This window comes from Cysteiniphilum litorale (assembly GCF_003428165.1).
GTDB classification, from domain to species: domain Bacteria; phylum Pseudomonadota; class Gammaproteobacteria; order Francisellales; family Francisellaceae; genus Caedibacter; species Caedibacter litoralis.
Genome location: NZ_QLIQ01000025.1, coordinates 1 through 44,254, shown reverse-complemented (window position 1 = coordinate 44,254; position 44,254 = coordinate 1). Strand labels below are relative to the sequence as shown.

General features: G+C 39.1%; 47 protein-coding genes and 3 tRNA genes. 24 read left to right on the top strand and 26 right to left on the bottom strand.

Annotated elements, in window-relative coordinates; translation table 11 throughout:
- Positions 1-124 precede the first annotated feature (124 nt).
- Together DNJ75_RS10155 and DNJ75_RS10150 are read right to left on the bottom strand one after the other, a co-directional pair.
- A complete protein-coding gene (locus DNJ75_RS10155; protein WP_117003343.1) occupies positions 125-334 on the bottom strand; it encodes an AAA family ATPase in 210 nt (69 codons plus the stop codon).
- Between the two features lie 52 nt (positions 335-386).
- Entirely contained in the window at positions 387-1,592 is a 1,206-nt protein-coding gene (locus DNJ75_RS10150) for a sensor histidine kinase (RefSeq protein WP_117003342.1), read from the bottom strand.
- A 226-nt stretch (positions 1,593-1,818) separates the two neighbouring features.
- On the opposite strand from DNJ75_RS10150, the gene glpD reads away from it, so the two are divergent.
- A complete protein-coding gene (glpD, locus tag DNJ75_RS10145) occupies positions 1,819-3,399 on the top strand; it encodes a glycerol-3-phosphate dehydrogenase (RefSeq protein WP_117003341.1) in 1,581 nt (526 codons plus the stop codon).
- Entirely contained in the window at positions 3,400-4,638 is a 1,239-nt protein-coding gene (locus DNJ75_RS10140; protein ID WP_117003340.1) for a pyridoxal phosphate-dependent aminotransferase, read from the top strand.
- A gap of 15 nt (positions 4,639-4,653) precedes the next feature.
- On the opposite strand, the gene DNJ75_RS10135 is transcribed toward DNJ75_RS10140, so the two are convergent.
- From DNJ75_RS10135 to DNJ75_RS10125, 3 genes are all read right to left on the bottom strand, one after another.
- Positions 4,654-5,481: a mechanosensitive ion channel family protein gene (locus tag DNJ75_RS10135; protein ID WP_157968299.1), complete on the bottom strand. Its 828-nt coding sequence runs from the start codon at positions 5,479-5,481 to the stop codon at positions 4,654-4,656.
- A gap of 64 nt (positions 5,482-5,545) precedes the next feature.
- Entirely contained in the window at positions 5,546-5,956 is a 411-nt protein-coding gene (gene ruvX, locus DNJ75_RS10130) for a Holliday junction resolvase RuvX (RefSeq protein ID WP_117003338.1), read from the bottom strand.
- Positions 5,949-6,113, bottom strand: a complete 165-nt coding sequence (locus tag DNJ75_RS10125) for a YqgE/AlgH family protein (protein WP_157968298.1) — start codon at positions 6,111-6,113, stop codon at positions 5,949-5,951. The genes ruvX and DNJ75_RS10125 overlap by 8 nt, the downstream gene beginning before the upstream one ends.
- 5 nt (positions 6,114-6,118) lie before the next feature.
- On the opposite strand from DNJ75_RS10125, the gene mutT reads away from it, so the two are divergent.
- The gene (gene mutT, locus DNJ75_RS10120) at positions 6,119-6,523 is read left to right on the top strand and encodes an 8-oxo-dGTP diphosphatase MutT (RefSeq protein WP_157968297.1); all 405 of its coding nucleotides are present in this window, start codon (positions 6,119-6,121) and stop codon (positions 6,521-6,523) included.
- A gap of 203 nt (positions 6,524-6,726) precedes the next feature.
- Here the strand turns inward: mutT and DNJ75_RS10115 are convergent, their stop codons facing one another.
- The 6 genes from DNJ75_RS10115 to DNJ75_RS10090 form a co-directional block, all read right to left on the bottom strand.
- Positions 6,727-7,059, bottom strand: coding sequence for a type II toxin-antitoxin system PemK/MazF family toxin (locus DNJ75_RS10115; protein WP_117003336.1), 333 nt, complete (start codon positions 7,057-7,059; stop codon positions 6,727-6,729).
- Complete coding sequence (locus DNJ75_RS10110; RefSeq protein WP_117003335.1) at positions 7,047-7,283, bottom strand: AbrB/MazE/SpoVT family DNA-binding domain-containing protein; 237 nt, start codon at positions 7,281-7,283, stop codon at positions 7,047-7,049. The genes DNJ75_RS10115 and DNJ75_RS10110 overlap by 13 nt, the downstream gene beginning before the upstream one ends.
- 172 nt (positions 7,284-7,455) lie before the next feature.
- Entirely contained in the window at positions 7,456-8,547 is a 1,092-nt protein-coding gene (locus DNJ75_RS10105) for a DSD1 family PLP-dependent enzyme (RefSeq protein WP_117003334.1), read from the bottom strand.
- A gap of 24 nt (positions 8,548-8,571) precedes the next feature.
- Complete coding sequence (locus tag DNJ75_RS10100; RefSeq protein WP_117003333.1) at positions 8,572-9,027, bottom strand: YcgN family cysteine cluster protein; 456 nt, start codon at positions 9,025-9,027, stop codon at positions 8,572-8,574.
- 12 nt (positions 9,028-9,039) lie between these two features.
- Entirely contained in the window at positions 9,040-10,011 is a 972-nt protein-coding gene (gene ispB / locus DNJ75_RS10095; protein ID WP_117003348.1) for an octaprenyl diphosphate synthase, read from the bottom strand.
- 65 nt (positions 10,012-10,076) lie between these two features.
- Positions 10,077-11,423, bottom strand: a complete 1,347-nt coding sequence (locus DNJ75_RS10090) for an SLC5/6 family protein (RefSeq protein WP_117003332.1) — start codon at positions 11,421-11,423, stop codon at positions 10,077-10,079.
- A gap of 119 nt (positions 11,424-11,542) precedes the next feature.
- On the opposite strand from DNJ75_RS10090, the gene DNJ75_RS10085 reads away from it, so the two are divergent.
- The 10 genes from DNJ75_RS10085 (at position 11,543) to udk (ending at position 20,497) form a co-directional block, all read left to right on the top strand.
- Positions 11,543-12,589, top strand: a complete 1,047-nt coding sequence (locus DNJ75_RS10085; RefSeq protein WP_117003331.1) for an FUSC family protein — start codon at positions 11,543-11,545, stop codon at positions 12,587-12,589.
- Between the two features lie 347 nt (positions 12,590-12,936).
- Positions 12,937-14,400: a peptide MFS transporter gene (locus DNJ75_RS10075; RefSeq protein ID WP_117003329.1), complete on the top strand. Its 1,464-nt coding sequence runs from the start codon at positions 12,937-12,939 to the stop codon at positions 14,398-14,400.
- 140 nt (positions 14,401-14,540) lie between these two features.
- A complete protein-coding gene (carA, locus tag DNJ75_RS10070; protein ID WP_117003328.1) occupies positions 14,541-15,593 on the top strand; it encodes a glutamine-hydrolyzing carbamoyl-phosphate synthase small subunit in 1,053 nt (350 codons plus the stop codon).
- An 11-nt stretch (positions 15,594-15,604) separates the two neighbouring features.
- Entirely contained in the window at positions 15,605-16,057 is a 453-nt protein-coding gene (dut, locus tag DNJ75_RS10065) for a dUTP diphosphatase (protein ID WP_117003347.1), read from the top strand.
- Positions 16,058-16,126: 69 nt separating this feature from the next.
- On the top strand, positions 16,127-16,699 hold the full coding sequence (gene pgsA / locus DNJ75_RS10060; RefSeq protein ID WP_117003327.1) for a CDP-diacylglycerol--glycerol-3-phosphate 3-phosphatidyltransferase: 573 nt from the start codon (positions 16,127-16,129) through the stop codon (positions 16,697-16,699).
- Positions 16,700-16,855: 156 nt separating this feature from the next.
- A complete protein-coding gene (infA, locus tag DNJ75_RS10055) occupies positions 16,856-17,074 on the top strand; it encodes a translation initiation factor IF-1 (protein ID WP_117003346.1) in 219 nt (72 codons plus the stop codon).
- A 30-nt stretch (positions 17,075-17,104) separates the two neighbouring features.
- Entirely contained in the window at positions 17,105-17,257 is a 153-nt protein-coding gene (locus tag DNJ75_RS15380; protein ID WP_157968296.1) for a hypothetical protein, read from the top strand.
- A 285-nt stretch (positions 17,258-17,542) separates the two neighbouring features.
- On the top strand, positions 17,543-18,361 hold the full coding sequence (locus DNJ75_RS10050) for a sulfite exporter TauE/SafE family protein (protein ID WP_224742274.1): 819 nt from the start codon (positions 17,543-17,545) through the stop codon (positions 18,359-18,361).
- 17 nt (positions 18,362-18,378) lie between these two features.
- Positions 18,379-19,761 carry an aldehyde dehydrogenase family protein gene (locus DNJ75_RS10045; RefSeq protein WP_117003326.1) on the top strand — a complete coding sequence of 461 codons (1,383 nt, stop codon included), beginning with the start codon at positions 18,379-18,381 and terminating at the stop codon, positions 19,759-19,761.
- 82 nt (positions 19,762-19,843) lie between these two features.
- Positions 19,844-20,497 carry a uridine kinase gene (gene udk / locus DNJ75_RS10040; RefSeq protein WP_117003325.1) on the top strand — a complete coding sequence of 218 codons (654 nt, stop codon included), beginning with the start codon at positions 19,844-19,846 and terminating at the stop codon, positions 20,495-20,497.
- On the opposite strand, the gene DNJ75_RS10035 is transcribed toward udk, so the two are convergent.
- A complete protein-coding gene (locus DNJ75_RS10035; RefSeq protein WP_117003324.1) occupies positions 20,488-21,150 on the bottom strand; it encodes a ComF family protein in 663 nt (220 codons plus the stop codon). The genes udk and DNJ75_RS10035 overlap by 10 nt on opposite strands.
- A gap of 344 nt (positions 21,151-21,494) precedes the next feature.
- Positions 21,495-22,163, bottom strand: coding sequence for a trimeric intracellular cation channel family protein (locus tag DNJ75_RS10030; protein WP_117003323.1), 669 nt, complete (start codon positions 22,161-22,163; stop codon positions 21,495-21,497).
- 157 nt (positions 22,164-22,320) lie between these two features.
- Here DNJ75_RS10030 and metG point away from each other — a divergent pair, with 157 nt between their 5' ends.
- Positions 22,321-24,354, top strand: coding sequence for a methionine--tRNA ligase (metG, locus tag DNJ75_RS10025; protein ID WP_117003322.1), 2,034 nt, complete (start codon positions 22,321-22,323; stop codon positions 24,352-24,354).
- Between the two features lie 4 nt (positions 24,355-24,358).
- Here metG and DNJ75_RS10020 read toward each other — a convergent pair whose 3' ends face one another.
- The 4 genes from DNJ75_RS10020 to yjgA all read right to left on the bottom strand — a co-directional run bounded on the left by DNJ75_RS10020 (position 24,359) and on the right by yjgA (position 26,047).
- Positions 24,359-24,661, bottom strand: a complete 303-nt coding sequence (locus DNJ75_RS10020) for a HigA family addiction module antitoxin (protein WP_157968295.1) — start codon at positions 24,659-24,661, stop codon at positions 24,359-24,361.
- A gap of 16 nt (positions 24,662-24,677) precedes the next feature.
- Complete coding sequence (locus DNJ75_RS10015) at positions 24,678-24,959, bottom strand: type II toxin-antitoxin system RelE/ParE family toxin (RefSeq protein ID WP_117003320.1); 282 nt, start codon at positions 24,957-24,959, stop codon at positions 24,678-24,680.
- A gap of 74 nt (positions 24,960-25,033) precedes the next feature.
- Positions 25,034-25,522, bottom strand: a complete 489-nt coding sequence (locus DNJ75_RS10010) for a retropepsin-like aspartic protease family protein (protein ID WP_117003319.1) — start codon at positions 25,520-25,522, stop codon at positions 25,034-25,036.
- Positions 25,523-25,525: 3 nt separating this feature from the next.
- The gene (gene yjgA / locus DNJ75_RS10005) at positions 25,526-26,047 is read right to left on the bottom strand and encodes a ribosome biogenesis factor YjgA (protein ID WP_117003318.1); all 522 of its coding nucleotides are present in this window, start codon (positions 26,045-26,047) and stop codon (positions 25,526-25,528) included.
- A 91-nt stretch (positions 26,048-26,138) separates the two neighbouring features.
- On the opposite strand from yjgA, the gene glyA reads away from it, so the two are divergent.
- Entirely contained in the window at positions 26,139-27,416 is a 1,278-nt protein-coding gene (glyA, locus tag DNJ75_RS10000) for a serine hydroxymethyltransferase (protein ID WP_117003317.1), read from the top strand.
- Between the two features lie 155 nt (positions 27,417-27,571).
- Here glyA and DNJ75_RS09995 read toward each other — a convergent pair whose 3' ends face one another.
- From DNJ75_RS09995 to DNJ75_RS09965, 7 genes are all read right to left on the bottom strand, one after another.
- Positions 27,572-28,768, bottom strand: a complete 1,197-nt coding sequence (locus DNJ75_RS09995) for a polyamine ABC transporter substrate-binding protein (protein WP_117003316.1) — start codon at positions 28,766-28,768, stop codon at positions 27,572-27,574.
- Between the two features lie 152 nt (positions 28,769-28,920).
- Positions 28,921-28,995 (bottom strand) — tRNA-Gly (locus DNJ75_RS09990).
- A 7-nt stretch (positions 28,996-29,002) separates the two neighbouring features.
- Positions 29,003-29,079 (bottom strand) — tRNA-Arg (locus DNJ75_RS09985).
- Between the two features lie 147 nt (positions 29,080-29,226).
- Entirely contained in the window at positions 29,227-30,507 is a 1,281-nt protein-coding gene (locus DNJ75_RS09980) for an aspartate aminotransferase family protein (protein WP_117003315.1), read from the bottom strand.
- Between the two features lie 8 nt (positions 30,508-30,515).
- Positions 30,516-31,319, bottom strand: a complete 804-nt coding sequence (locus DNJ75_RS09975) for a DUF1338 domain-containing protein (protein ID WP_117003314.1) — start codon at positions 31,317-31,319, stop codon at positions 30,516-30,518.
- Positions 31,320-31,329: 10 nt separating this feature from the next.
- Complete coding sequence (gene amaB / locus DNJ75_RS09970; RefSeq protein WP_170137218.1) at positions 31,330-32,820, bottom strand: L-piperidine-6-carboxylate dehydrogenase; 1,491 nt, start codon at positions 32,818-32,820, stop codon at positions 31,330-31,332.
- Positions 32,821-32,861: 41 nt separating this feature from the next.
- Entirely contained in the window at positions 32,862-34,022 is a 1,161-nt protein-coding gene (locus DNJ75_RS09965; RefSeq protein WP_117003312.1) for a saccharopine dehydrogenase family protein, read from the bottom strand.
- Between the two features lie 248 nt (positions 34,023-34,270).
- Between DNJ75_RS09965 and DNJ75_RS09960 the strand changes: the two genes are divergently transcribed.
- The 5 genes from DNJ75_RS09960 (at position 34,271) to DNJ75_RS09940 (ending at position 39,359) form a co-directional block, all read left to right on the top strand.
- Positions 34,271-36,388 (top strand): DNA internalization-related competence protein ComEC/Rec2, encoded by a 2,118-nt coding sequence (locus DNJ75_RS09960; protein WP_263479615.1) that lies wholly within the window; start codon positions 34,271-34,273, stop codon positions 36,386-36,388.
- A 217-nt stretch (positions 36,389-36,605) separates the two neighbouring features.
- Positions 36,606-37,520, top strand: a complete 915-nt coding sequence (locus DNJ75_RS09955; RefSeq protein ID WP_117003310.1) for an acyltransferase — start codon at positions 36,606-36,608, stop codon at positions 37,518-37,520.
- Positions 37,521-37,606: 86 nt separating this feature from the next.
- Positions 37,607-37,786, top strand: a complete 180-nt coding sequence (locus DNJ75_RS09950; protein WP_117003344.1) for a rubredoxin — start codon at positions 37,607-37,609, stop codon at positions 37,784-37,786.
- 197 nt (positions 37,787-37,983) lie between these two features.
- Positions 37,984-38,694, top strand: coding sequence for a 1-aminocyclopropane-1-carboxylate deaminase (locus DNJ75_RS09945; RefSeq protein WP_224742275.1), 711 nt, complete (start codon positions 37,984-37,986; stop codon positions 38,692-38,694).
- Positions 38,695-38,921: 227 nt separating this feature from the next.
- Complete coding sequence (locus tag DNJ75_RS09940; RefSeq protein WP_117003308.1) at positions 38,922-39,359, top strand: pilin; 438 nt, start codon at positions 38,922-38,924, stop codon at positions 39,357-39,359.
- Positions 39,360-39,361: 2 nt separating this feature from the next.
- Here DNJ75_RS09940 and DNJ75_RS09935 read toward each other — a convergent pair whose 3' ends face one another.
- Positions 39,362-40,735 (bottom strand): O-antigen ligase family protein, encoded by a 1,374-nt coding sequence (locus DNJ75_RS09935; RefSeq protein ID WP_117003307.1) that lies wholly within the window; start codon positions 40,733-40,735, stop codon positions 39,362-39,364.
- A gap of 429 nt (positions 40,736-41,164) precedes the next feature.
- The gene (locus DNJ75_RS09930) at positions 41,165-41,653 is read right to left on the bottom strand and encodes a DUF2062 domain-containing protein (protein WP_117003306.1); all 489 of its coding nucleotides are present in this window, start codon (positions 41,651-41,653) and stop codon (positions 41,165-41,167) included.
- A gap of 240 nt (positions 41,654-41,893) precedes the next feature.
- Between DNJ75_RS09930 and aroK the strand changes: the two genes are divergently transcribed.
- The 4 genes from aroK to DNJ75_RS09910 all read left to right on the top strand — a co-directional run bounded on the left by aroK (position 41,894) and on the right by DNJ75_RS09910 (position 44,155).
- The gene (gene aroK, locus DNJ75_RS09925; RefSeq protein ID WP_117003305.1) at positions 41,894-42,418 is read left to right on the top strand and encodes a shikimate kinase AroK; all 525 of its coding nucleotides are present in this window, start codon (positions 41,894-41,896) and stop codon (positions 42,416-42,418) included.
- Entirely contained in the window at positions 42,415-43,503 is a 1,089-nt protein-coding gene (gene aroB / locus DNJ75_RS09920) for a 3-dehydroquinate synthase (protein WP_117003304.1), read from the top strand. Before aroK ends, aroB begins: the two co-directional genes overlap by 4 nt.
- 151 nt (positions 43,504-43,654) lie before the next feature.
- Positions 43,655-43,741 (top strand) — tRNA-Leu (locus DNJ75_RS09915).
- Between the two features lie 111 nt (positions 43,742-43,852).
- Positions 43,853-44,155: a nucleotidyltransferase family protein gene (locus tag DNJ75_RS09910; RefSeq protein WP_117003303.1), complete on the top strand. Its 303-nt coding sequence runs from the start codon at positions 43,853-43,855 to the stop codon at positions 44,153-44,155.
- Positions 44,156-44,254: the final 99 nt, after the last annotated feature.

Sequence of the window (44,254 nt, the reverse complement as noted above, 5' to 3'; positions counted from 1 at the left end):
ACATTGAGCTGTTGGTGGTCGTGTTATTGCTCTTGTCATGCTTGGTTAAAGCCTATCAACATCCATTTTTGGTAAGTATACAGGGGAACTAGCACATAATCACGCTGTCATCAATGCGTAAGTCCTACAATGATTTATTTCCTTCAAAAAGTGCTTTCAATGTATTAATTGTCAGACTTTTGCCAAAGCGGCGTGGACGCGATAAAAAATAGTATTTTCCAGAGCTTACCAAGTTGGCAATATGCTTTGTTTTATCAATGTAGATCGCATTATTCTCTCTGATTTCTTGGAGCGTTGAATAGCCAATAGGCAATTGTTTGTAAGGTCTGGTCATAAGACACAACATCAGGTGCTTGGAGCTTATTCAGTAGTGTAGCAAATGCCCTTTATAAAGGTGAAGTATTTTCTTCAGTGGCAATTAATTTCACCGCAATACATAGACCTTGCTCATTAGATGTTGCCGAGATTTCACCTTTATGTAGTTCAATAATTTTCTTGCAAATGGTAAGCCCCAAACCGTGTCCTTGACTGTTTTGCTCGCTATGTAAGTTTTTATAGTGTGCGAGAAAAAGCTTATCGATTTTATCTTGAGGGACACCAGGTCCTGTGTCTTGAAAACGTATCACTAACCTGTTTTGTACTACATCACAGTCAATGCTGCAATGCTTGGCATATTTAATCGCGTTATTGGTGATATTGCTAAAGGCGCGATAGAGTAGCGTCTCATTGCCGTGCACAATATAGTCTTGTGTTGTGTTGATGCTGATTTTTTGAGGGTGTTGCTGTTTAAGGCGCATGAAAATCGTATTGATCTTAAAGCTCGTATCTTGGGTGCTTTCTTGATAGTAACTCACAGTAGCTTTAATAAGCTCATCAATCTCATCTAAATCAGCCGGCACTTGATCAAGCTCATACTCTGTTTGTAAACGTACTTTGGCGCGCGCTAGCGGTGTTTTGATATCATGAAAAAGAGTGGCAAGAATCATGGTTCGCTCAGCGATAAGGTCTTTGACTTTTTGCTCTAAGGCGTGCTTGGTTTTGCCAAGGAATGATCTGTTGTTATTACCATTGCCAAGTTCATAAATGGATTGTCTAAATAGTTTTAAGCCGCTATAGATAATTAAATAAATGATCATAAACATAAAAATAAAACGCAATATAATGGCAATGATAACCACTGGATCAATCCAAGGGTTGTGGGGCTTGAAGTTGAAAAATACCCATTTATCAGCATTTGGATAGTATTGATCAAAGGAGAGTTGTTTGTGTGCTTTAAAATACTCAATCATCTGATCATAGGTATGTAGCTCTGGGTGATCACTGATATGCGAATGTGCTTCAATAGATACTGAGTTTCGAGTAATTTGTTCATAAGTTTGAATGGCAAGCTCAAGCTCACTGGCATCGAGCTTTACCATGGCGTCACGGATAGCGATTAAATCTTTAATCACGCGATAATGATGTTTTTGATCGATGACATCTTTATATAAGCTTTTAATCATCAGTGTGCTTTGGATAACCAGCACGATGCAAGCACTTATAAAAATACATAGCATCCAGATTGAATAACGCTGTTTTGAGTTTTTCATCATTCTTCCTACTTAATCCTGCTCACAATTTCCCAGTGACTATGACCGTGCACAGTATAACAAAATTTTAGCAAGGTTTAGCAAAGTTGATACAATTATATCCCGTTTGTAAATGATTGTGCAGAAGGGTGTGCGGGCTTAGGCTTAAAGCAATAAAGGCTGTAAAATAGACCGTGGTGAGTATACAATAGCAAACTGCGTATTCAACCTAAACGGTGAAAATAAAGTCATGCAAGCACAAGAAAAGCAAGAAAAGCAGGAAAAGAATGTTATTCATACCGATATTTTGGTAATCGGTGGCGGGGTTAATGGTACAGGGGTGGCTGTTGATGCCGCATTAAGAGGTTTAGATGTTACATTATGTGAAGCAAAAGACTTTGCTTCAGCGACATCATCGGCCAGTAGTAAGCTTGTGCATGGCGGGTTACGTTATCTAGAACAGTATGAGTTTAAGCTCGTCAAAGAGGCCTTAAAAGAGCGTGAAGTATTACTCAAGAAAGCGCCACACATTATCCACCCTTTGCGTTTTGTTTTGCCGCATGCCAGGCACTTGCGTCCGGTGTGGATGATTCGTATTGGTATGTTTTTATATGATTTTCTCGCGGGTAAGATGTCATTGAAAAAGTCGCAAAAGATATCATTAGTGAACACGTTAGAAGGTGAGAATCTGATTGATGATTTCAGTGTTGGTTTTGCCTATTCTGATTGTCGAATTGATGATGCGCGCATGACGATGCTTAATGCACAACAGGCCAAAGCGCATGGCGCTAAAATCTTGATGCCATATCAATGTGTCGAGGTGAAAAAGGTGAAAAAGCTAAAAGAGGTGAAGAAGGCAGAAAATAGCTGGCAAGCGAAACTTGTAAATGACAAAGGTGATGAAGTAATTGTGCTTGCTAAAGCCGTTGTTAATGCCGCAGGACCTTGGGTTGCGGATGTTATTCATGACGTGTTAGAAACGAGTTCTAAATCGGCAGTGCGCCTGATCAAAGGCAGTCATATTGTCGTGCCTAAGTTGTACGAGGGTGATCATGCCTATATCCTGCAAAATGCCGATGGTCGGATTGTCTTTGCGCTACCATATGGTTTCACCAGTGAACATGATAATGAATTTACCTTGATTGGCACGACGGATGTTAATTATCAAGGTGATCCACGCGATATTGCCATTAGTCAGGAAGAAACTGATTATTTGTGTCAACTGATCAATGGTTATTTCAAAAGCAAAATTGCACCAAAAGATATTATTTGGAGCTATGCTGGTGTGCGTCCATTGTATGATGATCATGCTAAGGATCCGTCTAAAATCACGCGTGAATATCATCTAGAGCTTGAAGATGATCAGGGTGAATTACCGGTATTATCAATCTTTGGTGGTAAGATTACGACGTATCGCACTTTATCCAAACATGTTGTTGATAAGTTAATTCCTTTTTTCCCAGAAATGAGGGCGTGTACAACGGATAAAGTGGCAACACCAGGCGGTGAGGCAAGCTCATTTGCTGAGATTTTGATGAAGCTAAATGCCGCTTATCCATGGCTTCAAGACAAACACAGTTATCGCTTGGCATCATCATATGGTATGCAAAGTATTGATGTGTTAAAAGATGCAACATCCTATGATGATCTAGGTATATGTTTTGGTTATAACCTTTACCAAAAAGAGGTTGAATATTTGATTGAACATGAATGGGTGCGTGATATTGATGCATTATTATGGCGTCGCAGTAAGCTTGGGTTATGGCTGAAAAAAGATGAAGTAGCGCAATTGACACAATGGTTAGAAAAGCATTTAAACAAAGGAAATTAAATGGAAAGCAGTTTTAAAAAAGTCCCGAAAACTGGAGTGATTTATGTTATGTCCAAGGCGCAAGCGCATGGTTTTTATTATGGTAATCCTGAGTGGTCTAATTTAGGGCAGGGCGCACCTGAAACCGGAGATATGCCAGAGAGTCCTGCGCGTTTAAAAGATATTTCATTAGATCAAATTTCAGCTGAGTATAGCCCTGTCGCAGGTGATGTTGAGCTTAGAAAAGCAGTGGCTGAGCTATATAACCAGCGTTATCGCTTTGATAAAAAATCACAATATACTTACGAAAATGTCGCCATTTCGTCGGGCGGTCGCTCAGCGCTTTGTCGGATCGCTGCGACGATGAATAATATTAATCTTGGGCATTTCCTGCCAGATTACACTGCTTACGAAGAGTTATTAAATGTCTTTGGTGGCTTTGTGTCGATGCCGGTTTCTTATCGCATTGCTGATGGTTTTAAGCCTGATGTTAATGAGATGGAAAAAGCAATGATTAATATGGGCTTGGGGGCAATGCTGTTATCTAATCCATGTAATCCAACAGGACAGATCATTATTGGTGATGAGTTAAAACAATTGATTGATTCAGCAAAAAAGATTGGTTGTGCGATGATTTTTGATGAGTTTTATTCACATTATTTATATGATCAAAATCAAAAAACATTAAGTGCTGCTGCATATATCAAAGATGTAGAAAAAGACAATATTCTCATTGTCGATGGGTTGACCAAAAACTGGCGATATCCAGGATTACGTATTTCATGGACATTGGGTCCAAAAGAAGTCATTGAGGGTATTGCTTCAGCTGGGTCATTTTTAGACGGTGGCGCGGTACACGCGATACAAAAGGCCGTTGTGCCATTGTTGGATCTTAAACATGCTGATCAAGAAGCGGATTCGATTCAGAGTGAGTTTGTTAAAAAACGTGATTACATGGTATCACGTCTTAAGGAAATGGGCTTTGTGTTATCAAGAGTGCCAGAGGGTGGTTTTTACTGCTTTGCCTCTTTGGAGAACCTGCCAGAGAGTCTTGCTGATGGCATGAAATTTTTCAAAGCTTTATTACAATACAAAGTGATCTGTGTGCCAGGTGAGTTCTTTGATGTCAACCCCGGTCAACGTCGCAAAGTCGTAAATACGCGTTTAAAGAAATATGTGCGTTTAAGCTTTGGACCAAGCTTTGAGGAAATTAAGCTTGGCTTGGATAGAATACAACAGATGTTGAGGGAAGCTGTTTAGTTATTATTGGCTTGGCTATTCTTTTGACATGCTTTTGCGTTGATCAGTTTCTGTCAATGCTTGCAATAAAGAAGTATTAAGGAGCGTTGACAGTGATTTTTTATGTTCAAATAAACATTGATAACTAATAGTGATATCAATAAGCTCTGGTTTATCAATATCCGGCTGCTCATAAAGACTAACTGTTGTTGATGTCAGTGTGTTTAATTGTGACTTATTCAGTGTCTTAAGATAGTTAGTAAGCTCTTTATCTAGCGTGGTTTTCAACTCGGTGATCTTAAGATGTGTATATTGTTGATAAGTCACTTTAAATTGAATTTTACCTTTAAAAGGAACCGCAGGTTGTGAGTAGTTGATAATAATGCCAGTAATGGCGGTTGCATTCGGGATGCGAATGTATTTGCCCTTGGTCTTTTTGTCACTTGGCGGGTATTCGGCTAATGTGTAATATAAAGGTCCCAAGCGATAGACATACCCTTCTTGACCTTGCACTTCGATATAATCCCCCTCACTAAAAAGATCGCGCCACATGATAATAAACGAGCCAATAAAATTCATAATGGTTTCTTTATTGGCAACCACTAAACCCGCACCGACCAAGCCTAATGCTGTGAGAATGTGACTAAAATCACTGATCCATATTTTAACCAAGCAAAAGACAAAAATGGCAATCAATAGATAACGGAGGCGGGAAAGCTTGCGTTTAAGCTTGGTTGTGTTATCAATTTTCCGTGTAAAATACCACCGCAAAAACCGATATAAAAAATACATCAATAGCGCAATAGCGATGCTTTGTATTGAGCCAATAATTAAGTGATGTGAGAGAAAGCTATAAATCGTCACACTAAACTCCATGTTGTAGATATGCTCAACAGTATAGATCAGAAATAAACTTGCTGTAAGTGATTTAACTCTGCTCGTTCATCCAAGTCTCCAAAATAACACAAGCGGCAAATGCATCGACTTTAAGGTGGCGGTTAGATTTGTTTTGTACTTCCTCTAGGCGCCAACGCGCCTCACGCGTTGAGAAGGTTTCTGAGATTAAATGCACGGGCTTTTGATATCTAAGCTCAACCTTTTGTGCAAAGGCACGTGCTTCTTCAGTGATCTTCGTTTCTTGATCTTTAGCATCAATCGGAAGTCCCACAATAATATCACTAGGGCGCCATTGTTTAATAATCTTATCAAGCTCATGCCATTCAGGTTCGCCTTGTTTGGCGGCAATGGTTGCAATGGGTGTAGCAGTTTTAGTAATCATCTGCCCACTGGCAATCCCTATGCGTGACTTGCCATAATCAAGTCCGATTAATTTAAGCATGACCAAATCCCATAAAGCTCATGGCACCCTTATCATTATCTTCGTACATGACAATGACAGAACGTTCAAATGCATTATCTTGCAAATTAGGCATGGCAATTAGAAATTGCTTTGTTAAGCTATGCGACATGTTTGATTTATTTAAGTGTTTGTTCATTAGCGATGATTTTAATCAAAGTTGCTGTTGGAGTCATATTAAATGACCAAAAAAATCAAGTTTTTTTAACTAGGCGTAAATCTACTCAGGATTTAGCCGGACTTTGGGAGTTCCCAGGCGGCAAACTTGAAGCGAGTGAGGCGCCACATGCTGCACTTAAGCGCGAGCTTAAAGAAGAGGTTGGCATTGATGTCACGAAGTTTGAACCATTGTTGGTTAAGGCGCATCACTATCAACATAAATCCGTTGAGCTTCACTGTTTTGTGATCATGCAATATCAAGGAGAGATTGCGCCTCAAGAAGGGCAAGAGGGGAAATGGGTGAGTGTTGATAAGCTCAATGCCGAAATTATGCCTGAAGCAAATCAAGAGATTATTAATGTACTTAGACACTGGAGTTACGCACTTTAGAAAAAACTATGATTTTATAAACACCCCGTCAGCCTACGGCTGCCACCCCTCTTGCAAAGAGGGGAATTAGGCAAGGGTTATTTTATATTCCCCTCTTTGCAAGAGGGGTGCCGAGCTTGCGAGGTGGGGTGTTGAAATGGAAAAAGTCCGTAACTCCAGTTAGACAGTATCTATTAAGTAAAGTCATTCATTCAGGCGCTTGATTATTTACTAAATATTTCAGCAAGAACGCTGTAAATATTGCGATGAAATCTAGTTTCAAGCAAGCCCATATTCTTTTTCAGACGGATTTTGTCAATTGTTCTAATTTGATCAAGTGCGACTTCACCTGTTTTTGCTTGATGCTCTATTTGAACACGTGTAGGCCAGCCGCGTAATGAAGTTGTCATTGGTGCAACAATCACTGTGTTTAAATGATTATTCATAACATCAGGTGATATTACCAAAACAGGTCTAAAACCTGATTGTTCGCTGCCTTTGGTTGGATCCAGATCAACACCCCAGACACTAAATCGCTTGATAGCTACCATTGCCATTCGTTCTCATCAAAATCATTATTGCTTAGATCATTCAGGTGCAGGGGCTCATGACTTACATTTTGCCATAAATTAGCGTCATTCCAGCTTGATCGTGGCGTCTTGATCACTTTGACAATGTTAATTTCAATAGTGTCGCCAATATGAGCAGATAGCGTTTTTAATTCACTTGCGGGAATGGTTATACCAACACTATTACCAATCGCTCTTAATTTAGTTTGCATATGACTGCTCCTGATGATTGAAGTTATAACAATGTTATAATGTGATGTTTGTTTTGTCAATGTCGGAAATTTATTATGGCTTGATAGAATATTGGTTTATTTTGATGGGCGTATGCAATACGCCCCTACGTGATGATTATGGGCGAATGTATTGCTATGATTGATTTTATGGTTATTGGCTTTTGCCACGCAAATTAATTGACCAGATATCGGTAACAATATCATTTTCTGTAATATAAAACTGATCAAATAAATTAATGGTTGGATCACAATGTGGTACCACCATTTCGATCACGTCTCCAAGCTTAGGTAGCACTTTGCCGGTAACTTTGCCATGCTCATCGCCAAAGTAGTCCCAGTCATAATAAAGATTATCATGACTAATAATCTGTGGTTTGGTAGGATCTTTATAGAGCGCTTTAAGTCCTGCATCAACGGTGACATGTGTATCATGATTAGCACTGATAACTGTGCTTAAAAGCGTCATTGCTGGCAGGAAACTGTTGATTGATTCGATATCGAAATACTCTTTATCCATTACGGTATATGAGCCAGGCTGAATTTCTGTGACGGATTGAATATTACAGTCTATGGCATAAGTGCCCGTACCGGATCCCGTTTGAATAAGGTTTTTAAGTCCTGTTTGTGCTTCAATTTGCGCTTTAATCTCTCCAGTCTTTTTAAGCAGCAATGAAGAAGCCTCTTGGCGTTTGTTATAGTCAGTGATATGTTGAAAATGACCGGCATAGCATTGAATGCCTTTTAAATTCAGGTGTGATAATTCATGGATATGTCGTGCCAGTGCTACAGCATGCTCAAAAGAAACACCTGTGCGTCCAATGCCAGCATCGATATCAACGATAACATTCATATTTTGCTTTAAGTGATTTAAAGCTAATTGGTTTAATTCTTCAGCATTAGCAAATGAATCACAAACAACCATGGTATCTGGTGCCAGTTGGCACACCTTGCTTAGCATATTAAGTTTACTATCTGTAACGACAGGGGAGGTGATCAAAATCCCCGTGATGCCATGCTCAGCCAAAACAAGTGCTTCACTAACCTTGGTGACACATATGCCAATGGCGCCTTGTTGTCTTTGCAATTTGGCAATTTCAGTACATTTATGCGTTTTGGCGTGAGGGCGCACAGATTTGTGATGTTTAAGGGCAAAAGCTTGCATGTCATTGATGTTTTGTACAAGTTTATCTTTATCAATCACAAGGCAGGGTGTGTTTAGTGTTGATTTATGTTGTCCAATCATAATTTAATCCATTTTTTACATTATTTAATCGTAATTAGTAAGCAAATAATCTTCCAAATCGCCACGGACGTCATTCTCAGAAATGGCAAAATCGCAAGCTGAAGCGCTTGCCTTGTGAACGCTGTTTTTATCTTTGGTAATCAATGGATGCCAATCAGGTAAGGTTTTACCATGATAACGGCGCTTATAGGCGCAAGTCTCAGGCAGCCAATGTTGAGCATGCTTTAGGTGATATAAATCCAGTTGCAAACAATCAGGTACCAGTTGTTTGCGCTTGGAGTAATTTGTGCATTGGCAGGTGCTGCAATCTAAAAGCTTGCAGGCAACTTTGGTGTAATAGATCTCATCGGTTTCATCATCTTGAAGTTTATGTAGACAACATAAACCACAGCCATCGCAAAGCGCTTCCCATTCAGCATCATTTAATGCTTTTAATGGATATAAGTGCCAGAAATTATCACGTAAAGACTTAGAAGGCATAATTTTGAGCTGTTAGTGTGTACGTTCAACGGCAATATGCGCTAGTGCAATCAGTGCATTTTTGTATTTAGATTCAGTGAGTATATCTAGCGAATCAATCGCCGATTGAGCGGCTTGTTGCGCTTTGCTAACAGCATACTCAATCGCACCGCTATGCTTAATAATATCAATAATCTTTGCCATCTTAGGGTGGTGACCTTGCTCAATCGCTTGACGAATAAGTTGTTGATCTTCAGTTTGTGCATTTTTGAGTGCATAAATCACAGGTAGTGTTGTTTTGCCCTCGGCTAAATCATCGCCAATGTTTTTGCCAAGTGTCTCACTATCGGCAATATAATCAAGCACGTCATCTGCAATCTGAAACGCATTACCAAGATGCACACCATATTGATGTAATGCTTTTTGCTCACTGTCACTGGCATCTGCCAGAATACTGGCAACATCACAAGCCGCTTCAAATAGTTTTGCGGTTTTGCAATAAATAACTTGCACATATTGCGCTTCAGTAATATCTGGATTGTTGCAGTTTAATAGTTGCAATACTTCACCTTCAGCGATTTTGTTGGTGGCATCTGCCAAGATCTGCATAATCTGCATTTGATTTAACTCCACCATCATCTGAAAGGCACGCGAGTAAAGAAAATCACCCGTTAGGACTGAAGCGGCATTGCCAAAGACATTGTTGGCAGTCTCTTTGCCACGACGCAACTCAGACTCATCAACCACATCATCATGCAATAATGTGGCTGTGTGAATAAACTCAATAATAGCCGCGGCTTTAGTATGATTTTGCCCTTTATAATCAAGGGCGCGAGCGACAAGCATCAGTAATAATGGGCGCAAACGTTTACCACCACTGTGGATAATGTATTGGCTAATTTGATTAATTAAAACGACATCGGAGCTTAGTTGGTCAATGATGACTTGATTGTTTTGTTGGATGTCATCTGCCGATAACTGTTGAATTTGCTTAAGTGTTAACATTTTTGTGATTTGATCTTCAAGTAAGTCGTTGAGGATAATTGTCATTGCTTTTAAGGTCAAGCAGATTACTGGAACTTGCGATGTAAAAAACTACCAAGAATGACGGTAAAAATAAGCGATAAAATAAAAATGCCAATGATGGAGAGCCAATGCATAGTGACAAAAATGCTTAATATTTTATGGGCAAAAACTGTCAGAATGGCACTTGGTGCAATCAGGCGCAAGCTTAAATTATACAGTGCAGAGAGTTTGATTTTTGTGGCTTTATGTAATTGGTAACTTAACTTCTGCGCATCGCAAATCCAGCCGAAAATGAGAATCTCAATATAAGCAATAAAAAGAATAAGGCTAATAATAAGCTCGGATTGAATGACTTCGTGTACTTTGTCTGCTAATACGTGTTGATAGATGATGGATGCAGCCAAAAGCAAGATAAAAAACGGCAGATAAACATACCACTTATGCTTTGTGGTGGATGTGTTTAAGCCCTTAAAGGTTTGGCAAAGCAGTAAAGCCGTGGTGAGTAAACAAAAGAAAAACATACCAAAGGCTAATAAGTTGAGTGTATAAGCGTATTGAAAACCTAATACATCAGAAGCGGATCGACTGCTGTTGGTATATAGGCTTTGCATGAGCATAATGATGATGACTGTTATAATGCTGCCAATAACAAACGACCAGCTAAAGCGTCGAATAGAGCATTGTGCATTGAAATACATGCCAAGTACGGAGTTAACACCTAAACCAATGAGCCCTGAGAAGAGTGAAAGGCTTAATGCTGATTCCCAGACATCGATTGATGCCAGTAAATGAAAATTAGGTGTGAAAAAAGCACTCGTTGTAAGGCTAGTGTTAAAAGTCAGCGCATTCATGATAAATAAGCCAATTAAACAGGCAAGACCAAGAGTGGCAAATGCTGAGCTTAGTTTTAAAAAACGCTCGCGTGTCTGTGAGAAGCCAATAATGATCACGATAATGGCGCTAAAAGTAATACCAATCAGTAAGGTGTAATTGTCAATAAGATGCAGTGTTTTTTCTGCCGAATGCGTTGTATACCAAAAACTGGTATAGACAAGACTTGAGCTTGTCACCGATATGCGTGCGATTACCATGATCAGTAAAATCGCTGCAAGCACCATCGATAAGAGCCCAATGAAGCGTAAACGCTGTGAACGCGCAGCAAAATACAGGCTCCCTGTTAGCGGCTTTTTACTTAAAAATCCAGAGATGGTTTCAGAGACGAAAAGCGGCATGCTGATTAATATCAGCATCACTGCATACGCAAAAACAAAGGCAATGTTATTGAATGCTTGTGGATAGCTGCTAATCTGCCAATAGATAAACACGCCAATACTGGCAGCGACGATGCTTAAAGCGTACAGCGCTGAACGTATCGTTGTAGTTGGGTTCATGTTAATTCCTATCACTAAAAAATAAGCTTATGATAACAATACCATTTTGCTTGTCATCTAAAACCGTGCAATATTTAGCGCTATACTGTTTACATTACACTTAAGGGAGATTTATTACGATGACGAATTTACTTTATAGTAAGCGCTACTCATTGATCAATGCATTAAAGGCAGTTGTTGCTAGTGCTATTGCCTATTTGGTGGGGCATTTATTGGGTGAGTGGCTTAATGTTGGACAGATGTATGCGTGGATTGTGATTACTGTTTTGGTGGTCATGTCAAGTCAGCCGAATTTAGGGGGGGCATTAGAAAAAGCCAAAATGAGATTTTTAGGAACTCTTATTGGCTCAATATGCTCAATCATTGTGGTTTTGATTTTCCCTGAGATGTCGATGGTTCAGCTCATTTTAGGGCTTGGCATTATTGCTATCGGTGTTTTTACAGCAACAAATTCCAGTAAATATACCTATGCTGGTGTTTTGGGGGCTGTGACGGTTGCTATCATTTTGTTTAGTAGTGATGTAAGTTTAGCAACCGCCTGTTACCGTACACTTGAAGTGCTGATTGGTATTACTATTGCGATCATTGTTAATCGGTATTTTTTTCCTATACACGCTTACAAACGCATAAATCAATCTTTTTGTGATACCGTTAACTGTATTGCTTCGTTAAACAATCGGCTCTTTGCCGGTGGTGACTATGACGATGTCTTGGTTGAAATATTTAGTCATTTTTCAAAGCAAATCGCATTACAAAAAGAGATAATGCATGAAAAACCAAATATTGATCTTAAATTGTTAAAAGTGACAACGCGCCATTTGCGACAGTTATATCGTTATACCAGTGTCATTTATGATTATATTGAAACCTATCCAGAAAAACGGGAGAAATTTCAGCAAAACCCTGCGTTTAAGGCGTTATATGATGAGATCAATCATACTTTTAAAATTATGAGCATCAGCTTTAAAAAGAATGTTTTTGACCAAGGGGAGCATCAAAAAATCATTACTAAGCTAGAGGAACTCCTTAAGACCTTTAGTCAGTCAATGAGTATTCAAAGTGAGTTGCGGCATGCCAGTGTTGTGATGTTCTCGTTTAAAAAGCTTATTGATACAATGCGGATGATTGAAGAGAATCACAATCTGATTAGTGAAAAACGCTATTAATCAGTAGTGCATAAACAAAACAGCTGACACAGAAAAAAACAAAACCGCAAATAACGGCATTAAAGTATTGATCCCTTTTGGTAAGCGATTGACCTTTTTTTATATTTAGGCGAAATAAAGCGCGTGCAGCAAGCCAAGTAATAATTATCGAGGCTAATAATGAAATTAAAAAGCTAACGAGCATATAAGCCTCCATGTTTTGTCATTAATCAAGACTTGGCAGTATATCTAGAATTCTTATTATGTAAAATCAAAACATATGATGGCGCTAAAACTTCATGATTTTAATAGTTTTTTGTTAAATCTTTGATATTCTATTTTCTCTACATGGTTATCAGGGAATTTATATGACTCAAATTGAGACTCAACCCAAATCACTTTATTACGCTATTGCGCTTAATGTCTGGGAGTACTTTAGTTACTACGGTATGCGTGCACTGTTGGTGCTTTACTTAACACAAAAGCTTTTATTTACTGATAACCATGCCTATGCGTTATATGGTGCTTATACAGCGCTTGTGTATGTTACACCTATTATCGGTGGTGCGATTGCAGATCGCTACTTAGGATATTACTGGGCAACCTTTTTGGGGGCTGCTACCATGGTGGCAGGGCACTTGGTGCTAGGTTTAGATGGTGGCGGTTTGTACTTTGGTCTGGCTCTGATTATCTGTGGTTATGGCCTATTTAAAACTAATGTATCTTGTCTTTTAGGTGCGACATACTCGAGAGAGCATACTAAACGCGATAGTGGTTTTGCTTTGATGTATGTTGGCGGCAACATTGGCTCGTTTATTTCACCGATCTTATGCGCATGGGCAGCGCAAACATGGGGTTGGCATTATGGTTTCTTATTAGCAGCAATTGGCATGGCAATTGGTTTGGTGATCTTTATGACAGGGCGCAAACATTTTGTTGCTGGCAATGATCCGCAGTGGAGAGCATTAAAAGAAAAAGGCCTGCTGAGTATCAAAGTATTACCAATTACCGTTTTATTAATCGCACTTGCCGCAGTGTTTTTTAGCTTTGCCTTGTATTATTTATTTGCCGGTTGGATTTTGCTTGCTTGTGTCATCGTTAGCCTTTATTTTTTATTTTTCTTGTTTATTAAACTTGATGGTAAAGATAAAAGATCATTGTTGGCAATTTGCTTTTTTATGATTTTTGGTTTGATTTTCTGGGCATTTGATCAGCAAGGCGGTAGCTCGATTAGCTTGTTTATTGAGCGTAATGTTATTCGTGATTTTAATGGATTTACCATTCCCGCTGCGGCTTTTCAATCGATTAATCCATTTGCGATCTTGATTGGTGGTGTGATCATGTCATACGTTTGGTATTGGCTGATCAAAGCAGGTGTTAGATTAAGTGCGTTATTTAAAATTACGTTTGGCTTATTATTTCTAACCTTTGGCTTTTTTATGATTATGATGGGGGCGAAAATTGCAGCGACCACAGACGGGCATGCTTCAATGATGTGGGTCGTTGTTGGTATGGCAGTTATTGGCTTTGCTGAGTTGTTTGTCGATCCCGTTGCTTTATCTGAGATCACACGTTTAAACCCAGGCGGTTCGGTTGGTTTTCTGGCAGGTCTTTATATGTTGATCACAGGATCAATTGCCAATTATGCCGCAGCAGAAATTGCTACCTTGACAAGTGTTGAAACGGTCAAAACTGCGGGTGACTTTTTGGTTAAAAGTGCCAGTAACTACTATAATGTCTTTGGTGCGATTACTAAGGTTTCAGCAATTGCTTGTATAGTATTGATCATTATCTCTTTGGTAATGTATTTCGTCAGAAAGCAAAAAATCTAAAGTAGTTGAAAAATCTAAAAACTGTTGCACTTTATGTGCAAGCTACTAATTCAAAAGAACGAGAAATTCAATGGAATAAATACTGTAAAATGCTTTGTGATATGTATAGAATAGATCAACTTCAATCAAGGTGATTTTTCATGATTCCAGCAAAGCTTGTTTTACAGACCGGGGAAGTATTTGAGGGCAAAGTACCAACATGGGTTAAAGGCATTAATTACGGAGAGATTGTATTCAATACAGGCATGGTAGGGTATACAGAAGTATTAACTGATCCTTCATATAAAGGGCAGATTGTCTGCTTTACCTATCCGATGATTGGTAACTATGGTGTTGAAAACCAAGCGCATTGGGAGTCCGATCAGATTCATGCCGCGGGTATTATTGTCTCAGAATTGGCACCCTTTTATGCGCGTGTCCAAGGCGAGTCATCATTGCAAGCATGGTGTGAAAAATATAATACACCGATTATTGCTGATATTGACACACGTGCCTTAACTAAAGTTTTGCGCCATCATGGTGTTGTTTCAGGTGCTATTGTCGTAGGTCAAGAGCTGCCAAAAAAGTATCCCAATATTAGTGATCTTGATTTAGTTGCGGAAGTAACGATTGATAAGCCTGTTGTGCATGGCGCAGGTGATAAAACAGTCATCGTTGTTGACTGTGGTATGAAGGCAAATATTTGGCGTTACCTATGTGAGTATTCTAATTTAACGTTGAAGCGTGTGCCTTATGATTATGATTACACCAAAGAGTCTTATGATGGTGTATTTATTTCAAATGGTCCAGGGGATCCAGCGCGTTGTCAAACGACTGCTAAAGTGTTAAAAGAAGCAATGGATAAAGCGCCACAAAAACCAATTTTTGGCATTTGTTTAGGTTCACAAATTATGGGCATTGCGATTGGTGCTAAAACCTATAAGCTTAAGTTTGGGCATCGCGCGCAGAATCATCCTTGTTTATTAGAAGGAAGTAACCGTAGTTATCTAACTTCGCAAAACCACGGCTTTGCAGTAGATGAATCAACGATGCCTGAGAATTGGGAAGTCTGGTTTAGAAACCTTAATGACAATACCATTCAAGGGATCAAGCATAAGGAGCTGCCATACTCATCGGTGCAGTTCCACCCTGAGGCAGGACCAGGTCCCGTTGATACGGCATGGCTTTTTGATCGATTTGTCGAGCAGCTATAGGTGGTGATATGATGCAAACAACGATTGAATTAAAGTTATTACGACCTGAAATTTTCGCCGCGCTTCCTGAATATGGTACAACAGGCTCTGCAGCGATTGATCTAAGAGCTGCAATTGAAGAAGATATTCAGTTAAGTCCAGGACAGTGTGAGTTGGTGCCAACGGGAATTGCAATTCATATTGCAAATCAAGGACTTGCTGGCATGATTTTGCCGCGATCTGGTTTGGGGCATAAAAAGGGACTGATCTTAGGTAATAGTGTTGGCTTGATTGATTCGGATTATCAAGGCGAACTAATGGTTTCTTGTTGGAACCGATCAAATGATGTCATTACCATTGAGCCATTAATGCGTTTTGCGCAATTGGTAATTGTCCCCGTGGTTCAAGCAAACTTTGTCTCGGTTGAAGAATTTGGTGGTCAAACCACGCGCGGTGTGGGCGGTTTTGGTCATACTGGGGTATAAACAAACTTGTCGCAAGCTAAGTGCTTTGCTACACTGACAACGTCAGCTAAGAAAAGGGTTGTAACGAAGATGATCTGGACAGTGCCAAATATATTAACCATGCTACGGATATTGCTAATTCCTTTTTTAGTCGTGGCATTTTATGTTCCTTTTCCGCATCATCATGGCGTTAGTGCCACTTTGTTTTTATTAGCAGCGCTAACCGATTGGTTAGATGGATTTCTCGCACGTTACTTTCAGCAGACGACAAAACTGGGTGCTTTCTTAGATCCGGTTGCAGATAAGTTAATGGTTGCAACAGCACTTGGGTTGTTAATTGCACTTTATCCGTATCCATGGGTGGCGTTACCTGCGATTATTATTATTTGTCGCGAGATTATTGTGTCAGCATTACGTGAATGGATGGCAGAAATTGGTCAACGCTCAGTGGTTAAGGTTTCTTTTGTTGGTAAGGTGAAAACAGCAGCACAAATGGCAGCAATTTTTATTTTATTATTAAAGCCAAAAGACTTAGGTAATATCTGGGTTATTTTGGGATTTGTATTGTTATATATTGCCGTTATCCTAACGGTTTACTCAATGTGGTTATACTTATCTGCCGCCTATAAGGCGATTAAAGCCAGTGGTGCTATTAAAGACTAGCACTCAATTGTATGGGGCTTAAATCTCGAAAAATTCCAATAGATCAACACTAGGTGTTGAATATTTCTTGAAAATAGTGCATGATTCACACGCTTATTTTATTGGGTGCTTATAAAAGCGCTAAAAGTTGAAGATATAGAGAGATTTAAACAAGCAATGGCAAAAGAAGATTGTATTGAATTAGAAGGTACGGTAGTTGAGACATTACCAAATACCATGTTTCGCGTTGAGCTTGAGAATGGGCATATTGTTACGGCACATATTTCAGGAAAAATGCGTAAAAACTATATTCGTATTTTGACAGGGGATAAGGTCACTGTTGAAATGACACCTTATGATTTAACTAAAGGTCGTATTAAGTTCCGTAATAAATAGCTGTTGCAGTAGACTGATATCCAACCATAAATGCTTTTTGAAGATAGCAAAATCATTTTAACTCCACGAGTTGAGGAATTAAGCTTGGAACAAATGCTTGCTGAAAGTCCAAAAGCAAGTTTTAAACTTTTAGATGAAGACAAAGAATGGATGCACGACAAACCTAAAGGGAAAGAGTTTTGAAAAAATACATTTCACGCAATGCAGAGAAGATAGAAGTATGTCCAAAAGCATACCTTGAGCAAGTCTTAAAAATATCAAAAGTGATTTTGTCATAAATATAGCGCTGCTTAATTTAAATATATGAGTGAAGGTAGTGCACAAGGTCACGCCTAGGATATTTTCAAATTTGATAAAGTCTGTAGAGTTTGCGAGTTAGCTGGAGTTTTTTGGGAATTTAGCAAGCTCTTCCTTGTATACAAGCGTATGGCTCAGTAACATTGCTTTTTAAACAAAGCATCGCTATCGGTGTTTAATAATGTTAAGAGAGTGTATAAATTGAGTTTGACTTTATTGATTGTACTTATCTGTTTGGTGGCGCTTCTGGCTGGATTTGTTTCTGGTGTGTTTGGTGGAGGTGCTGGTCTTATTAATGTTCCTGGCTTTTATTTATTGATGCAATATACCTATCCGACAAATGACCATTTAATGCAGGTTGCGATTGCTTCAGGTGTGAGCTCTAGCGTATTACTAGGTTTTTTTGCCACCTTTAAACAGCATAAATACAAGCAGATTTGCTATCAGACCTTGCGTTGGGCAATGGTAAGTGTGTTGTTGGGTGGTGTTTTAGGTGTGTTTCTCATGACCAGGATCAGTAGTAATGATCTGAAGATTATCTTTGCATTGATTGTTATTGTTATGGCGATTTGGATGTGGCGCAAGCTTAAAGTTGTCTTAAAAATTTGGCAAGCACCATTAGCATTAAAAGCATTGAGCGCATTTTTGGCAGGTATGTGTACGATGCTTTCAGGTGTATCGGTTTTCTTTGTGCCATTTTTAACAAAATGCGGCTTAGATATCCGCAAAGCAATTGGTACATCAACAGTGGTGACCATGGTCTTATGTTTGGTGATGTCTGGCTTTTTTGTGCTATTTGGTTGGCATGCTGATAATTTGCCACCGTATAGTATTGGCTATTTGAATTTAGTATTCTTCTGCGTTGCCCTGATACCAAGTGTGATTGGTGTTAATGTTGGTGTTAAAGTAACGGCACTTATTTCGCATAAGTATTTACAGATTATCTATATTATTATGATGCTCATTGTTGCCATCACCATGCTTGTTTAGAAAAAAAGGAGGACAGTGTGAAAAAGGAATATCAAACGGTTAATCCAAGTAATGCAAAGCTACTTGAGACTTATCCGATGTTAACGTTGCCTGAAATAGATCAAACGATTAAAAAAGTCAAAAATGCGCAATTATTATGGCGTGATTATGCGATAGATCAGCGTATTGAATGTGTGCAAAAAATCAAAGCACTATTGCTGCAAAAGACTGATCAATATGCGCGCTTAATTACAAATGAAATGGGTAAAACATTGAAAGAAAGTATTGCTGAAATTAAGAAGTGTGCTTTTTTATGTGATTATTATGCAGAATATGCAAAGGCAATGTTAAGTCCACAAAAGATTAACTATCAACGGTTAAACGCTGAGCGTGTTTTCGCACCATTGGGTGTGATCTACATGATTATGCCGTGGAACTTTCCATTCTGGCAGGTCTTTCGCGCAGCGATTCCTAGTATCTTAATTGGCAATGGTATCGTATTAAAGCATGCCGAGAATGTCATTGGCTCAGCGTGCGCAATTGAAGCGTTGTTGACAGAAGCAATAGCATTACCATTGTTAAAAAATTTTGTTATTGATCTTGCGCATTCTGAGCATATTATTAAACATTGTGATATTGCTGCGGTAACACTTACCGGTAGTAATCGCGCAGGGAGTGTTGTTGCCAAACAAGCCGGAGAAGTTTGTAAAAAAACTGTATTGGAGCTTGGTGGATCTGATGCTTATATTATTCGCAAAGATATTAATGTTGAGCAAGTTGCTAAAGATATAGTTAATGTCAGAATGCTTAACAGTGGGCAGGTGTGTATTTCACCAAAGCGATTGATTGTTGATAAATCTATTAAAGTAGCATTTGAACAAGCGGTACTTAATGCCGTTAACGAGATTGTTGTTGGAGATCCGTTGGTAGAGAGTACAACCATGGGGCCTATGGCTAGAGCTGATTTGCGTGATAATTTACATCGTCAGATTGAAGAAAGTATTGCCCAAGGTGCGAAATTATTAACCGGTGGACATTTCTTGGAAACAGATAATGCAAAGGGTTTCTATTATGCGCCAACAGTATTAACGGATGTCACACCATCGATGCAGGCATTTCAAGAGGAGTTATTTGGTCCGGTCATTGCAATTAGCTATGCAGGCAATGATGAAGAGGCGATTGAGCTTGCAAATAACTCGAAGTATGGCTTAGGTAGTGCGATTTTTACCAAAGATATTAAATATGCCAAAGAAGTAGCAGAAAAGCGTATTGAAGCGGGCATGTGTTTTATTAATCAGTGTGTTGCCTCGCATCCGGCGTTACCGTTTGGTGGCGTTAAGCAATCAGGTTATGGTCGAGAGTGTTCACAAGAAGCATTACGTGAACTTGCTAACATTAAAACGGTATTAATCGGATCATAAGCTCACTAACAATCAGAAAATTTTGCTGCTTTTTTTAGAAAAGTCGCTAGAATGTCACAAACTCATCAAATCATGTACTCGGATGCAAAGTAATAAAAGTATTGTCATCATTGGTGTTGTCGGCGGTTCCGGTTCTGGAAAAAGTTTATTATCTAATACGATTGTTGAAGAGCTTGAGGATTTAGAATCCGCAAGAGTGACGGTATTATCTGAGGATCATTACTATCGTGATAATAGCCACTTATCAAAAACACAGTTAGACAAGTTAAATTATGACCATCCAGATGCCTTTGAGCACACTTTATTAAAAGAGCATTTAGAGTCACTCATTGCCGGTCAAAATATTGAAGTGCCATTGTATGATTATGCAACACATAGTCGGGTGAAAGGTCAGACTCTGCCGATTAGCGCGCAGACGAGCATTTTGATTCTAGAAGGGATCATGCTGTTTACTGATGAGAATATACGAAAGCTTATGGATATTAAAATTTTTATGGATACGCCGATGGATGTATCCTTTATCCGTCGTTTGGTGCGCGATCAAAAGGAACGTGGTAGAACAGTCGATAGCGTGGTGACACAATATTTAGAAACAGTGCGCCCGATGTTTTTACAGTTTATTGAGCCTTCTAAGCGTTATGCTGATATTATCGTGCCGCATGGTGGCAAGAATAAAATTGCGATTGATGTGATTCGTTCAAAAGTCCGTGAATTATTAAGACATAATCACGCATGACAAAGTGTTAATACACTTATTTTCTCAATATGATTTTCTGAAAAGTCTTGAATGCATGCGATAAGCGCCTTGAGGGTTGCCCCTGTCGTATAGACATCATCAATAATTAAAAGGTGCTTTGCTGTGATCGCACGCTTTTGCTTAAAGACATTATGCATTTGACGTTGCCGTTGTTCATAGCTTGATTTGGCTTGAGGTTTGGTATATTTGTGGCGCTTTATCGAATGTAGATCAACTATGCGATAAGTTGAGGCTAAATGTCTCGCTAAAATTTCTGCTTGATTAAACCCGCGCACAAGAAAACGCAAGCGATGACTTGGTAAAGGTAAGATATAATCAATATTGGCAAGTGAATGTAAACGTTTAAAGCTTGTTGCAAGATATAGCCCTAGTGCATTACCCGCAATATGATTGTTTTGATATTTAAATAAAAAGAGCAATCTGCGTGTTAAACCTTCAAAATGATTCAATGCATAGAAAATAATAGGTTGTCCATTAATTATCAATTGTTGGCGCTTATTGGTGTGTGATTCTTTGGTGAGTGCTTCTTGGCAGTCATTACAAAGCCCCTTGCCTGTTATCTGCTGGCAAATAATGCACTGGCTAAAAAAGGCGATAGTTTTGAGCTTGTGTGCATAATCACGCAAATACATTTATTCCTCCAGTCAGGTTGATGAGCTTTGATATAACCTACTCCCCAGTTAAGCAGATTTTTGGAAATATGCATTTTTGCTGATCGTGTATCAAAAATGAAACAGCCGAATACTTTGATGAAACATCTATTTTGCAAAGATAAGTGTAAAATTCAATCAATTTAGCAGGTGGTAATAAATATTTAATCGCTAAGAAATAATGACATAACCAGTCAAGGAGAATAACAATGAGCATATCAAACACGACAAATACTTCAAAATGGGCGAAATTTGCAGAAGGTTATAAAAAATTCTGTGACCACCAGACTAATATGGCACGTAAACGCATGGGTGTCTAGGTTGAACTAAGAAAAGTATTTAACTTTAGGCAAGTGCCAATTTTTGTAAATGGCGCATAATCTTAGGCTAAAACCAATAGCAATAATAATCAGCGCACTGATGAGATTATCCATTTTAAAATACAACGTTAATGCGTGGAGTATGCCAACCAATGCTGCAACAAGGGCGTAGAGCTCCGCTTGGAAAACAAGGGGGACATCGTTGCATAATACATCGCGCAGTACGCCGCCAGATACTCCGGTGATAATCGCCATTAATACGGCAATGATAAAGCTGCCAAAAATCATAAAATGGTCATTGTTTACCGCGTGCTGTGCAACACTATAGCCAATGTCACTGCCCAAATAAGCAAAAGTAACAAGCCCCAATGCATCAACAATTAAGAAAAATTTATGGCGCTTAACAATGTGGCGCGCGATAAAGATAGCCAAGATAGAAGCGATAAAAGTCACCAGAATATACTCAGGATACATCACCCAAGTCAAAGGGTAGTAACCTAGAAGTACATCACGCACGGTGCCACCACCTAATGCGGTAATGGTTGCAATGGTGACAATCCCAAAAATATCCATGTTTTTCTTGCCGGCTGAAACCGTGCCGGACATGCTTTCAGCGGTGATACCGATCACATAAAGGATTTGAAAGACGATTACTTTATCAACAAGGAAGTACATTATTTGCTAAAGAGTTGTTTATGCCTAAATTGGTTTGCCATAATAAACCTAGATAATAAATAGGCAAAGCTTTTTTTAAATGCAAGAGAACAGCTCTATAAAACATTACGCAAGTGGTATATAATCACCAGCACTTTCAGCATTCTATACAATTAATATGAGAAATATTCTAGTTACTAATGCATTGCCATATGCCAATGGTCATTTGCATTTGGGGCATATGCTTGGCTATATTCAATCAGATATTTGGGTGAGATTCCAAAAAATGCGTGGTAATCAGTGCCACTTTGTTTGCGGTAGTGACACACATGGCACACCGATCATGCTTAAAGCAAAAAAAGAAGGGATTAAACCTGAAAAATTAGTTGAACAAATGTCGCAAGCACATCGCGATGATTTTATCGATTTTGAGGTTGAATTTGATAACTATCATTCCACCCATCATCCATTGAATCAGGAGATTGTTGAAGATATTTATTTAAAGCTTAAAGCAAATGACCTGATTAGTACGCGTGAAATTGCGCAAGCTTATGATCCAAAGGCTGAGATGTTTTTGCCGGATCGTTTTGTCAAGGGGACGTGTCCTAAGTGTAAAGCAGAGGATCAATATGGTGATAGCTGTGAAGTCTGTGGCGCAACCTATTCGCCAACGGATTTGATTAATCCCAAGTCTGTGGTTAGTGGTGAAACACCGATTCAAAAAAACAGTGAGCATTTCTTCTTTAAGATCAGTCAGTTAAGTGAAGATATTCAAAAGTGGATGAAGCACAACAAGGCATTGCAACCTGAAGTGCAGAATAAACTCAAAGAATGGTTTGAGTCAGGCTTGCAAGATTGGGATATATCACGTGATGCACCATATTTTGGGTTCCCAATTCCGGGCACGAATAATAAGAAGTTTTTCTATGTATGGCTTGATGCGCCAATGGGATATATTGCAAGCTTTAAAGACTTATGTAATCGCGCAGGCATTGACTTTGATGCCTATTGGCGTCAAGACAGCAAGGCTGAGCTTTATCACTTTATTGGAAAGGATATTATTTATTTCCATGCGCTTTTTTGGCCGGCAATCTTAAATGCCGTAGATTATCGAACGCCTACAGGTGTTTTTGCCAATGGATTTTTAACGGTTAATGGCAAAAAAATGTCAAAATCGCGTGGTACGTTTATCGCAGCCAGAACCTATTTGAATCACTTAAAAGCAGATTATTTGCGCTATTATTTTGCCAGTAAATTAACGCCTAGAATTGATGATATTGATTTGAATTTAGAAGACTTTGTGCAAAAGGTGAACTCAGATGTGGTCGGTAAAGTCGTCAATATTGCCAGTCGTTGCGCGGGCTTTATCAATAAGCGCTTTGATGGCATGTTATCTGAGCATATTCATGATCAGGAGCTGATTGAGCGCTTTCATGCGGTACATGAAGAAATCACGATGTTTTTTGAAAAACGTGATTTTTCACAAGCATTACGTGTGATTATGCAGCTTGCTGATCAGGCGAATCAATATGTTGATGCCTATAAACCATGGCAGTTGATAAAAGAGGAAGCTCAACTGCAAACCGTGCATGAAGTTTGCAGTTTGGCGATTAATCTCTTTAAAATCATTATTGGTTATTTGAAGCCAGTAATGCCAGAGTTAGTGTTGAAAGCCGAGCACTTTTTAAATATCAATCAATTGCAATGGGCGGAGATTCCAAACGTGTTATTGGGGCATAAGATTAATCTCTTTAAACCATTAATCGCACGCGTTGAGCCAGAAAAGATTGAATTAATTATTGAGGAGACAAAAAAAATGCAGTCAGAAGCAGAACAAGTAACAGAGGTTGCGCCTGAGACTGAAGTGAAAAACAGTTTAAATATCGCAAATGAGATTAAAATCGATGATTTCTTCAAAGTGGATTTGCGTGTTGCGCAAATTATTGAAGCGGAGCATGTTGAAGGTTCTGATAAACTATTGCGTTTGAAGCTTGATTTAGGGCAAGAACAAAGACAAGTATTCTCAGGCATAAAAGCAGCCTATAATCCAGAGAATTTAGTAGGTAAATACACGGTAATGGTGGCAAACTTAGCACCACGCAAAATGCGTTTTGGACTATCAGAAGGAATGGTATTATGCGCCGGTGATGGTGATTCACTATATCTACTAGAGCCCGATCAAGGGGCAATTCCCGGGATGCGTATTAGCTAAGTTTCTAAATATGTTGATTAAATGCTGGTTGGTAAGGTGCGAGTTCCAAACTTTCCAGTTTTTTAGTTGCTTTTTGACTATCATATGATGCCTGTATTTTTAACATTAGTGCTGAGCTGATGTTAAAGACTTTCTCAATGCGTGCAGCTAGATCCGGTGTAAGGCTTGCTTTGCCATTAACCACTCGGGATAATGCAACGCGAGTAATGCCTAGCATGTCTGCTACTTTTGAGATATTGAGGTCTTTGTCTTCATCAATCACAAGACTTTTAAATACAAGGCCAGGGTGTTGTGTATGTTTGCTCATTTTCATGCTCCACGTTTTAGTGATAGTCTCTGTAGTCAACGATATAAACATCGCCATCTATTAACTCAAATGTTAAGCGCCAATTGCCATTAACATCTAAGGCCCATGGTCTTGTTTTGCCATGGAGTTGGTGAGGTCTTAATCGATAAAACAAAGTTATAATTTCTTGCTCATTACTGATATGATCCAACGCAGTTAACAGGCTAAGCAGTTTATCTGAATGTTTGGGTTGAATACCTTTTGTAGTACCTTTTTCCCAAAGTTGTTTTAAGCCTTTGTGCTTGAATGATTTTATCATAATCGGCAAGTTTTATTTGTATATTGAAAGTATACGAAATAAACAAGGAATGTAAATGGTTGCTATACGATTTGTTAAATTTTCTGCTTTAAAATCAGCGTGTTGTTCTTTTGGATCATCTCAAGTTGTTTTAATGCGCTCATGCCCAAAAGAATAAAATCATCATCTGTTTGAGGGTTGATGCTAGCGCGAACATTGCTCAATGTGATATTGCCAATACGCAATTGATCAATCATTGTCTGATAAACGGTGATATTGCCATTAGCAGTACTGGCGCTATAGCCCAAGCCTTTTTTAAGTCCAATTTGCTTGGCAATATGCTCTGGAATGGAGACGGAACTCGCACCTGTGTCGACCAAAAATTTGACTCTGATGCCATTAATAAAGCCAAAGCTGACATAGTGATGATTGTAAGCATTTAATACAACTGTTTTTTCAAGCGCGTTTTGTTGTGATGTTGGTGTTAGATTTACTTTTTCTTCATGTTGTAAATAAGAATGCGCAAGATAGGTGATAAGAATAAAAATGACAATCCAAAAAGCATAGATAAAGCGCTTTTGCATTGTTTAACCTAGGGTTTCTTTTAGTAGTTGAAAAATCTGGCGATAGGATTTCCCGGGGTTTTGTTGAGATACTTCTTTGTGGTGATTACGAATCAGTTGACGTAATTGCTGAGTGTCAGTATGTGGGTGATCACTCATTAGTTTATCAAGTGCTGCCTTCATTGTATGATCATTCACAAGTGCATCGCGCAATTGCTCTAAACGATGAATCTTAGCAATTTCAGCCTGGTTTTTTTGTGTGTAACCATCGTAAGTGGCATAAGCTTCATGAAGATCAGCATTGCGCATCAGTTTGCCAATGTATTGCAACTGACGTTTCAAGGCGATGCGTTGCATGGATTTTGCTTTGATGATTTCATCAATGATTTTTTCATCTAGCGGCATTTTTTTAATGCGTTCTTCACTTAGTTCAGTTAATTTCTTACCGAAGTCGGTGATATCATGCGCTTCTTTTTTAATTTTTGTGCGACTTTTTTCTTCAGTAAAATCATCACTGTTATGATCTTGGTAATATTCTTCAGTCATTGCCGTTTTTCAATAGGATTTTGTGATAATGATGTGTAGAATGATACACCAAATTCCTAAGTTATATAACCTTATCTTGGAGGATACATCGATGTTTGATCGCCACGTTACCGTTGCCCAATTTGATCCGGAATTATTTCAAGCCATTGAAAATGAAAATAAGCGTCAACAAGAGCATATTGAGTTGATTGCTTCAGAAAATTACGCAAGTCCCGCTGTGATGGAAGCGCAAGGCTCACAGCTTACCAATAAATATGCCGAAGGCTATGCTGGTAAGCGTTATTATGGCGGTTGTGAATATGTCGATGTTGCTGAGGAGTTGGCCGTTAATCGCTTAAAAGAGCTATTTGCTGCGGATTATGCTAATGTGCAGCCGCATTCTGGTTCACAAGCCAATGCTGCCGTTTATTTTGCGCTTCTGCAACCAGGGGATACCGTGCTTGGCATGTCTTTAGCACATGGTGGACATTTAACGCATGGCGCTAAGGTCAGTTTCTCAGGGAAATTATTCAATGCCATTCAATATGGTTTAGATCCACAAACCGGTGATATTGATTATGCAGAGGTGGCGCGTTTAGCGAAAGAGCATAAACCAAAGATGATTATCGCCGGATTCTCTGCATTTTCAGGTATTGTTGACTGGGTGCGCTTTAGAGAAATCGCCGATGAAGTGGGCGCTTATTTGATGGTTGATATGGCGCATGTTGCAGGTTTAATTGCTGCAGGTGTTTATCCAAATCCTGTTCCTTTTGCTGATGTGGTAACAAGTACAACACACAAGACATTGCGTGGACCACGTGGCGGGATTATTTTAGCTAAATCAAATCCAGAGCTTGAGAAAAAATTCCAATCAATTGTTTTCCCAGGCACGCAAGGTGGACCATTGATGCATGTTATCGCTGCCAAAGCAGTTGCCTTTAAAGAAGCATTGCAACCTGAGTTTAAGTTTTATCAGCAACAAGTGGTTAAGAATGCTAAAAAAATGGCGGAAGTATTAATGTCGCGTGGTGTGGATGTTGTATCAAAGGGGACTGAGAATCATTTGATTTTAATTGATTTAATCAGCAAAGATATCACCGGTAAAGATGTTGAAGCAGCTTTGGGGCGCTCGAATATCACTGTTAATAAGAACTCAGTGCCGAATGATCCGCGTTCTCCTTTTGTCACCAGTGGGTTACGCATTGGCACACCTGCTATTACTACGCGTGGTTTCAAAGAAGATGAATGTGCGCAAATCGCACATTGGATGTGTGACATTATCGATGATCTTGGTAATGAAGCAAAAGAGCAGGAAATCAAACAAAAAGTCATCGCACTTTGTGCTAAATTCCCTGTTTATTCAGAAGATAAAGCAATTGAATTTGCGTAGCTAAGTACCAATACAAATATTATCAGGTATTTTTTGGATTTTCGGACAAGAACGTCATGCTCGGACTTGATCCGGGCATCCGAAAATGATCGCGAGTTGTTATATTCGGGCTTTACCCGAATATCCATTATTACCAAAAACTATTGTTTAGGTACTTATTTCTGCTTAGGATGATAATACTTCGGAGTAAAGTTAATCCCATATTTTACATACATCCACATTTTGGAAACAAAGGCTTGTAGCTCTGGTGGATGCATACTTAATACATACATTTTCTTAATCATGGCTTCTGTTGGATTGACGTTGGGGTCTTTGAATAAATCATTCAAATATTGACTGTTATCAACAACACCATTGGGTTGATAAATATAATTGCTATTCATTGCCGCAACATAAGGATCCATATTAAAGTTCAAAAAAGCATAGGCAGCATCAAGATTTTTGGCACCCTTAGGAATCATCAGCATATCAAACCAAATATTCGTTCCTTCTGCGGGTAAGACATATTTTAAGATCTGATCGGGGTTGATCTCTTTAGCGCGCTCAACTGAACGGACAACGTCACCTGAGTAGCCCATAACGACACATAAATTACCGGCAGTGAAGTCATTTTGATATTTATTGCTGTCAAAATATTTGATATAAGGGCGTACATTTTTTATTAAATACAGCGCTGCTTTTTCATAAGCTGCCTTATCGGTAGTATTAGGATCAATGCCAGCATAGTAAAAATAATTACCAAATACCTGCTCGGGCTCATCAAGCAGTGAAACACCACACTTGGATAGCGTTTTAAGATAGGTGGGATCAAATAAGTATTTCCAGCTGTTTGGTACAACAGGATGACCAAAGACTTTGGCGACTTCTTTGACGTTATAGGCAATGCCTGTTGTGCCATAGGTATAGACAACAGCATAATTATTACCTGGATCATTAATCTCAGAAATCTTATCATAAATGGCTTTATTGCGATGTGCCCAGTTGGGTAGTTTGCTTTTATCAAGCTGAATGAGCGCATGTGATTTGATCTCACTTGGTAGGTAAAGTGCACCTTGTTCAATAACATCAAACCCAGAGGCACCAGTCATGACCTTGGCGCGTGTCATATTGTCATCGGTGGTATAGCTTAAACGCACACGGGTATTAGAAAGCTTGCTAAAGCAGGGGATAAGATCCGGTGACATATAATCTGCCCAGTTTGTAAAATTAAGCGTTTGTTTGGTTTTAAATGGGGTGATGGGTGAGCTTAATAATTTTTCATTACATTGAAAATCAGCAGCAGATAGTAAGCCAGAACAGCCAATAAATAGTGCAACAATATATGAAGTCTTTTTAAGTTTCGTCAATAACATAACAAAGCCCGTAAAGTTATAAAATTAAAATATTAGGCTATTGTAGCGATAAGTGATAGCACTTGATAGAACTTATTGTTTGTTATGCTGTTGAGTGAAAATATTTAGCAACTAAGTGATTTCAGTGATGCTAATTAGGAAATTAATCTGATTGGAGCGGGAAACGAGGTTCGAACTCGCGACCCCAACCTTGGCAAGGTTGTGCTCTACCACTGAGCTATTCCCGCTTGAATATGGCGCACCCGGAAGGATTCGAACCTCCGACCGCCTGGTTCGTAGCCAGGTACTCTATCCAGCTGAGCTACGGGTGCGTATTGAGTTTTCAACTGTTTCGTGAAAACGAGGTGCATGATAGTGCTTTGCGGCACCCCTGTCAATGTCAAAGTAAAGATAAATTAAAAATATTTGGCTTTTTTTGCTTTGAAATTAACAGCTGTTTTATTGTTGATCATTGCTGTTTAAACTTGCGTCACTAAACGCAGTTCATTCAGCACTTTGCTCATAATACTAAGTGCCTCTGTTAGTTCATGCTCACTAATATTTAAAGGACATAATAGACGCAAAACATTTTTATGACTTCCCGAGCTTAATAAAATCAATCCATGATGTAATGACTGATAAATAAAGCGCTTTAGCATCGTTGGGTTGGGTTGATTGTTATGATCAATAAACTCAACACCGATCATCGCACCAAGTCCTCTGATATCACCAATAAAGTCACAAGTTTTCTTATGCTCATTAAAAAAGTCACGTAATACTTGACCAAGATGCATAGCTTGATCAGCAAGATTTTCTTCTTTAAATATTTCAAGAGAAGCAAGTGCTGCGGCACAAGCAATAGGATTGCCTGAATTAGTACCTCCCAAGGATGCCGTGGGCATGTCTTTAAGCAGGGATTTTTTAATGGTTAGTGCACTTAATGGTAAGCCTGAAGCAAGCGATTTCCCCATTACCAAAATATCGGGTGCACAATGATAATGTTCCATCGCAAAAAGCTTACCCGTGCGACAAAAGCCACTTTGGATCTCGTCAGCAATCATCACGATGCCATGCTCATCGCAAAGGTGGCGCAAATATTGCATAGCTTCAATACTTGCCGGAATAAAACCACCTTCGCCAAGCTCAGGTTCGATAATGATTGCAGCGATATCCTCTAATGCAATCTGATTCGCGATTAAATCATTAATTAATGATTTAAAGTGATTAAGATCGCAATGCATGTCAGGGTAGGGCAGGCGATAGATGTTATTAAAAAGCTCACCAAAACCCTGTTTATAAGGCTTGACTTTAGCAGTTAAAGACATGCTCATAAAGGTTCGACCATGGAAAGCGCCATCAAAGCAAAGCACGGCTTGGCGTTTTGTGGAGAAGCGTGCAACTTTAATCGCATTTTCAACCGCTTCAGCGCCACTATTGCAAAGCATTGTCTGCTTTGCAAAGTCACCGGGCGTTAAGGTATTTAAGGCTTGTGCAAGCTTTAAATAAGGCGCATGAATCATCACATGAAAGCATGGCTGGATAAATTCATGTGTCTGCTTGGTGATTGCTTCAACCACTTTAGGGTGATTGTGCCCAACGTTCATAGCGCCAATACCTGCGGCAAAGTCGATATAGGTTTTACCATTAACATCAGTTAAGGTCGCGCCTTGTGCCTTTTTAACGCATAGCTTGGTATTATTACCAAGTGCTTGAGGAACCTCGCTTTCACGCAGTTGCCATAATGATTCGTTATTCATCATAACCTCGATTATGCATTAACATTGGTGCTTTCAAAGATCTTATCCGCAGAAGCTGCCACGAATCCTTGATAAAGTTTACCTGTGTGATCTGGGTAGCGTTTAGCAAATTCATAATAGCAGCATGGAATTTCCTTCGTGCCTTCAGTAAACTCCACTTTAATCATGCCTGATTTAGTACTTGATTGCTCAAGCAAATCGCGTGGTGTGCCTTTGACTTCACCGCCTGAGCTATTTAAATCAAAGCCGTGTTTTTTAAGGAAAGTATTGACTTCATGGACTTCATCAAATTGATCTAATGCATTGATGAAAACGGTAAAGTGATTCGCTCTAAAGCCAAAGACATAGAACCATGCTGCATATTCGGATTCAGCTAATAGCTTTTGGTAAACTTCATGACTTGGTTTGCCCCAAGAGTTGCCAGATAGTAATAGCTTTTGAGGATGATCAAGCAAGTCTTGTGGGATTTTGTTAATGCATTCATTAATGGTTTTTTGTGCGAAAGGACTTAACTCTTCAAGTAACAACTGGCTGATAAATACCTTGGGCTGTGATGTGTCGCTATATTCATAATGCTTAGCGTAAAGTTTCTTAGCTTCAAAATGATAATCACCATTTTCAAAATAACCTTCATCAATAAAAGGTTTAGCTAATACGTCAAGATTAATGCGCGGGTCATTAATCGTGCGTAGTGCGATGTGGTCATTAATCACTTGTGCATTATGATCACAAAAAAGATCATAAATTTTTTGCACATGTGGGTTTGTGTCAACGTACTGTTGCCATAAGTCTTCTAAAATGATGATATGTGACATGATTATTCTCCTACTCTGTAAGTGAAAATTTGATTCCTTGTGCAAGAGGTAATTCCTTGCTCCAATTCATGGTAACGGTTTGACGACGCATGTAGGCCTTCCATGCGTCAGATCCAGCTTCACGCCCGCCACCGGTGTGTTTCTCGCCACCAAAAGCGCCACCAATTTCAGCGCCTGATGTGCCAATGTTGACATTAGCGATACCACAATCACTGCCGGCATATGATAAAAATTGCTCAGAATGGTCAATACGCTGCGTGAAAATGGCAGATGATAAGCCATGATCCACTTGATTATTGATTTTAATCGCATGCTCAAGATCATCAAATGGTATCACAAAAAGGATAGGGCAGAAATTTTCTTGATTAACAATATCCCAGTCAGGTTTAGCCTCAATGACTGTCGGCTCAACATAGTTGCCTGGCTTATTAATCACATTGCCACCAAAAAGGACATTGCCACCCAACTCTTTAGCGCGAGCAACTGCTTTTTGATAAATACCAACAAGATTTTGATCAATCAAAGGTCCCATAAGGTTTTTAGTATCTAATGGATCGCCAACAGTGATTTGCTTGTAAGCATTTTGTAGGCGTTTAATAACATCTTGATAGATGTTTTTGTGCACCAATAAGCGACGTAGTGAAGTGCAGCGTTGACCCGCTGTGCCAACTGCACCAAAGACAACGGCAGGAATTGCTAATTTTAAATCAGCAGATTCATCAATGATTGCGGCATTATTGCCACCTAATTCAAGCAGTGATTTACCAAAACGCTCAGCAACACGTGCGCCAACCTCGCGTCCCACGGCAGTAGAGCCGGTGAAAGACATAAGGGCTATGCGTTCATCAGCAACCAGTGCTTTAGAAACATCAACACTTTTTGAAACCACGGATGTGAAGACATTCGGGAAGTTATGTGCTTTGGTCACGCGATCACAAATCTCTTGAATCGCTAAGGCACAAAGTGGTGTTTTAGGTGATGGGTTCCAAACAACTGTGTTGCCACAAATCGCAGCAATAAAGGCATTCCATGACCAAACAGCAACAGGGAAGTTATAGGCTGAGATTACACCGACAACACCAAGCGGGTGCCACTGTTCAAACATGCGATGATCTGGGCGCTCTGAATGCATTGATTTGCCATACAGCATGCGTGCTTGACCAACGGCAAAATCAGACATATCAATCATCTCTTGTACTTCGCCATCACCCTCTTGTTTGGATTTACCCATTTCAAGGGATACCAAACTACCTAATTGGTCTTTATGCTTTCTTAGCTCTTCACCAATTAAACGCACAAGTTCAGCGCGTTGTGGCGCTGGGATCTTACGCCATTTTGTAAACGCACTTTGCGCTTCACTAATCGTTTGCTGTAAATGTGAAACGCCTAAGCTTGGTACCTTAGCCAGTAACTCATTATTGGCAGGATTGAAGCTTTCAATATATTCACCGGTGTTGTGCTTGGCAGCATATTGGCTTAGTTGTTCTGTATAGCTTGTCATGCAAGTCATTATATTATGTTCTCCGATTTCGTTTATTAAATTTAGATATATTCTCTTTTGCTTGGATTAGTACCAAGCTCAGGCTTTGGGTTGTCAGCGCAGTTGTCTAAAAAATTATAACGATAATAATGCCCAAAGCGATTATCCATCATTTGTGCCAAAGTGATATCTTCTTGCTTGGCAAAGCCTGCTTTAAAATGCGCTTGTTTTAATGCAAGGTCAATGGTGACACATAGACCACAGGCTGTTGTTAGTTGCAAAGCGCTCCACTTTTGTCCAAAGGCTTCTTGTGAGTGGTATTTCTTGGCAAAATGACGCTCACTATAAACGCCATTAATTGTGCCCTCAACAGAAACATAGACCAAGACCACATCGTCTTCAACACGTGGAATAGCATTGTTGAATATCTCACATAAAAGCTCTTGTTTGTTCTTAAGCTTAAGATCATTAATTAAGAAGCGTAACTTCTCACAATGTCCTGGGTAACGCACACTTTTGTAGTTGATATTACGCACCTTGCCTTTGTAGGTGTCTTTGAGTGAGCCAATACCACCTGAAGTATTAAATGCTTCATACGTTAGTCCATCAATTTTAATTGTCTCAAGATCATCAAGTGGCTCGATCGTGACATTTTTGAAATCTTCGATCGCTTCACATGGCTTGACATATTCATTGATCAGGCCTTCAGTTGACCAAGTCAGTGCATATTGCAGTGGATGGCTGATATTAACCGGTAGCGCGCCTACACGCATCTTGACCGTTTCTGCCTCATCAAAAAGCTTAACAAGATCATTAGTGACAACACTGATAAAGCCAGGCGCTAAACCGCATTGTGGCGCAAAAACTTTGTCGCTGCTTTGTGAAAGTGTCTCAACATATTTTGTTGTTTCGACATCTTCAGTTAGATCAAAATAATTGGTATCACAAGCTTTCGCCATTTCAGCTACTTTTTTGGTTAAAAAGTAAGGAAGAGCGGCAGCTAGTGCCGTAATATTGTGCTCTTTGATATACGCTTTAACATTATCTTCTTTCATAATATCTAATACGCAGTGTGTTAGGTTATGCGCATGCTTACCAAGGGTTAAAGGCTTTCTATCGGCTTGAATATCAGCAATATGCACATGGTAATCACCACTTGATGCAAGCATAGCACCTGTAAGTAAGCCTACTCTACCACTACCAAATATAAGTATATTGATCATTAGAATCCTCCTTTTGCTTTGTATTTACGTTGCTTACCTTGAGTTTAAAGATAGGCTGTTTTAATGTTTTTGGTTAATAAATTTCATTTAAGCGCATCCGTTTCGCTGAAATAGTTATTAATGATACCTAAATGATGAAGTTATTTTACATATTGATGGTATTGTTGCAATCGAAATCCAGCAAAATTTAATAAGCTTTTTTCGTAAAAGCACTTTATCTTCACTATGCTAAAAGTATTGTTTGTTATTTGAACTTTTTTATGCGTAGACGTTTGGGTTTTTGTTTGGTCATTCTGTTGCTATTGCTTATCACAATGCATGGGCTTTGGGTGCTTTATGGCTATGCTAAGAAATATCCTGAGAATCAATTAAATAAAAAAATCATGATCGAGGGTGTTGTTGCCAGTTTGATTGATCGTGATAAAGCAGTTAGTAAATTTCTATTTGCGACAAAGGATGGTTTGATTCGCTTGAGTGTTTATCCAAATAAAAATCTAAGACCATGGCAGTTAACACCCGGTTCGCGTTGGCGCTTGCATGTTAAATTACAGATGGCAAAAGGCTTTAGCAATCCGGGTGTTTTTAACTATGCCAATTGGCTTAAACGTCAGCAAGTTAAGGCAGTCGGTTATGTGAACACAACTGAAAAAGCACAATTTCGCGGGATAGATTATCGCTATTTTGTTGAGCGCTTGCGTTATCGGATTGAACGCATACTGCAAAAAACGATTAAAGATACACAATCAAGAGCATTGGCTAGTGCATTGTTAATTGGCAATAAAAATGAGCTTACGCTTGAGGATAAGCGCCTTTTTCAGCAAACAGGTACATCGCACTTGATTGCGATCTCAGGGCTTCATATCGGCATGATTGCATTGTTTGCTTTTTGTTTGTTACGCGTTTTATGGTCATGCTCAGTGCGCTTATGCCAGTGGTTGCCAGCGCAAAAGGCAGGATTGATTGCCGCTGTTATCAGTGCCTTTGGTTATAGTTTATTAGCCGGTTTTGCAATCCCTACGGAACGCGCTTTTATTATGGTGCTTGTTTTTTCTGTTGGGCTTTTTATCAATCGCAAGATCAATAGTTTTTATTTATTGCTTGTGGCGGGCGTTATTATCGTGCTATGGCAGCCTTTGTCGTTATTTGAGCCTGGGTTTTGGCTGTCGTTTATGGCGGTATTTTTTCTGATTGTCATTAATCGCAGCTTATTATCACTCGCTAAATTTAAGCGCTATCTTTTGATTCAATTGTTATTAATGATTCTGCTAATTCCGCTGACTATTTTCTGGTTCCAAGGTTTTAGTATGGTTGGTGTTATTGCCAATTTGGTTGCAATTCCGTGGGTGAGCTTTCTAGTGGTGCCAAGCTTATTTATCAATCTGCTGTTATCATTATTCGGTATAAATCTTTGGTTTATCAGTGCGTATTTAATTCAACTTTTAGTGCTATGGCTTAATCTTTTACCTATTGATATGTTGTTCTTTTATTGGCATAGCATCTCAATGTTAGCGGTGATTAGTGCGGTTATTGGCTTAACTTTGCTGCTTTTCCCTTTGCCATGGTATTTACGTGTATTAAGTATTGCACTCTTTTTGCCAATTTTTCAAAAAGCGCGCTTACCTTCAGATGTGGCGTTTAAAATGACCGTTCTTGATGTTGGGCAAGGTCTGGCAATTGTGATCCAAACGCCAGAAACGGTCGTTGTCTATGATACCGCGGGAAGTGACGGCAAAAAGTTTATCGTTGCTGAGCAAACACTTATCCCTTATCTTAAATATCAAGGTATTCATCATATCGATACACTCATTATTAGTCACAAAGATAAAGATCACAGCGGAGGTTTGGAGCATGTGCTTAATGAATTTACGGTAACGAATATATTCAGTAATGAAAAAATCAGCGCGGTGAATGCAGAGATTTGTCACGAGGGTTTACAGTGGCAAGTTCATGGTGTGAGATTTCAATTTCTGACTGCCAATCATCTTAAGGGTAACAATGGTTCTTGCGTGTTAAAGGTGAGTTTTAATGATCAATCCGTTTTGTTAACGGGTGATATTTACAAAACAGCTGAGCGTTATCTACTTAATAATCATCGCAGATTACTGCCATCGACTATTTTGCTTGCACCGCACCATGGCAGTTCAAGTTCATCATCTAAAGACTTCATTGAAGCAGTGAGTCCAAAATACGTGATTTTTAGCAGTGGCAAGCATGATGGCTTTAAACATCCGCATAGTGAGGTGGTGCAAAATTATCAAACTGCAGGTATAAAAATATTAAATACCGCACAAAATGGTGCAATCACGGCTATATTTAAAGATAATGGCGAGTTGGTGATAGAAACAAATAAAACTGAAGAAGAGTAAATAAGTGGAGTTGCGCATTTTTTAAAAAACTATGATTTAGAAACACCCCGTCAGTCTGCGACTGCCACCCCTCTTGCAAAGAGGGGAGTTGGGCAATGGTGATTTTATATTCCCCTCTTAGAAAGAGGGGTGCCGAACTTGTGAGGCGGGGTGTTGAAATAGAAAAAATGTGGGGCTCCAGCTAAAACAAAACTAAAAGAAAAACTGGAGAGCAGGTGTGAAAAAAGTATGGCATATTGCAGTTGGGGTCGTGCTGTTGCTATTGTTAATCATTAATACGATTATTTTTGGCGCACCGGTGATTATATTGTCATTATTGAAATTAATTCCGCAAAAGGCTTGGCAAAATACGGTGGGGAAAATGTTAATGTTCTTGGCAACGTCGTGGATGACAATTAATAACAAAGTGAGTTTATGTCTTTTGCCGACAAAATATATTGTCAGTGGTTATCAAGATTTTAGTATGTGTCGCTCGTATTTGATTTTAAGCAATCATCAAAGTTGGCTTGATATCGTCGTATTGCAGCAGGTGTTTTTAAATAAAATCCCCTTTGCCAAGTTCTTTATGAAAAAAGAGCTTATCTATGTGCCAATCATTGGTATTGCCTGTTGGGCGTTGGATTTTCCGTTAATGAAGCGCTATTCAAAACACTATCTTAAAAAGCACCCTGAGAAAAAAGGTCAAGATTTGCTTGAGACAAGACGCGCTTGTCAACGCTTTAAAAATCGCCATGTGTCGGTTGTTAACTTTGTTGAGGGAACGCGTTTCACGCTACAAAAGCATGCTAAAGGTGGTAAGCAATTTAAGCATTTATTACAGCCTAAAGCCGGAGGTGTCGCACTTGCATTAGATGTCTTGGGTGATAAGATCAAAGGGGTTTTAAATGTGACAATTGTTTATCCTGATAATTTCCCGAGTTTTTGGGATTTTCTATGTGGCGTTATTCATGAAGTTCGTATTCATATTGAATTGATTGAGCCAGAGGATATCCCGTATCAAAATTATTACCAAGATGATGCAGCAAAGATGCGCTTTCAAGCGTGGATTAATGAACTATGGCAGCAAAATGATGTCATGATGAGTAAAATATTAGAGGATAAATCACTTAACATTAACAACACAAAACAGTAAGATGTGCGCCATAATTTGGACGAACCCACTGTTACAGGTGTCAAATGTTAATTAGTAAGCCAAAGAGCCAAGAAAAGAGTCAAGAGATGTCAGAATTAGAATACAAAAGATATATGTGTGTGGTATGTGGTTGGATTTACGACGAGGCCGAAGGCTGGCCAGAAGATGGTATCCATCCAGGCACCAAGTGGGAAGATATTCCGGATGACTTTGAATGCCCTGATTGTGGCGTTGGTAAAGAAGATTTTGAGATGATGGAGATCTAATCATCATCCATTTCAATAAGCCGATCTTCGAGGAAGTCGAGGTTGATGGCTTAGCATTTATTATTAAACGCGATGATTTAATTCATCCGCTATTCTCAGGCAATAAGGCTTATAAGCTCTATTGGCTTATCAAGCATATCAAGCGCAATCCACATATCAAAAAAATCGTATCGTTTGGTGGTGCGCAATCCAATTATATGTTGGCATTAGCGCAATTTTGCGCTTTACATAAGTTGTCTTTTGATTATTGGTTAAAACCATTACCTAAGACACTGAAGAATATGCCCTTTGGTAATTATAAAGCGGCATTATCACTTGGGATGACAGCGCGTTGTACTGATCAAGTATTAACTTTAGCAACTATCAAAAATCATTATAAAGAAGATCCAGATATCTTGTTTTTAGCTCAAGGTGGCGCAGATAGGCGCGCTGAAGAAGGCTTGAAACTATGTGCTAAGAAAATTAATGATTACCTTAAATCACGCAATATAAGCCAAATAAGGCAAGCGAGTATTGTCATTGCTTCCGGTACGGGAGTGAGTGCATTATATTTACAGCAACATATCGATCAAGCTTATCAAGTTTATACCGTGGCTTGCGTTGGTGATAAGGATTATTTATATGATCAAATGAATGCGTTGTCTCAGGGAAAATGGCGTTTACCAACAATACTATCACCTTTAAAGAAATATCACTTCGGCGTTTGCTATCCTGAGCATTTGGCAATGTATTATAAACTTAAAGAGCAAACGGGCATTGAGTTTGACTTGTTGTATGATCCATTAACTTGGCAGGTAATGCTTGAGTCTTATTATGAACTACCTCAACCCATTATCTATCTGCACTGTGGAGGTGTTAGTGGTAATGAGAGTATGCTTAAACGTTATTATCGATTATCTGTGCGATAATTAGGCTGTTGTTGTTAATGGCTTATGGCTAATCTCGCACATTAGATGAGCTTATTTCGTTTTTTACTAAATTAAGCTTAAAAAACACTATTTTTTTCGATAACTTACTTGCGCAAAAAGCAACTGTGAGCTAGCTTTCTAATACAAAAAGCTCAAGCGCTTATTGTGCCCCCAACCAACATGAAAAACATGAAATAAAAAAGATAAAAATAAAGAGGAGAATAGTTATGGACATTAAGCAAATTAAAAAAATGAGAAAGCAAAAAGGTTTCTCATTAATTGAATTATTGATTGTGATTGCGATTATTGCGATTTTAACAGCAATTGCGGTTCCAATGTATACCAGTTATACAGCTCGCGCAAAAACAGCTGAAGCCTATTCATTTATCGGTTCAGATAAAACGTATGTCGCTGAGCAGATTAACGCTAAAGGGATTACGAGCGGTACTATTTCAGGATTAGCGACAACAGGTGGTACCAAGACGGGTAAATATGGTGCAGTAGCATCAAATGCAGCAGGTGTGATCACCTATACATTTGGTACAGCTGCAGGTAGTTTAAATGGTAATACATTATTCTTTACCCCATCAGTCGGAAGTGCAGGTGTAACTTGGGCATGCTCTTCAACAGGGACTTATGACTCATCTCCTTGTGATGGTATCTAAATTTAAATAGCCGTTTGATATAAAAACGGTAAGATAAATAATAAAATAATCAACACAAAACAAAGTGCCATCACTAATAGATGGCATTTTTTTTGCGTGCTATTTTGAATCCCTTGATTGTTTTTCATAAGCTCAGGTATAAAGGATAGTAACAGTCCCATAGCAAATACTAAGCTAAATTGACTTAATTGTAGTTTAAAGAGATTACTGACAAGTGCATGGGTCATCCCTGCCAATACACTAGCAAAGGCAACAAAATATAAGGCCGATTGTTTATGACTCGGCATATATTCACACGCACGACGAAAAGCACGCAAACCAACGAGTAGAAAACACATCAGTCCAATAACACCCCACTGGCAGGCAATCGTTAGGATAATATTATGCGGATAGTCTTTAAGATAATACAACGCATTTAATTCACCGACACCAAGTAGTGGGTAATGTGCAGCTAATGCCAGTGATTTCGCCCATAAGCTCCAGCGATCCTGATTGGCAAAAATATTGCGTGCGAGTACCGTCTCACCACCAACAATGTTGTGAATTATATAAAACAGTAGGGCGCCAATAATAACTGCCAAGACTTGCCAACCAAGAAAACGGATCAATATTTTATGGTTTAAAATGCCAAGAACAAGCGTGATAACAATGTACTCGAGAATTAAAGCGCGTGAGCTATGTGCGATAACGACAAACCACAGAGACGCCATCGCAATTAAGCTTAATACTTTAAATGCACGACTATAATTATGACTTAATAACGGTAAGCATAAAATTGGCAAAAACCAAGTTGCAAAATGATCAAAAAATCGCGGATTAGCAAAGTTAAATTGACGCAAGAAAAACTCAGGAAAATTAAACTGTGCAATTTTCGGTGGGAAATAAAAGTGCGCAAGTAACACATTGAGTATCAGCACAAATAAGTAGCTAATAGCGCAAATAATCACAACGCCAATAAGCCAACGAACATGATCGGGAAATCGACTAAAATAATGCGCTAAGAATAGCACGCTAAGTAGCAGTGTGATGTCGATTGATATGCCTTTAAAAGCAGTCGCCGGATGAAATGCTAAGCTTGCTGAGATAATACCAATGCAAAAGAATAAGATGATCAGACTTTTAATCCAAGTAGAAAGTGCATTAAATGTCGCTAAAATACCATTTCGTGCGTCACGACTTGCGGTAAATAAAATCAAAACCACAATCCAACAAAAAAGTGCGGTAATCCCACGCCAAACGTAGAGCATTAATGTGTTTTCCATTGAGATTTTCATCATACCAATCGGACTCCAAAAGACCAGAATGAGTCCAATAAGCATCACGCCATAGATAAAATGCTCAGTGTTATTGGATGAAAGAAATTTTTTGTTTAGCATGTTATAATTTCCTGTCTTATGTTCCTACTTGTTGTTACTTATTGGAGTTACGTACTTTTTCTATTTCAACACCCCGCCTCGCAAGCTCGGCACCTCTCTTGCAAAGAGGGGAATATAAAATTACCGTTGCCTAATTCCCCTCTTTTCAAGAGGGGTGGCAGCCGTAGGCTGACGGGGTGTTTATAAAGTCATAGTTTTTCTAAAGTGCGTAACTTCAGTTACTTATTTAAAATTGTATATGCCTTGACTTAGGTGTAAGTTGGAGCCTTTATAAGCTAAGCTTTCTAATAATGATGAGTTAGTACCTATCCCCTTGCGGGATTGCTCGTACAGCTTAAGCTGTACGGGTGAGGGGTGATTAAAGCTCAATTTATTCCTAATCCTTTACCTTAAATATACCCTTCGACTTACGCTCAGGGTACGGTTATTTTAATTATGTTTATTGTTTTTGGGCTTAAACAAAGCAAACCCAAACCAGCTAATGCTTGCCAATATGATCCCAAGAACCAAGCCGATAATCACGCATCCTGTTATCAGTGGCATAAAAATACTGTGGATATGCGTAATCATCTGATGCCACGCAAAGTTCTCCTCATGAAAAAGTGGTGTTTTATTTAGAACAAAGCAACCAAATAAATAGGCACCATACATCATTGGCAGCATGGTAATGGGATTGCTGATCCATACTAATGCAACGGCAATAATCAAGTTAGCACGTAGAAAAAGTGCCAAAATGGCGGCAGGCACCATTTGAAATGGCATCGGCATCATACACATAAAGCCACCAATAACACAGGCTTTGCTGACACTGCTTTTATCAAATTGCCATAAGAAATTATGATGCATGTGTTTGTGTAAAAAGCGCAACCATTTATGTTCTTTCAATTCCTCTTTGCTGGGCAGCCATTTGCGCTTCACGATGTATTTCCATTATTCATAAACTTCGGAAATCATAGCAAAAAGTGATGATAAAAGCTGTTGAACACCGGCAAAAAAATAAAAAATCTATCCGCGATGCCAAGATCTCTTTCGTGCAAAAAATCTTGATTAAAATGACTTTTTTGTGTATTTTGTTTTGGTTTTTTGAAGTGGATCATGCAAAGTTATGATCGTGTTGTGGGTCTATGTGTTAAACACATTAACGTAATGTAGAGAAAAATGATTATTACTCAAAATGTTTTCTTGATTGGGCCAGTTGGTGCTGGCAAGAGTACAATAGGTCGTCAATTAGCAAGCGAGCTTAAGCTTGATTTTGTCGATTCAGATCGTGAAATTGAGCAACGTTGTGGCGTTGATATTGATTGGATTTTTGATATTGAGGGCGAAGAGGGCTTTAGAAAAAGAGAGCAGGAAGTGCTAGGTGATTTAGCGACTCGTCAAGGTATTGTTTTGGCTACTGGTGGGGGTGCGATTATTCTGCCTGAGAATAGAACGCTTTTGTCATCACGTGGCAAAGTAGTCTATTTGCAAGCCTCAATTGAGCAACAATTAGAACGTACAGCCAAAGATAAAAAGCGTCCATTATTACAAGTCGATGATAAGGAAGCACAACTGAAGAAATTAATGGCAGAGCGTGAGCCGTTATATCAAGAGATTGCCGATATTACCATTGAGACAAGTGAAACGACCGTGCGCAATGTAGTGCAAAAAATCACAAATCTATTAATGGAAGAGGCGGTGTGATCACCGAAGTTGTTGTTTCTCCTAAGGGTAAGCCAAGTTACCCTGTCATGATTTCGCCTGATATTGATTTTGCAAGACTTATTTCCTATATCAAAAACAAAGAAGTGTTGGTTGTCACCAATACCACAATTGCTGATTTGTATTTATCACAATTGGATAAAGCCATTAAAGGTGAATGTTTTAAATATGCGCATTGTATTTTGGCCGATGGTGAAGCGCATAAAAACAGTGATTCTTTAAATACGATCTATCAACATTTGCTTGAGCGTAATTACACGCGTAATTGCGTGCTTGTTGCCTTAGGTGGTGGCGTTATCGGTGATATTACAGGTTTTGCTGCGGCTACGTATCAGCGCGGTACCAATGTTATTCAGATTCCAACGACTTTATTGTCACAAGTAGATTCGTCTGTAGGCGGTAAAACAGCGATTAATCACCCACTGGGTAAGAATATGATTGGCGCTTTTTTCCAACCGCAATTGGTGATGACGTCAACACAATTTTTAAAGACTTTACCTCAACGTGAATTTGCCGCAGGTATGGCAGAAGTGATCAAATATGGCTGTATTATTGATGCGGATTTCTTTGCATGGCTTGAGCAAAATGCTCAACTATTAATAGTGTATGATCCAAATGCATTGATCTATGCGATTGCCAAAAGCTGCGAGCTTAAAGCGCATGTGGTAAGCCTTGATGAAGAAGAAAAAACGGGTGTGCGCGCACTTTTAAATCTTGGGCACACCTTTGGGCATGCCATTGAGTGTTGTCAAAACTATCAAGGGTTAAAGCACGGTGAAGCGGTTGCTATTGGCATGGTAATGGCTGCAGAATTATCACAATCCTTGGGGTTTGTTGATGAATCGGTTGTTCAAAGAATACGCGCATTACTGCAATGCTTCTCACTGCCAGTGGTGTTACCACAAGGCTTGAGTAAGACACAGTTTATCGCAGCAATGTTGCGTGATAAGAAAAACACCACAGCAGGTATTACACTTATTTTGCTAGATGAGATTGGTCAGGCAAAAGTAGATAAGTCCGTTTCAGAAAACGCTTTATCAGAATTTTTATCAAGATATTTTGATTGATTTGTATTCTGTGTTGCTTTGGGTGCTGTCGTTAGGCTATAAATTATTAGAAAAGCCTTAAATAATATTTGACATCAGATGCCCTTTAGCTAGAATAGCACCTGTTCTCGCGATGCGAGAAGCTCAATTTATCATTCACACGAGTTTGTGTGCCAGAGTGGCGAAATTGGTAGACGCAGTGGATTCAAAATCCACCGGTGGCAACACTGTGCCGGTTCGAGTCCGGCCTCTGGTACCAAAAAGATTTTATAAATTAAAATGTCGAATATCCGTTATGCCGTTAGACTATTTGTTATTTACTGTCATAATGGTTAAAAGAATTTGATATCATCACTAAAGTCAGGACGTTATGGTTACAGACGAGCAAACAATCTCAAAAAGCCAGGCTGATAAGGCAGGAAAAATCCTGAGAAATCATGTAACAGATGAAGCTTTACAAGCACTATCTAACTGGAGGGCAATGCATGCACAGCCACTAAGTGTCGCCTATAAATTGCTAAAGCAGAAAGCTAAGATTTTGAATAAAGGTGCTATTTTGAGCCAACGACTTAAGCGGACTCCTTCTATTACTGCAAAGCTGCAGCGCTATTTAGAAATGAAACTCAGTAGAATGCAAGATATAGGCACGGCTGTCCCATCTAAAATATGTTGACTTTTGCTAAATTTATCTTTGAAGTTGTCATCAAAGGAATCTATTGTATTAGCTATGACTCAGGAAATATCCACCACTTTTGAAAATCACTTTAAAGAT

Bases quoted from the DNA above. Each gene is read 5' to 3' on its own strand.
- DNJ75_RS10155 (WP_117003343.1), bottom strand. From the start codon at position 334: ATGACCAGACCTTACAAACAATTGCCTATTGGCTATTCAACGCTCCAA.
- DNJ75_RS10150 (WP_117003342.1), bottom strand. From the start codon at position 1,592: ATGATGAAAAACTCAAAACAGCGTTATTCAATCTGGATGCTATGTATT.
- glpD (WP_117003341.1), top strand. From the start codon at position 1,819: ATGCAAGCACAAGAAAAGCAAGAAAAGCAGGAAAAGAATGTTATTCAT.
- DNJ75_RS10140 (WP_117003340.1), top strand. From the start codon at position 3,400: ATGGAAAGCAGTTTTAAAAAAGTCCCGAAAACTGGAGTGATTTATGTT.
- ruvX (WP_117003338.1), bottom strand. From the start codon at position 5,956: ATGCTTAAATTAATCGGACTTGATTATGGCAAGTCACGCATAGGGATT.
- DNJ75_RS10125 (WP_157968298.1), bottom strand. From the start codon at position 6,113: ATGAACAAACACTTAAATAAATCAAACATGTCGCATAGCTTAACAAAG.
- mutT (WP_157968297.1), top strand. From the start codon at position 6,119: ATGATTTTAATCAAAGTTGCTGTTGGAGTCATATTAAATGACCAAAAA.
- DNJ75_RS10115 (WP_117003336.1), bottom strand. From the start codon at position 7,059: ATGGCAATGGTAGCTATCAAGCGATTTAGTGTCTGGGGTGTTGATCTG.
- DNJ75_RS10110 (WP_117003335.1), bottom strand. From the start codon at position 7,283: ATGCAAACTAAATTAAGAGCGATTGGTAATAGTGTTGGTATAACCATT.
- DNJ75_RS10105 (WP_117003334.1), bottom strand. From the start codon at position 8,547: ATGATTGGACAACATAAATCAACACTAAACACACCCTGCCTTGTGATT.
- DNJ75_RS10100 (WP_117003333.1), bottom strand. From the start codon at position 9,027: ATGCCTTCTAAGTCTTTACGTGATAATTTCTGGCACTTATATCCATTA.
- ispB (WP_117003348.1), bottom strand. From the start codon at position 10,011: ATGTTAACACTTAAGCAAATTCAACAGTTATCGGCAGATGACATCCAA.
- DNJ75_RS10090 (WP_117003332.1), bottom strand. From the start codon at position 11,423: ATGAACCCAACTACAACGATACGTTCAGCGCTGTACGCTTTAAGCATC.
- DNJ75_RS10085 (WP_117003331.1), top strand. From the start codon at position 11,543: ATGACGAATTTACTTTATAGTAAGCGCTACTCATTGATCAATGCATTA.
- DNJ75_RS10075 (WP_117003329.1), top strand. From the start codon at position 12,937: ATGACTCAAATTGAGACTCAACCCAAATCACTTTATTACGCTATTGCG.
- carA (WP_117003328.1), top strand. From the start codon at position 14,541: ATGATTCCAGCAAAGCTTGTTTTACAGACCGGGGAAGTATTTGAGGGC.
- dut (WP_117003347.1), top strand. From the start codon at position 15,605: ATGCAAACAACGATTGAATTAAAGTTATTACGACCTGAAATTTTCGCC.
- pgsA (WP_117003327.1), top strand. From the start codon at position 16,127: ATGATCTGGACAGTGCCAAATATATTAACCATGCTACGGATATTGCTA.
- infA (WP_117003346.1), top strand. From the start codon at position 16,856: ATGGCAAAAGAAGATTGTATTGAATTAGAAGGTACGGTAGTTGAGACA.
- DNJ75_RS15380 (WP_157968296.1), top strand. From the start codon at position 17,105: ATGCTTTTTGAAGATAGCAAAATCATTTTAACTCCACGAGTTGAGGAA.
- udk (WP_117003325.1), top strand. From the start codon at position 19,844: ATGCAAAGTAATAAAAGTATTGTCATCATTGGTGTTGTCGGCGGTTCC.
- DNJ75_RS10035 (WP_117003324.1), bottom strand. From the start codon at position 21,150: ATGTATTTGCGTGATTATGCACACAAGCTCAAAACTATCGCCTTTTTT.
- DNJ75_RS10030 (WP_117003323.1), bottom strand. From the start codon at position 22,163: ATGTACTTCCTTGTTGATAAAGTAATCGTCTTTCAAATCCTTTATGTG.
- metG (WP_117003322.1), top strand. From the start codon at position 22,321: ATGAGAAATATTCTAGTTACTAATGCATTGCCATATGCCAATGGTCAT.
- DNJ75_RS10020 (WP_157968295.1), bottom strand. From the start codon at position 24,661: ATGAGCAAACATACACAACACCCTGGCCTTGTATTTAAAAGTCTTGTG.
- DNJ75_RS10015 (WP_117003320.1), bottom strand. From the start codon at position 24,959: ATGATAAAATCATTCAAGCACAAAGGCTTAAAACAACTTTGGGAAAAA.
- DNJ75_RS10010 (WP_117003319.1), bottom strand. From the start codon at position 25,522: ATGCAAAAGCGCTTTATCTATGCTTTTTGGATTGTCATTTTTATTCTT.
- yjgA (WP_117003318.1), bottom strand. From the start codon at position 26,047: ATGACTGAAGAATATTACCAAGATCATAACAGTGATGATTTTACTGAA.
- glyA (WP_117003317.1), top strand. From the start codon at position 26,139: ATGTTTGATCGCCACGTTACCGTTGCCCAATTTGATCCGGAATTATTT.
- DNJ75_RS09995 (WP_117003316.1), bottom strand. From the start codon at position 28,768: ATGTTATTGACGAAACTTAAAAAGACTTCATATATTGTTGCACTATTT.
- DNJ75_RS09980 (WP_117003315.1), bottom strand. From the start codon at position 30,507: ATGATGAATAACGAATCATTATGGCAACTGCGTGAAAGCGAGGTTCCT.
- DNJ75_RS09975 (WP_117003314.1), bottom strand. From the start codon at position 31,319: ATGTCACATATCATCATTTTAGAAGACTTATGGCAACAGTACGTTGAC.
- amaB (WP_170137218.1), bottom strand. From the start codon at position 32,820: ATGACAAGCTATACAGAACAACTAAGCCAATATGCTGCCAAGCACAAC.
- DNJ75_RS09965 (WP_117003312.1), bottom strand. From the start codon at position 34,022: ATGATCAATATACTTATATTTGGTAGTGGTAGAGTAGGCTTACTTACA.
- DNJ75_RS09950 (WP_117003344.1), top strand. From the start codon at position 37,607: ATGTCAGAATTAGAATACAAAAGATATATGTGTGTGGTATGTGGTTGG.
- DNJ75_RS09945 (WP_224742275.1), top strand. From the start codon at position 37,984: ATGTTGGCATTAGCGCAATTTTGCGCTTTACATAAGTTGTCTTTTGAT.
- DNJ75_RS09940 (WP_117003308.1), top strand. From the start codon at position 38,922: ATGGACATTAAGCAAATTAAAAAAATGAGAAAGCAAAAAGGTTTCTCA.
- DNJ75_RS09935 (WP_117003307.1), bottom strand. From the start codon at position 40,735: ATGCTAAACAAAAAATTTCTTTCATCCAATAACACTGAGCATTTTATC.
- aroK (WP_117003305.1), top strand. From the start codon at position 41,894: ATGATTATTACTCAAAATGTTTTCTTGATTGGGCCAGTTGGTGCTGGC.
- DNJ75_RS09910 (WP_117003303.1), top strand. From the start codon at position 43,853: ATGGTTACAGACGAGCAAACAATCTCAAAAAGCCAGGCTGATAAGGCA.